Genomic DNA, 57,671 nt, shown 5'->3' with positions numbered 1-57,671 from the left:
ATGAATGCCAATGGTGGATTTGCACCTGATCTTGCCAGTGATACGCTTGGCTTAGGCGCGAAACTTGGTGTGGTTAATGAAACCAGCAACAAAGCACAGGGTGCGACTGTTAACACTAAGAACCTAACTATTGCGGCAAATGAGGCGGGTGATGCGCTGTCAGTACAAGGCGCTAATATTACTGCTGATAATATCAGCTTAACCAATGCGAATGCTAAAGGTGATGTCAACCTAGTTGCTGCTGAGTCTAAAGACTACGTGGGTAACTTTGGTATAGATGGTAACCTTGGTGGTACTGCAAGCTCTGAGAGCTTCGAGAGCAATACAGTAGGCGCTCATCTTAATGTAGAAACCGACAATAGTAACTATTATCAATTAGGGTCGGTGAAAGCCAACCGTGTTGATATTAATAGTGGCAATAATATCGCTTTGCAAAGCAATATTGATGCAGGTACCTTAAACACAGTGGCTGGTAATGGTCTTGCGATTAACTCTGCTCAAGATAAAGTCGCTAAAGTCAATGTGAAAACAGGTTTGAGTTTTGATGGCTCTCCTATCAAGTTCGTTGATGAGGTTACTGCTGGCAATGTTATAGATGCCCTCAAAAATGACTTTGATAATGGCACTATCTTAGGCGTTAGCGTCGCCGGTGAAGCAGGATTTGATGTTGATCATGAAAAGACCACCCATCAAGCGACGGTTAATTCTGACTCTTTAAATACTACGGTTGGTAGTGGTGCTATAGACGTCAATGCTGCTAAAGTAAGTGCGAACAGCTCTAATCTTGGTGGTGCAGTAGTCAATAGCAGTAACAATGATGACTTCGTACACAAAGTTGGAGCGTCAGTAGATGGAAAATCATTTAGTGTGCCAAAATTTGTTGAAACTATTCCTAGTTTGATTAAAGATGCGTTTACTGGAAAACCAATTGATCTTGGTATACCTGTACATGCGGATGTCAATTATGACTGGGATGACAAAGACGGCGCGAACACTAAGGCAAATGTTAAGCTATAAAGTATCTCTTAAACGCTTAATGCTTTAGTTATTGCTGTGTTTATTATTACTTTAGTCGTTATTCGAGCCCATGCCTGTCGCAGGTGTGGGCTTTTTATTCCTTAATAGTAGATGTTGAATAATTATGTTATCACTTTTTAGATCGTCTCCTAATGAATCAAAAAAGAGGGTTACTGTGGGCAAATATGAGCATCGTTTTGCGGTTCATGCACTAATTGGCTTAATGGGCGGCGCTGTATTGCCAAGTCTTGCAACCGCTGCCACACCGGTTACCAGCGCATCGAGCAGTAGTACACTCGCTTCTACTTCAAAGCAGACCATTGAGCAGCAGCAAGTGTGGCAAGAGTCTCTACAGCAGCAACGTATTGAAGCGCTACGCCAGTCTCAGCAGGGTAATGATGATACGCAGGATAGCGAGCAAATAGCGGTCAATCAAACCACGAGTTCACCAAATCAAGGTGAGCCAAATAGATCTGCTTGTTTGCCAATGCAGCAGATTGAACTGGTTGAGATGCCACAATTAGGTAATAGCGCCCAAGCCAAATTACGTGAGCAAGCGCGTCAGATATCTGTTGGGTCAGAGCAATCTAACAACAGCACTAGTAATCCTGTTAGTTCTGACACGCAATGTATTTCTGTTACGGATGCCAATAACTTAGTGCGGGCGATTACCGAGGCCTATCTGGATGCCGGTTATTTTAAGATTAATATTGTCCCGAGTCCTGCTGAAAATGGTCGTTCTATTTGGCAAGTAACGGTCGCTAAAATTACTGAAATAGACAACCAGACCAAACTACCAACACAGCGCTTATTTGGCGACATTATCGGTAAACCAGCAAATATGGCAGCGCTGGATCAGGCAGTCAGTCAAGGTGAGCGAGTTATTGATGGTCAGTTATTGCTAGATATTTATCCGGTCGGTAATGACCTACGTATTAAAGTCAGTCAGCGAGGTGAGGTAAACCCCTTTAGTGCAGACATGCAGTGGCGCTATGACCCCGATGACAGCTACGGACACAATCTGATTCAGCTACATGGCACGCTGCGTAATGTGCTAGGCCAAGCCGACTATACGTCGATATCGGTGGAGCAGAGTCTGCGTGATAATTATGGCTATGATGAGGACAATCAACGCCGCAGTGCCAGTATTTATACGCTCATTCCAAATGGTCGTTGGCAGTGGTCAGGACTGTTGGCGGCAGATGAATACAAACGCACTACGCGATTGCCGAACTCCGTATTAGAGCAAGAGGGCGATAGTTGGCAGGCCAATATACGTGGCGACTATATGTTAAAGCGTGACCAAGACAGCATTACCACGCTGTATGGTCAGTTGGCGCACCAAGATGTCACCAGTGAGCTGCTTGGTAGCCAATTAGATATTCAAAGTCCAACCTTAAGTAGCGGCCGCTTGGGGATTAGTCATACCAAACTGTTCGATAAACGCTCAGAGACTAATCCTAATCAGCGAAGCACCGGTGCGTGGGTGGTTGATTTAAGTGCTGAACAGGGCTTCGGTAATCATGATAATCCGGCGACTAAGCAAGGGCTAGAGGATGAGTATTTACGCTGGCTATTATCCGGTTATCTGACGCATCAGCATCCTATTATCAATTCAGGGGAGAGCAAAGGCTATTGGCAGATGACGCATGAGTTGCAAGCACAGTACAGCGATGATCAGCTATTCGGTGTCAGTCAGCAGTCGCTTGGCTCAACTTACTCTGGGGTGCGCGGTATTGATAACGCTTATAATGCCGCCGAAAGTGGGGTAAGCCTACGTAACACACTCAGTTATGAGCCAAGTCAGGCAGACTGGAAAACCTTTGGTAATCAAAAAATACGCTGGTCACCTTATGTGGGCATCGACTACGGTGTCGTCAAATATAGCGACCATACCTTAGATGATGATACCAGTGACGCGGCAAGCGGTACGGTGGGTCTTAAGTTAACGGCCTATGACGCTCAAGATCTCAGCTATGATAGACGTTGGCAGCTTGATATCAGTGCCAGTAAAGCGCATACCGATTATGCCAATCAAGAAGATGACGGCTCACAAGATACAGAAGTCTCCGCGGCTTGGCAGTGGTTCTTCTAGATATATTCAGTGAACACCTAAAGGGATACGGCATTAACCTCGCTAAGCCTACACTTGTAGTACTTGTACTCGGTTGCCTTGTCACCACTTAGACTTCTGACTATAGCAGGTGAGCTTTTCTCATATTAATATCAGTATAAAGAAAGGGACAGTCAGTAGCTGCCCCTTTCTTTATTTTAAACGGGCAAATATGACTGCGACTTACTTAGGTTTACGGCTAAATTTGCTAAGTTTTTTATTATTAATCTCGCTAATGGCGTGATTAATCTCATCTTCTTCTAAGCTTGCCACATGTTCTAAGATTTGCATCATATCTGGGTTAAGGATGTAATGCGAATGCTGAGCAATATTATTAATCCGCTCATCAAAGGTTAATACTCCTGTTTCAGGGTCTTTTTGCACATAATCCAGACGAATCAGCGCATTCAAAAAGCTAGTAAACAGCGCACGATCAAAAAAGTCTGGAATATCGTCAGAATAAAGCACTGACAGACGCTGACCGAGTAGGTGACATAAGTCGACCACTTGCTCGGCAGTTAATTTACCTGAACCTTGCTGTGCCAATAGTGCTAACGACATAAAGTAGCGTTCAAGACTTTGTGATACCGGAGAGGCGAGCATGTCAAGCTGTTGATATTTCTCGCTATTTTTCTCAGGAGTACCCAGTATGCCTTCGCTAAGCTCAATAATAACGCCTTGTTTGATAAGGTTATTTAGCTTCTCCTCAATCAAGTTCGGCAGATTACGGGCAGAGCAGTACAAGAACAGCTCACTTTGCAAGAACGGATAAAGCTGAGTGACAATGCTGTCTAAATGTTTGCGCTCGATACGGCCATTGCGATATACCAAAGCTGCCAAGAACGATGACATGATAAACACATGCAGGATGTTATTACGGAAGTAGCTTAAAATCGCCAACTGTTTCGGCATAACTTTAATCATATCGCCTAAGATATGCGGCGTACGCTCAATCAGTTTTAGCTTGATACCGTAATTAATAATGGCCTGCGGATCCATATCGGTAATGATGGTCTCTTTGGCATAAGGCGAACCAGTGGCAATGTGTTGACATAAGGCAATTTGTTCACGACAGCTGTCTTCATCTAAGGCAGCTTTGGGGGTCGATAGAAGGACCAGAGACAGTAACGATATCGGGTTAACCACCGCAGCCTTGTTGATATTCTGCATGATTTTAATCGCAATGTTATCGACCATCGCAGAAACATTATCATCAAGCGGGGTATCGGTCCGATCGGCCGGTAAGCTATTCGGTTGTACATCGAACTTCTGCATAAAGTCGTCCATATGCAGTGGCGTACCAAAGCTTAGGTGAACATGGCCAAAAATACGCTCAATTTTACGGCTGACTTTTAATAGACCCAATAGAGATTCAGACTCTTTTGGTTTACCCTTCAGCTCGCCAATATACGTACCGCCTTCCATAATACGCTCATAACCGATATACGTCGGAATAAACGCAAGCGGCTTGTTCGAGCCACGTAAATGGCTGTGCACCGTCATTGCAAGCATACCGAGCTTCGGCGGCAATAGGCGACCTGAACGTGAGCGACCACCTTCGATAAAGTATTCAACCGGTGTATTGCGCTGAATAAGCGTATGTAGATATTCACGTAATACTGCTTTATATAAGTCGTTGTCTTTGAAGCTGCGACGGATATAAAAAGCAATCGCGCTACGCAGTAGAGGGCCCAATACAGGCACATCTAAGTTGTTACCAGCGGCAACATACGGTAATCCCAAGCCTTTTTCAAAAATAATATAGGCTAATAATAGATAGTCGACGTGGCTACGGTGACACGGTACATAAATCAGTTCATGCGTCGTTGCAAGATTACGCACACGCTCGAAATGGTGCACCTCCACGCCATCATAAAGCTGCGTCCATAACCAGTTTAAGAACTTATAGAAGAACTTCACCACAGAGTAGTTGTAGTCGTTCACAATCTCATTGGCATAGCTGCGCGCCAATTGACGGGCTCTAGTAGGAGAAATATCTGATTTCGCCGCCTCCTCTTGACATGCATGAGTAATAGCTGGCGTTTGAATTAGCTTTTCAACCAAATTACGCTTATCTGATAAGTCAGGACCTATCATACTCTGACGATGACTGTCTAAATAAGCATTCAACTTATGCTGAACCAATAGTGATAGGCTGAAGTTGGCTTCTGCAGCGGTTAATAGTGCAGTCGAGCTTGATGAGCTTTGACCTTCGATATTGCGCTTGGCCTGAATCAGTAATTCTTTTTCATTTTCTGCCAATACCGTACCGGCTTCATGTGAATCAGAGAATAAATTGGTCAGCGCATCATTAGCGGTAGAGGTATCTGATAAAGAGTCGATAATATCGTGCAAAGACAGTGGCTGATGGAACTGCACAAAGGTATCGCGTCCCATCACCCCAATATTAAACAGCTGCTTAGGAATAGACGGCTCTTCCCAGTTATCTGCCATTAATAGCTTAAATAACGAGTCCTCATTATCTGGCGCACGTCCCCACAGAATAGACACCGGTACCAAATTAATCTTCGGTACAGGGTTCTGACGGCAAGCGGTGACCAAGCGAGCCAAACGTGGCGATACTTTACGATCGGCGGCATTGGGATGATGCAAAAAGATAATTGCTGCATTTTCATCAATACCGTGCGTCTCATCTTCAACACCAACCAGTGCTGGCGGGAAGCCGTGCTCCTTGGTCTGTAAATCGACCAAAATACTGTTAGAGCGAGAGTATTCACGCAGCACATAAAAGGTCAGCGCGCCATCATCACTGCTAATTTCTGGCAACTCACCAATGATTTTTGGTTTTACTGCCACATCGAGCGTTTTACCAGAGATTTTGCGATATAACTGGTTAACAGAGCGTCCAGAACGTGAAATAGCCGCACTGGCTTGTGCTGCTTGTTCTTGGAAGCTGAGCGCAGCTCGCGAGGACTGCGTGCTATTAGCACGATGCTTTTTTTGAGTTTGGCGTTGTTTTTTTAATCGCTCTTTAAGCGAGTGCAATAAACGAGATGGTTGCATAAGTCTGGGTTGAACCTATTAAAAGAGATAAGGCTATATTGCCATAAATCTAGAGAAAGTAATACAGGTGTTCTCTGGAATATTTAAATGTTAAGAGTTATTATACGTTACTTAGGTGAGCGGTGTTTAATGGCAACCTATAAAAGATAAGGGAATCTTGGCTATCCGATGCCACAAAATTGCTTCCTACACTATGTAACACAAACCATTTAATTACAGCATAAATGTCTGCGATGTAACACGATCCATTTGATTACAGTGCAAATGTCTACGCTAAAATAACCTTTATTGATGCACCTATCATGACAGCGGTGATTATATGAATCTCCTACTGACGTGCAAATCCTGTTACGATAATAATCTTACCTATGTATAATACTAAGACTTTGTAATACTGAACAGGGGTTAGGCCTCTGTTTGTGCTTATGGGAGATTTAAATGCCTGATTATAAACAGCTTGTTGATCAATTATTAGATACGATAAAACTAACAGAGGTGTCGCCCGATGTTTTTGAGGGGCGCAGTTATGATTATGTTGGTAAACGTATTTTTGGTGGTCAGGTGCTGGCGCAGGCAATTATGGCGGCAGCGCATACGCTAGAAGAGGACAAACCTTGCCATTCATTGCATGGTTATTTTTTGCGTGGCGGTAGTATCAATCAATCGGTGACATATCAAGTAAGACGCTTGCGTGATGGACGCAGCTTATCGGCACGTGAGGTCACTGCGGTTCAATTTAAAGAAGACCAAGACGGTAATAAGATTGAGCAAGTGGTGTTTTCGATGATTGCCTCCTTCTCGCCGATGGAGGGCGGTTTGGACTATCAAGAAGAGATGCCCGCTTATCCGCCGCCAGAGGATTTGGAATCTGAGCAATCGCTAAAAGAGCATCATGTCGGTAGCGTGCCAGAACCATTGCGTGAGCGCTTTATGCGTCCTCGTCATGTCGAGATTAAGCCAGTTAAGCCACGTGATCCGGTGTATCCAGAGCCAATGGTACCAAAGCAGGCCAACTGGCTGCGTATTCGAGAACTTGGCGAGCAGCCACTTGCGGTTCAACAAGCGTTATTGGCATTTTCATCCGATTACTATCTGGTCGGTACGGGGTTGATGCCACATGGTATTAGCTTTATGACCAAAGGCTTACAGGCTGCCAGTATTGACCATTCGATGCATTTCCATCGTCCTTTTGATATCAATAATTGGTTGCTTTATGATATGTGGAGCGACACCACCTCACATTCTAAAGGCTTAAACCATGGTCAATTTTGGCAAAATGGCAATCTCGTTGCCACAGTCCAGCAAGAAGGCTTGATGCGCTTACGTGGTGGCTAAATCATTACATAATAAACTGCGATTAAGCGGTTTATATCATCTGACAACATATTGAGACTTCTTTATTCCAAAATCGAAAAATCCGCCGTTTAATAAACGGCGGATTTTTATTATGCTTTATAGCCTGTTTTTAGACACACAGCTTAGGTTTCTTAACCTAGGTATTAAGCATTGTCGCTTGGCCTAAAGCTTAGCACAGTGGGCTCATCAACATTTTTAGCCCACTCAAACACATAAGCGAAGCTTATATTTCACCAAATTAGTGCAGAGGCACTGCGCTTGCTAACGAAACCATCTGGTGTTTGACCATTATCAGCCTGCCAGCGGGCAAAAGCTTTGCGGGTATTGCTACCCATGATGCCGTCCACACCTTTGGTATCATAACCAGCATTGGTTAGACGCTGCTGTAAATTAGTAACTTGCATAGTCGATAGTGGCTGCTCATAACGAGGCCATGACTTCTGGATACCTGATTGACCGTTAAGCGCACGACCCAATAAGCTCACGCCAAGCGCATAGTTTGATGAGTTGTTATACACTTTAATCACATCAAAGTTAGGGCTTAATAGTAGGGCAGGACCATCTTTACCGGCTGGTAACCAAAGCTCAAGCGGCGTATTTGGATCCACATACGAGCCATCAATCATGTTTACGCCCATTGAGCGCCACGTTGAGGCAGGCATTTTTTGACCCATAACGGTGTAATCAAACGAGCCAGGCAGCGTCACCTCATAAAATGGCGATAGACCACGTACCCAACCTGAATTGCTTAGATAGTTTGCGGTAGAGGCAAGCGCATCTGCAGTGGTCCAAGGGCTACGGCGACCGTCGCCATTGCCGTCAACACCATGCGACAACCAAGTAGCTGGGATAAACTGAGTCTGACCCATACCGCCAGCCCAAGAGCCGTCAAGCTGTGATGGATATACATCGCCGCGCTCAACTAAGGTCATTAATGCCATTAACTGTTCTTCAGCGAATTCACGGCGACGGCCATCATAAGCCAAGCTAGCAAGCGAGCTTGGAATATAGCTGTTACCGGTGACAGCGCCAAATGACGATTCCATGCCCCAAATAGCAGCGATAATCTCAGCATTCACGCCATATTGTGATTCAAGGCGAGAAAGTAGTGAGCGCTGCTCGTTAAACTTGCTAACACCACGGCTAACACGGCCACTTGATACCGCAGAGTCGGCATATTCCCAAGGCATTTTAGAGAATTCTGGCTGACTTGAGTCAAGCGAGATAACCTGAGAGTTAAGCTGCGCACTGTCAATTAAACGGCTCACATCAGCAGGATTATGACCTTCTGAAATAGCGCGCATGGTGAAGTCAGACTTCCAATCAGAAAAACTACGGTACGTGGTTTTGGGCTTCGGTGTTGGGCGCGGCGCAGGTGTGGTTTTAGGAGTCTCTGGTTTGATAACAATAACCGGGGCTGGTTTTTGTATAGGTACTGGCTTTTGAACCGGCACTTGTTGCACTGGTGCTTGGCTGGCACAGCTTGCCAAAAATAGGGCTGAAATAAGCGCTAGGCCGTGTTTTAACTGAAAATTAGCGTGTTGCTTTTTCATGAAAGAAGGTCTCGTATTATAGGTTGTTTGGTGAGAAAGAAAGTGATATACAAGGCGTTGGTAAAACAGGTCGCATTGATTACATAAGATTAAGTCAAAATACTGTATCAATAAATGAGCGTAAAGTCGATGTTCATGCAGTGTGATAAAGTAATTGAGTAGACATATACTGGCTAAAGGATCTGTTATATCGAAGAGACTGACCATAAAAATGATATACATCATTTGTCACAATCAAAGTTTCATCAACTTTAGAATACCATGCCAATGTACAATACCGCTGCGTATCGTCTTAATATCTCAGATGAGGGCGTTATGCAATTGCAGGTGGCGGGTGGTTTGAAGTGACTTAAATAAGCTCTAAAAACTAAAGAATTTAAAGAGCTTGGCCTTATTAACGCAGTTCCATCAAGAGGGAGAAATATGCGAGGCATAGGTAGTCTATCTTTAAACACTATATCCGTGCCTCGTCCCTCGGCGAAAGCTTAACACCTTCCAAGTTGACTTTTATATTAGAGATGGCGTGTATATTATGTCCGAAAAAGAGTGTTGCACAACTTTCCAAAAACCGCCTGCTTGAGTTCGTACTAAAGGCCTATTATTGGAATCAACATAATTAACAAGCACATTAATGTTTTTAATAATCGTTTGAGTATTGATATTAAAAGTCAGCTCAACGTCTATTAAAGATACAGCAGCAGCTTTATCCTGAAATGATAGGATTTTATAGGATTCTGGGGTATGCATGCCAAAGTTTTTTCTAGCCAAACCCGCCTTTTTTCCTTTAGTCTTATGAACGAAATTGACCAACAATTCTGACATGTTTCCATAATTCTTACTCATCCAGCTTTCGATAAATTCTGCAACAAACCTCTCCGGAGTGTTCTGAGGTAAATCTTTAGCTCAACCTATATGAGGAAGGTAGGAGCAATCTTTCATTGAACGAGGTCGCCAATTATCTAAGAGTTTTCTTTCCTTGCTATTTTGAACTGTTCTTTTTAACAACTCTGACCAACTAACATTCTCTTTTATAGTCTGTGGTTCTTTGTTTAAGGCATTAGACCAGTCTTTAATAGCAAATAATGCAGCCCATACTTTTGCAGCTACTAATTTATTATCAAAAGCTAGCTCTCTCCCATGTAAAATACCGTTTCTATAGGGTATCGTTATTTCTTCTTCACTAGTCTTATTTCTACCTTTAGCAAATAAGGAGGTTAGCACCTGTAATCCAGTTTCATGAGCAGCAATAGAATCATTAGCGGTCATATCTACTGAATTTGCAAAAAAACCTACATGTTGAGAGATATCGTTTACGATTCCATCAAGTAAGCTCAGCATCAATGGAATACAAGCATGGTATCGCTCTGCTAAGTAATCTTCTTTTGCAAGTTCAAGTAGTCGAACCCTTCTTTTAAACTGAAAATGTGTATCAAATGAACGTAGACCGCGTTTAATAGTTTCGTCATCATAATAATTAGCAAGAAATTTTTCAGCACTATCTAAACCTTCTGAATCAGCTAATTTAATCGCTTTTTGCATAACTTCTAAGCTCATTGATTCATAAGCTATCCATCCTAATTTAGAGAAGTAATCATTAAACTTATCTGGAACTTCAAATATTTCAGCTTGTTTCTTTATTTTAGAAAAGTCATTAAATACTTTTTCTGTCTTAGGGAATATCCTTTTTATGACTGGAAATAGTTTAAATGGAGTGCCTACTATCTCAATTTGTTTCGATATTTCAGCAATAGATGGATTATCTTTGATTTTTTTTGGCTTATCCATATATCATCCTTATTTTGATTGATATTTTGCCTATGCTATTAAAAAGTTACAAAGCCTCCAGCACCTTCAACATCGCCTTTGGTAAGCCTAGTGTTGATTTGGCGTTATCGGCAGTGAGCCAAGTTGACTGGATATCCGCATCCTTTAATTGTGCTGTCAACGCTGTGCTTTCGGCTTTAGTAAGTGTCAGGGCTTTTGGTTGTAGATACCAATGAAAATGGGTAAGGGTATGCTTAATCGGTGCGTCATCAAGCAGTTCAGCACTCACAGGCGTTAATGTTAAATGGCTATTATTAACAAGCCATTTATCAACCACTTGTTCTGCAAGCGTGTTTTCACTTTCAAAAGCACTGTCTTCGTCCGATGTGGAAACAACCGTTTTTCCCAGTGTCTTTTTCTCAAACTGTAATGGTAATACCCACAGACCGCCCCAGATACCGCTATCCGGACGTTGTAACCACAGCAGCTCATCTTGCTCATTTTGAATCAATAATGCGTTGCTAAACTTGCTTGGCTTGGGTTTCTTTTTGGCCTTAAAGGGATACTCCATCTCACGACCTTGCGCATGTGCGATACAGTCTTGGCTAATCGGACAGGCCTCGCAATTTGGATGACGGCGGGTACATAAGGTGGCACCCATATCCATCATAGCTTGGGCGTAGTGTCCGCTGTCATCAATAGGCGTTAGACGCTCTGCCAGTGCCCACAGCTCTTTATTGGTCGCAGACTTAGTGATATCTCCATCAATACCTGCCCAACGGGTTAATACGCGTTTGACGTTACCATCACAAATCACCCCATAGCAGTGCAAGCCCATAGCAACAATGGCGCCTGCGGTCGAAGGGCCGACTCCGGATATTGCTTCCCAACCTGCGATGGTTTGCGGAAAGTCGCCTGTCTCGTTGATAACCTCGACCAATTGCTTAGCACCTTTGTGCAAATTGCGGGCACGCGCGTAATAACCCAGACCTGCCCAATGTTCGGCAACCTCATCCCAGTCTGCATTGGCCAAATCATGCACGGTTGGAAATGAGGTCATAAACCGCTCAAAGTAAGGTATGACGGTCTTGACTTGGGTTTGTTGGAGCATGACTTCAGAGAGCCAAACGATATAAGGATTTGGCGTATCAGTTCGGTGTTGTTGCCACGGCAAATCATGACGACCGTTTTTATCAAACCAGTCTAGAATACGCGGGGCAAAAGTATTGAGTTCGGTGGGAGTGTGGTTAAAGGTGTGAGTTTCGAAATGAGTTTCAGTTTGGGTTTTTGGATTAGCGGTTGGCTGGGTCATAGATTTTTTGTATCAATAGATTGAGGTGAATCTATTATATATTGGGAAGGTCTGTTTTAAGAACTTTGTTTTAGTTTAATTCGTTTCTAAATTATTTGATTGTCTGTAAACAACGTCTAATGTTTCGCCCTTGTTATTTATCCATTCTACCCAACCGTTTGAAGGTCTTCCCAGAACAAATTGAGCTGCACCGCTAGGTGTCTTGAATAAGTGGTTTTCAGTCAGCTTATAATACTTACTTTCATGGAGAATAAGTTTTTTTTGTTCTATCAAATCATTTTTAAGTTCAACTGCCCATTCACTTAAGCTTTGAACGGAATCCCTTCTGATAAGCGAATCTTTTAAGATTACAAATCCATCATCATCGTAATACCCTTTAGCATCGGCAAATGAATTGGAACAATTAAAAATTTTCTTTTCTATCTGATTATGGTCTACTGAATTACTTGAAATAGGATTTGTAACTTGAAGGCTTTCAAAAATAGGTTGTCCCATTGTAGAAAGCAGAATATTAAGGGTATAAAACAACTCTTCACAGTCTGCTTTTAATGGAGCAGGCGTGTGTGGTAACATGCCATTATTTCCGTTTAATAGCTGATACCTTTCTGCTTTGATTGCTGTTTCAATCGCTTTATATTCTAGGTACAGTGTATGGGTTTGGGTAATGGTATTATTCGTCGATACCATGACAAAAACACGTTCCCAATCCCAAGAGTCTTTGTTTTTGTTATGTTGTTCTATGCGTCGCTTTAGCTCACCAGTTTGACCTATATATAGCTGTGGTTTGCCATTAAGTTCATGGCTACCAACTAAAAAGTATAAACCTACTTGCAATGCTTCAGGCATAGATAAAAATTCTTTGATATGTACTCTAGGCACCTCAATTACACGAACGGTACGGGTAGTCATCTCGGCACTACGAATACCACGTGGATTACCTTGGGGTAAAAAAATTTGGATTGTTTTAGCTTGAGATGACATAAATGATCCTACTTCCGATTCTTCTTCGCGCGTCTTCTACGCAGCTTCTTCTCTTCAATTTTGGCCAATCGTTTCTGTTCCGCCTCTTCTCGCAGTGCTTCAACCAGTTTTAACTCGTCTTCTCGCATGGCAGGGGTCTCAAGGGTAATACGGCCCAGTTGCCCACTGCGAAGCTCATTAACCAGAATCTCAGACATACGGTAAGTATCGACCACACCGCCTTTCTTTAAGAATCCGCGACTGCGGCCGGCCACTTCAAAGAACTCCCAATCACTTTGCGGTAAGTCCTCGATTTTATAACGCTCTTTTAATAGATTTGGGTATGCTTTAATTAGGTATTCTGCGGTATAACTGGCGACATCGGCGAAGTCAAAAGCAGTGTCTTTAATACCGCCGGTTGCTGCCAAACGGAAACCAGAGTTCGGATTTTCAATCTTTGGCCACAGCATACCTGGGGTGTCATACAGCATAATGTCGTTATCAATTTTAATCAGCTGCTGAGATTTGGTGACCGCTGGCTCGTCACCGGTCTTGGCAATGCTGCGTCCTGCTAAAGCGTTAATTAAGGTTGATTTACCGACGTTAGGAATGCCCATAATCAGCACTTTGATTTGGCGACCAGTGCCGACTTTATTGGGCATTAAATCTTTTATCAGCTTCACCAGTTGTTTGACTTGGGAGCTTTTATTGTCATCAAAGGCGACTGCTTTTACTTGGTCTTGCGCCTCTAGATATTCAATCCATGCTTGAGTTTGATTGGGATCAGCAAGGTCAGACTTGTTCAAGATTTTAATGACCGGTTTTTGGCCACGCAGCGCCGCAACCATCGGATTTTCACTACTGTAAGGGATGCGCGCATCAATCACTTCGATGACCACATCCATATCCGGCATGATTTCTTTGATTTCGTTGCGGGCTTTGTTCATATGCCCTGGGAACCACTGAATAATGGCTTGGCTTTGGGTGTTATATTGGCTCATTGGTCTTTCCATTGCTGTCTATTCATTAATATTAAATCTATTTTACTATAGAAAGACCGCCACCATATGCAAATAGCGGCGGTCATTGTTATATAAGGGATTATTTGGTAGTGCTTTGCTCAAAGTTGAGTTGAGCATTTTTATTCATATAGGGGCGCATTGGGCTTATCAAGATGAAAACGCATCAGAGGTATCGAGTTCGTCATCATTCACTGTTTCTTGCTCAGGGGGTAGCGGTGCAAGATATCCAATTAATAGAATCAAACTACCGGCACCGATAAAGGACACCACACGCCAAATGGCATCGGTTTGTGATAAGTCGACCACTACTAGTTTAATCACTACCAAGGCCAATAAACTGATACCCATAAACCACCAAAAGCGTTTACCATTGCGGCTTGACATAAAGGTGGCGATTAGTGCGGTCAACGTCCAAAGGATAGTTAGTCCGGTCTGAACTTGCTCGCTATACCACGCGCCCTGGTCCCAAAGTGGCGTGCCGGCATAAGCATGTAAGGTACGCACCAATAGGCTAGAGAGTGCCCAAAAGCCAATCAGTCCCAGTGCCTTGAGCATGAGTTTTTGATTGGCATCATGCGAAAGATTGGCGGCTAATTTTGAATGACCGGCTGATTTTGATTGAATATCTGAACTGGGCATATCCAACCGATATAAGCTTAATCCATAGCCTAGTACGGCCAAGATGGTGATGTCAAATAGGTTAAGCAGTGGGATATAAGGCAAACCCCAAACCATGCCATTATGCGACCAGTTTGTTGCCACTACCCAAACGAGTAGTAGCGGTAAAAATAGATAACTGCTGCCAGTTAATGCGGTTTTCCAATCAAACCATGTTGGCATGGTCAGCTTGTTTTTAGTCACCGCATAAGTCATGCCAATCAAGCACAAACTTGGTATTAATATAGCAATAACACTATTAGCATTAGGAATTAGATAGTAGGCAAATTCAGTGATTAGCAAAATAACGACCGTTAGCCACAGGGTGCTGTGGAACGAGACCACCGGCTTGTCTGTTGACCAGTGTTTTATCCAAAGCTGCGCAAGCACAAAACCAGCTATTAAGCTAAATACGTAAACAACCCCCTGTGGTTTCACCAGAGCATCATTGCTAAAGCTATCCCATATTGGCAGTACCAATAACAAGATTAAATAAAACACAGGTAACCAGACTTGGCTGATTAAGCTGACCTCGCGCCATTGTTGCCAGCGATTTATAATCCAATAGGCGATAAGATGCAGCAGGATGACAAATGCGATGACGTTGGCGATATTTTGTATTGAGTCATCAAGGACATCGAGCACGATATATAAACTGGCGAATAATGCCCAAGCGGCACCAAAGAAGGTAAGAGTCGTGATAAAGATGGGCGATCGCCATACCACACCAAACGCCCAGCTTTTGGTGAATGTTTGGTTTAAAGAAGGGTGATCGGTTAAGCATAACGCTCGGTTAGGGTCGGTTTTTAGGTTTAATGGGTTGTTGGGCTCTCGCAGTACAAACATTGAGACCATCCAAGCGGCCACTGAAACACTAAGCGCTAAATAACTGGGCGATAAATCGTAAGTATTAAATAGCGATACTAACTGCACGATAGCCAGTATTTGCAGTCCCAAACCAAATAATACCGTCCAACCACGTAACAGGCGACGTCCAAACCAGACCAGTGCTAGACCTTGTAAGCTCCAGCCGCACGCTATCCAATTGGCATCAAAGGCTAAGGCAATGGTCAAAGCGGTAAAGCCAAAACCAAGGGCTAGCATACCTTCAATAATCAAGGTCTGCTGACCGCGGCGATTGTGTTTCATAAAAATAAAGCCGGCTATTAGATAGACCGCGGCCATAAGGGCGCTGCTGATGGTTAAGGCATTATCAATATCGCCCAATAGAGTATTTAACAGGCCAAATACCAATAGTGGCGTAGCAAACATCAAACCTGTATCAATGGGCAGTATCGGTCGCTGATTATTGTCATCAGCATTTGTTTCAGTTTGGCTGCTTAAAGCAGGACTTACTAAGGAGGCGTTGTACTTAATAACTTGCTGCGCATAACGAATGGCGATAAATAAATACAGTAGCCAATGCAGAACGGTAATCACGGTCAACTCTGTACGCTGCGCCTCTATTTGTGCGTCGAGTAAACCCTCAAAGCCCCAATAATAGGCCAGTCCAAAGGTAACCGTCGCCCCAAGTAGATTGAGCACCTTCCAGGTTCGGTAGTGCGCAATAATAGCAATAGCCACGTTTAATAGTAAGAAATAGCCAAACAACACGGTCACAGTACCGCTGTCGTCACTGGTCAATATTGGTGCTAAAAAGGCGCCTGAGAAGGCAAGTAATGCCAACGGGAATGCGTTTTGGCGTAAGGCTAAAGCGACAGTCACCGCAGACAACACACCTAATAGTACAAAGCTCGGTAGGCTAGGGATAACGTGATACACCTGATAGGCAAAGAAGGCGGTTAAATAGGCGGCAGACAGCCCAGCACCTTGCAAAGTAATGCCATAGGTAAAGCGTTTTTTGACTAGCTCTAATCCCAAGCCTGCGACTAATAACCCGACTACGCCGACCGCAAGCAGTTTAATTTCAATCGGCATTTCAAAGTGTTCGCTTAGCAAACGAAGGAGCAGTACCACACCCATTAGTAGCACAATGGCGCCGACACGCACTACTAAATTACCCCCAAAGAACCAGTTTTTTAACGTATGCAGTAAAGAGGTGACGATAGGCGTCGATTGTTCGTCGGGTTCAGCACGATTGGGTTGGACCGTGCGTTTTTTAAGGGTGGATACGGTCGTTTTAGAAGGTGCGGTTTTTTGGATTTTGGTTAATATAGGACGTTGTTCAGATTCTAGATCTGAGGTGCTATTCTCATCTAATGCTTTATTCTCAGTATTTAAAATAGAGGAGGTAACAGGGGTAGCAATAGAGGGCTCGATGTTTGTGTCATCAAGCGTATCATCGAAAGCAGAGTCTATTGTACTGTTAGGTAGCGGGCTAGTCTCGGGCTGCTCTGATAAAGTATCATTAGTAAGAGTGGGCGGCGTTCTAGTCGACTGAGCTTTAATACTATGAATCTGCTTATCTAGCTGCTCAAGGGTCTTTTGCGTGGTACTCAGTTCACTGCGTAAGTCTAAAATATCTTGTTTTAGCCGGCGGATATTATCTTTTGTGAATACCCATAAAATAATAAAAGCCCCAATGAATAAAATATTAAGCACCCAAACGTCAAACATCACCATCGCCTCGAATAAACCATTGTTGGTATAAGAGACGATGATGATGTTATTTTAAGCTAAACGCAAGGGTTAACTGACAGCTAGTTAAGTAAGTAACCTACTATCATTTATTAGCGTTGGTTTTAAAACTACTCGTAATGGTTGTGTAGTTTTTGACGCATGAACTCAATCATTTTGTTCCAGCTTTCATTGGCAGCAGTTTCGTTGTAGCCTAAGTCTACGCCATTTTCAGCGGCACGTTGATCTGCTTTTGGATTGGTAAAGCCATGCTTTGCATTGTCGTACACATCAACGGTGTAGTTAACGTCTGCGTTATCAAGCTCTGCTTTTAGCGCTTCAACGGCATCCATAGATACCATGCTGTCTTCACGGCCGTGAGCGACTAATACGTCTGCTTTAAACTTACCTTTTTCAGCAGGCCGCTTAGGTGTCAAGTTACCATGGAAGGTCGCTACTGCTTTTACTGGCATACCTTCACGAGCCATATCTAAAGCGATTTTACCGCCGAAGCAATAGCCGATAACCGCCAAGTTATCGCCATCAACAGGCAGCTGATCAGCAAAATCGTTTAAGATGGCACGGCAACGACCCATTAATTTGTCTTGGTCATCAAGCATTTGAGTCATCCACTCATTGGCCTGCGCTGCATCTGTGGTTAATTTGCCTTCACCATAGATATCCATCGCAATCGCTGCAAAGCCTGCACGTGCTAAATGTTCGGTCACTTCACGTGGATGATCTACCACGCCCCACCATTCTGGTGCAACCAAGATACCTGGCACTGAGCTTTTATCAGTGGTGTTTTCTGGCAGTGACACATAGCTGATTAGCTCCATACCATAGTCAACAGTTGTTTTTAGCTCATAGCTTTTAATATCCATCTTTTTATTTCCTTATGTTTATTATTGGGATTGTTTGAAATAAAATTGAACCAAATAAAAAGGAACAATAGTGATTAGTAATCAATAAATGAAATTGAAATTTTAATGACTCCACTAACATAACAAAGTCTATCACCAGTTTCGATTAAAGAAATGTGAAGATGTTTTATTGTTTGGAGAATGAGGTTTAATAGCCGTTAGATTTGTAGACGACTTTATCGCTATATATTGATAACTCGTCATTTGTTGTCATAATAAGTACTTAACTAAATGCATACACTGATTAAAATCGCACCGGTCGATTGAGAAAATTTATGGCAACTGACACACTGATACGTCCTAACTTCTGGCAACAGTATCAACTAGAGGCATTGACAACCGCTGAATGGGAAGCGCTTTGTGATGGCTGCGGTGGCTGTTGTTTGGAGAAGTTTTTGGATAATCCCAATAAGCCGTACGAGGTGGAATATACTGATGTATCTTGTAAGCTACTTGATTGTTCGACCGGCTATTGCTCAAATTATGAAAATCGCAAACAGTATGTACCTGAGTGTGTGTCGCTAACCGCAGAAAAATTGCCAGATATGATGTGGCTGCCAAGTAATTGCGCTTATAAACGTCTGTATTTAGGACAAGGATTGCCCGAGTGGCATTTATTGATTACTCAAGATATCGAGAAAACCAAGCAAGGTATGAAAGAGGATGGCGTCGGCGTCGCTGGACGCTGTATCAGTGAGAAGTATGTCGATGAAGATGAGTTAGAGGAACGTATTGTCCAATGGATACAAGCTTAATATCTATAGTCAACGTCAATTAGAATAGCGCGTCACCAACCGCAAAAAGGAGCCAATCGGCTCCTTTTTTTATAGTTATGATCTTATAAGCTATCGTACGTGATTAACTTAACATCTAGTTAACGAACTCAGGATACGCTTCTTGACCACACTCTGAGAGGTCTGCGCCTTCATACTCTTCTTCTTCTGAGATACGTAAGCCAACGACTGCTTTTAGAACGCCCCAGACGATTAAGCTACACACAAATACCCAAACAAAGATAGTCGCTGCGCCCATAAGCTGCATACCAAAAGTGGTGCTGTCATTAGTAATAGGAACAATCAATAAACCAAACAGACCCACCACACCATGTACTGAGATGGCACCAACTGGATCATCAATCTTCATTTTGTCTAAGATTAAGATAGAACCAACCACAATCATACCGGCGACAAAGCCAAACACGGTAGCAAGTAGCGGTGTTGGGGTATCAGGACCTGCGGTAATGGCAACCAGACCAGCCAATGCACCGTTTAATAGCATGGTTAAATCGGCTTTACCGAAGATCATGCGGGCCAATAACAAGGCACCGATAGCACCACCAGCGGCAGCTGCGTTTGTATTTAAGAACACCAGGGCAACAGTATGTGCACTATTAATATCACCAAGCTTTAGAACCGAACCACCATTGAAGCCGAACCAGCCTAACCATAGGATAAAAGTACCTAAAGCGGCTAGCGGTAAGTTTGCACCAGGAATCGCGCGGATTTGGCCATTTTTGCCATATTTTCCTTTACGTGGGCCGAGTAATAATACGCCAGCTAATGCGGCTGCAGCACCGGCCATATGTACAATACCAGAGCCTGCAAAGTCGGTAAAGCCTGCACGAATCACATTGCCTGCGTCGTCTGTGATTTCACCTAATGAGAATAGACCAAAGACAGATTGACCATTCCACGTCCAACTGCCCTCCATTGGATAGATAAAGCCCGTCATCACAACTGCAAAGGCGAAGAATACCCAAAGTTTCATACGCTCAGCAACCGCGCCCGATACGATAGACATACAGGTTGCAACGAATACCACTTGGAAAAAGAAGTCAGAGGCAGAAGAATATACTGAATCACCATCAAAGCCATTTTCAGCAGAAGCGGCTAGTGCATCGGCAACCAAGGTTTCACTGCCAGTAATACCGCTTAAGAAGTATCCGCCGCCATACATAAACTGATAGCCACAAATCATGTACATGGTACAAGCAATGGCGAAGAGACCGACGTTTTTGGTTAAAATTTCAGTGGTGTTTTTAGCGCGAACAAGACCGGCCTCTAACATAGCAAAGCCTGCCGCCATCCACATAACCAGTGCGCCGCAAATTAGGAAGTAAAAGGTGTCTAGTGCGTACTGTAGTTCAAAAATCTGGTTTTCCATAATGATTCCCCCTTGGAATGCAATCGATATTAGCAAGACGTTATTTGAGCGGTTAAGTTTTTGGTATTTGGCTTAAGCGCGGCAAATGTGTCTTTTTTTAAAATTGTTGATGCTTAAATTGCATCAGGACCTGTCTCGCCAGTACGGATGCGAATAACTTGCTCCAGTGGGGAGATGAAGATTTTACCATCGCCAATTTTGCCCGTGCTTGCAATACGAGTAATCGCTTCAATGGCAGGCTCTACCATCTCATCGGTTACAGCAACTTCTACCTTTACTTTTGGTAAGAAGTCCACAACATACTCTGCACCGCGGTACAGTTCGGTATGGCCTTTTTGACGTCCGAAACCTTTTACTTCAGTAACGGTCACACCTTTCACACCAATTTCAGATAAGGCTTCACGCACATCATCCAGTTTAAAAGGTTTTAATACAGCGGTAATCAATTTCATAGGAAATTCCTTGTTAATGATTTTGATAATTATTGGAAACAAACAGTCTGCTAATACAACAAACTACTTATCTACTATTGATGTCATTGTTTCAAGAATTGTGCCAACTAAAAACGAAGGGGGAAGACGTTTTTAGGGCTTTTATTGCATCAAAATAGTGCGTTAAAAATATAACGCACCATTTTGGTGTGCACCATATCAGATAATAGCTAGATTATTATAGCGAAGTTTCCTAAAAGAGGGTTAGCCATTGGTTAGCAATTTGTGAAAGAATTGCAGGTGGTCAATCAGGCGTCATTTGGGCATATCAAAAGGGCTAATATTGCGCATCGTAAAATATTAGTAATCAAGCTGCTTGTCGTTAAAATCTAATAGGGAAACTGACGTTTAAGCCGCTCGCAATTTATTGAGTGATTTACCTATGGGTTATATTAGTAGATAGTTTGGTTACCCAGTTACTTATCGTTAATAATAAAGGATAGGTTATTACTTTATAAATCTGATATTTATATTAATATCAAGTTAAAGAAACTGTAATTCTAATAATAGTTTTCTTTATAATCATTCAAAGACAGCAGTCAAATTCAAATTTACATAAGAAAATCAGTGCATTAATAGATATAAATATAATAAAAATCAATTTTTCACACGCATGAACAAGATGCACTGCACTGTTGGTTGTTATACAGTTAATAAACAAAGGGTCACGAGTCTTCGCACCTGTCTCTAAATATCAACCGTAAAGCATTGCTGCTAGTATTGCTTACTGGATTTACTGCCTTAACTTTAGTAGTTGGGCTGACCTCGTCTTATTATTTGACTGATACTGACCTCCTTATCGGTGGTCGCCCATTCTGGCACGATGTCAAAAAGACTCAGACTTTAGAAGGCGCTAAACAGTGTGCATTAAAGGGAATTGAGGAAGAGGTGTCAAAAGGAGTTCCGTTCATCCGTCCCCCTTTTGATGTGTGTGATCCAAACTTGACCGCCCTTTTTGTTTAAATCTTGGCAAACTACATTTTTGGATAAAGTAGATAAGGCGTTTTACTGGCGCTTAATAGCTTGCGAGTATCGCTACCGTGCAGCAGCTCATGCAAGCGTGATTCGCCAAAGGCACCAGATATCAATAAGTCCAAATTATGCTGATCTTGATAATAGATTATTGACGAGGTGACATCATGGCCTGAAATGAGTGCTTTTCTACACTGGACACCGGCTTGTTTTAAACGCGCATAAGCTTCTCTTAATGCATCCTTATTACGCTCATTTTCTTCACCAACCATCACCACATGCAAGGTAAGATTTCTAATCAGCTTACTACTGCACAGCCAGTCTAATAATGCGTGACAAGTCCGGCGATTATCAAACGCAAATAGCGCAGTTTTGGGTATTTTAAAGGTCTCGTGAGTGACCAGAGCAGGGCAACGGCTGGCACGAATCAGCTGTGAAAGCGTGTCTTTACAGGTCACTTGATGACCGATAACCACCAATTGTGCTGTCTCATCAACATAATCTAGACTTTCAGCAATAGAGGCATGGCGGTGCAAAGTATATATATGATGCTCATAACGGCCTTGATGCTGCTCGCAGTAGTTTTCAGATTGCTTTAGTAGCAGGCGACCTTGATCACGCAGTTTTCCGTTACTATCACGCTCCTCTATGGTTAACTGATTTAATAAATGCTCGCCATCATCGGCTATCAAGCAGCCGGAATAATCCATCGCGCCTTTATGATGGACGCTCGGCGCGGCATGAAGCAAGCCGATGGGTACCTGGAACATCTTAGCCGCCCACATACTGGCGTCCAATACCGCTTGAACATGGTTAGGGCAGTCAAGGCAAGCGATAACACTGTCAGGTCGTAAATTACTCATAAGAATCACTCAATTAAATGTATTTTGAGACAACGCATATCAAAAATCCCACTCTAGCACTACTAGAGTAGGATTATAAGCCGTCTTTATTTAAAGATGGCCAAAAGCAAGCGTGGGCTTATCGAGTGTAGCAATATTAATCCAGTAAGCCAATATCGCGGCGATCATGGATTGAGAATTTGTCGATAATGGTGCGGCTGGCATCATTAAGACCCACGACCTGAACCTCGATACCTTCACGCTGAAAACGAATAACCAGTTTGTCTAGCGTATCAACAGCAGTAATATCCCAAAAATGAGCTTGGCTCACATCAATCACCACTTTATCTAGCGCTTCTTTGGTATCAAAGCTGTCTAAGAACTGGGTGGTAGAGCTAAAGAATACCTGACCTTGCACGTAGTAATAACGAGTATTACTGGCATCATCATATTCACTAACCACACTTAAGAATTGACCAATCTTATTGGCAAAGAACAGTGCTGATAACAATACACCGACCAACACACCATACGCTAAGTTATGGGTAAAGACAGTCGTTAATACGGTTGCTAGCATCACTACGTTAAACGACTTAGGATGGGTTTTAAATTCGCGAATAGATTCCCAGTTAAAGGTACCGATAGACACCATAATCATCACAGCGACTAACGCGGCCATCGGAATTTGGCTGACCCATTCGCTTAAGAATACCACCATAATCAGCAGTACCACACCGGCAATCAATGTGGATAAGCGAGTACGGCCGCCTGATTTGACGTTAATGACCGATTGACCAATCATCGCACAGCCTGCCATACCACCAAAGAAGCCAGAAGCAACGTTGGCAATACCTTGACCACGACACTCACGATTTTTATCACTTGGGGTGTCGGTCAAATCATCAACGATGGTTGCGGTCATCATCGATTCAAGCAAGCCCACTATGGCAAGCGCAATTGAATAAGGCGCGATAATCATTAAGGTCTCTAAGGTCAATGGAATATCTGGCAATAGGAACATCGGCAGCGTATCAGGTAGCTCGCCCATATCACCCACATTACGGATATCCAGACCCATATATAGAGCAACGATGGTGAGACCCACGATACAAATAAGCGGTGATGGGATGACTTTGCCAATCTTGGGAATCAGCGGGAAACCATAGATAATAGCCAAACCGGCCGCAGTCATGATATAAACAGGGATGCCAACGCGGTCAACCGCAGGGTTTAATTCAGGCAACTGCGCCATAAAGATTAAAATGGCAAGCGCGTTAACAAAGCCAATGACCACCGAGCGTGAGACAAAGCGCATGAGGTTGCCAAGTTTAAACACCCCCATAAAGAACTGAATCACACCGCACAGCAAGGTCGCGGCTAGTAAATATTGCAAACCGTGATCGGCGACCAAAGTTACCATGACCAGTGCCATCGCACCGGTGGCAGCAGAGATCATGCCTGGTCGACCACCCACAAAACTGATGACAACGGCAATACAAAAAGAGGCGTAGAGTCCAACTTTTGGATCTACACCCGCGATAATAGAGAAGGCAATGGCTTCAGGAATGAGTGCTAAAGCGACAACCAAACCGGATAGAACATCGCCGCGCACATTAGAAAACCACTCGTCTTGAATCGTATTTATAGAAGGTACTCTCATAGGCTTTGGGTCGGCTACTTAATTTTTAGGTTATATTTCAGAGTGCAGCGCGTCGATAACAGCAGACAATCACCGCACAAAAAGGGGATGCAAATCGCATGGGTTTTGATAAAAAAAAGTGAGCAATCGATAAACGTAAGGCCGTTATCGCGCTGTTTATTTAAATGCGTCTCTAAACGTCTCTAAATAAGCTGCTTTTTATGCTAAATTCAATATTTAGCGATAAAGCGTTAGTAAATTAAGGTCATTACCGCTAGGGTCATGGTAGAATAAATAACCCCCAAAACCGGCAGCGGTGTCGCGGCTATTTTAGCATTAAATACCCTTATCAATAAAAACCAATTATAGGTCAATTGCAGGTAGATAATCGCAGCAAGGCGCTAAGCAGGTTCTCAAATCAATAGGGCATATGTCTATTAATAATAAATGCCCTGAATAGATAAATGCCCTGAATAAATAAGAACCGGCGTTCAGCCATGCGATAAAATAGCAACAAAAATGGGTGCATCATATCACAATAAAGAGACAAGGACAGACCATGAGTACTGACCAATCCGTTACCAGATCCTCTTATCGTTCACAGTCATCTAAGCCCAATAGCGGCGCAGAGCAATACACGCCAAAACCCAAGTCTGATTCGTCCTCCCTCATTCAAAAAGGCAGTGGCCTACATGTTGTTATCGGCCTAGGGCAATCTGGCCTAGCAGCGGCTAATTATTTGGCCCGTAGCGGTTACAGCGTTGCTATTACCGATACCAATGCTGAACCAAACTTGGCTGAGTCGTTAGACCCAAGCATCAGTATTCGTGCATTTGGTGACATTGATGCAGAATTGTTGTTACAAGCGTCGCGTATTATTATTAGCCCAGGTGTGGCTTTAACTACGCCGGCTGTTGCACAGGCGAAGCAAGCCGGTATTGAGATTGTCAGCGATATTCAACTGTTTAAAGAAGCATACAGTGCACCAATTGTGGCGATTACGGGCTCTAACGCTAAAAGTACAGTGACAACCTTGGTTGGTCAAATGGCCAGAGATGCCGGCATCAATGTCGGGGTGGGTGGTAATATTGGTCTACCCGCGTTAAGTTTATTAGAAGACGAGTCACTTGGTGATAAGATGCAGCTTGCGGTATTGGAGTTGTCGAGCTTTCAGCTTGAGACAGTGACCAATTTGGGTGCAAAAGTCGCCACCGTGCTGAATATGTCACCAGATCATCTAGACCGTCACGGCGATATGTTGGGTTATCATCAAGCCAAACACCGTATTTTCCAAGGCGCACAATCTATTGTGGTCAATCGTGACGATGCTTTATCACGTCCGTTAATTGCTGATGATACGCCTCGATTAAGTATCGGTTCGAATGCGCCTGACTTAGGCGAATATGGCATCCTTACCGAAGGCGATGGTAGTCTGTATCTAGCCAAAGGCACCCAAAAATTGATTAATGCCGACGAGTTAAAAATTAAAGGTAAGCACAACTTGGTTAACGGCTTGGCAGCTTTGGCACTAGGTGAGTTAGCCGGTCTACCTATTGAAAGCATGCTAGAGACGCTAAAAGGCTTCTCTGGATTACCGCACCGCTGTCAGTTCGTCGATAGAGTCAATAACGTTGATTATTTTAATGACTCAAAAGGCACCAATGTGGGCTCAACCCTAGCTGCTATCTCAGGCTTAGGTTCGGTTTACAGTGCTCAAAATGAAGGCAAAAGTAAGCTGCTACTTATTTTAGGTGGGCAGGGCAAAGGTCAGAAGTTTGGTGAATTAACCGCGCTGATCAACAAACATGTCAGCCAAGTTATTTTGATTGGTGAAGATGCGCCGATTATTTACGAGCATTTAACTGAGGCAAAAATTAGCGATGAAGTCGATGTGCATAGATGTCAGACGCTAGAAAAAGCAATAGAAAAAGCGCAAACTTTAACTGCAAGTAGCCTATCTCAGGTGGCAGCAGTGCTATTGTCACCGGCCTGTGCAAGCTTTGATCAATACCCAAGTTATACCAAGCGTGGTGAGCATTTCTGTGAGCTTGTTGAGACGTTAAAAGCCTCTTAGTTTTTATAAGTTATCATGAGTTCAATCACTTACTGTGTTTAAGCTCATTTTCGTTAACCCTCTTTAATACATTGTTTTTAAGTACAGTTGATACCCTATGGCAAAAAATACTGCTAACGCATCTGGCTATACCCCCAATGCACTTTCCAAACGTAAACGTAACAAAACAGGCGTATTTTCCTTGCCATCAGCGGGCAGTGTCCTGTTTGCTAGCGTGTGCTGCTTACTGGTTTTAAGCCTAGTGATGGTGGCGTCGGCTTCTATTCCTTTCGCTAATATGCATGATATCAGTCAGCTCTATTTCTTTAAGCAGCAACTGACCTATATGATTGTGGGCATGATAGCAGGATGTATTACTTATAAGCTTATCCCCCTGAAATTACTTTATGACATGACAACACTTGGCTTGGGGTTACTGTTGATGTTAACCCTGATGGTGTTGACTTTAATATTTGGTGATGAGATTAATGGTTCTAAGCGCTGGCTTGAGTTAGGTCCATTTAACTTCCAAGTTGCTGAACTGGTGAAGCTAATCATGGTTATCTTTACCGCTGACTTCGTTGTTCGTCGGGGTAATGAGGTGAGACGAGGTATAGGTGGTATATTACGTATGGGTGCTCTGATATTCATACTGGTATTTTTATTCTTAAAACAGCCCGACTTTGGCTCACTAGTGATGGTCATTGGTGTGATATTAGCGATCTTCTTTGTCGCTGGAGCACCTTGGAGTCAATCACTATTCTTGCTGGTTGCAGGGGGCTTTGCTGGTGCGGTTGCGGTTATATTCCAAGACTATCGTATGAGTCGTGTGACCTCTTTTCTAGATCCCTTTGATGATATTCAAGGGTCGGACTATCAGTTGGCACGAAGTTTAATTGCATTTGGGCGGGGTGAGGTGACCGGTGTTGGCTATGGTGAAAGTGTCCAAAAGCTAGCACATTTACCAGAAGCACATACCGACTTCTTGTTGGCGATTACTGGTGAAGAATTAGGACTGATTGGAGTGTTAACCGTACTATTGCTAGAAGCCCTGATTATTGCTAGTGCCATGCGTATCAGTTACATCGCATTAAAAAACCATCAGATGCGATTAAGTTATACCGCTTATGGTTTTGCGGTTATCTTTATTGGTCAGGTAATGATTAACGGCGGTATGAACATGGGTATTATGCCGACCAAAGGCTTGACCATGCCGTTCTTTAGCTATGGTGGCTCTTCAATGGTCATTAGTTTGATTATGATTGGCATCTTATTGAAGATTCACAAAAGAAGTCCGAAAATTCCAGCAAGTAATTGTCGTAGCTATTAGTTAGTAGTAGCAATCTGCTTATTAAGAGCAGAGTGGTTACACGTTCAAACCATAATAACTACCGCAAAAGGGCCATATAGAAATTCTATAGGGCCCTTTTATTGGTTAAATGATATAAGCAACCTAATTTGGACAACCTTTAAGAGCTAAATATTTGGGGGTTGTACTTGCCCCAACCGTTGCTGATTTTTGAGTGGCTCGTTTTGCCACTGGCTTACTGCCTGAGCCATCATAATCTCTGGCTTATCGGTATCGACGCTAGGCTGCTTTAACAATTGTAACGCTTGATGAATAAGCTGCTGACACTTCTCGACACTCGAGGTATCAATTGGCTTGGCCAGATTCTGTTTAGACAGCTTCTGTCCTTGCTCATTTTCGACCAAAGGTAGATGATACCAGTGCTCAACAGCGGGCAGATCAAGATAGTGCATGATAGCAATCTGAGCCGTGGTCAGTGGTAGAATATCTAGCCCGCGCATCACATGAGTAATACCTTGTAGCCCATCGTCAACACTGGCTGCCAAAAAGTAATTCACAATGCCATCAGCACGCAGAATTACCACATCGCCTAGCATTTTCTGTGGATTTGCCCACTGCATGCCCTGTAGACCGTCTAAAAAGCCAATACTATAGTTGGGTAATTGAATACGGATTTTGACATCAGTCAAATCAGATGTTGAAGCGTCTATTGTGTTGTTTGAGAGAGTAGATGTTGGCTTGGGCAGGCAAAAGCGGGGGTAGATGTCATAGTCACGTAGCTGTTTGCGAGAGCACCGACAGCCATAAACACGCTGATTTAAGTTGTTTGCCAGTAGCTCGTTATAGATATCCTCTCTCTCAGACTGATACCAAACATCGCCATCCCAGTGTAGCCCCAGATTATCCAAATCAATTAATATCTGTTCACTAAATTTTGGATGACAGCGCTGACGATCGGTATCTTCGATACGTAATAGCCAATGACCATTGATTGATTTAATATGGCAATAACTGGCAATCGCTGTGGTCAATGAGCCCAAATGCAATTTGCCGGTAGGGGAAGGTGCAAAACGGCCCACAGCCGGCCTATAAATAGGCCTAGCGGTGGACCGTTTTAAATCGTGTATTGGCATAGGTCAGACAATATAGGTTAAAAGTGTGACCTGCAATATACTACAAATCAAAGCGCTAAAAAACTAAGAGTGGCCCCAGTTCTGACGCTCTTTGATTTCAGAAAGAGTCTTACAGTCGATACACTGAGTCGCAGTAGGTCGGGCTTCTAGACGGCGCAAACCAATTTCAACACCACAGGTTTCGCAAAACCCATAATCGCCACTGTGAATCTCGGCGATTGATTTATCAATCTTACGAAGCAATTTGCGTTCTCTATCACGCGTACGCAGCTCTAGCGCAAACTCTTCTTCTTGAGTGGCTCTATCGTTGGTATCTGAAAGGGAGGCTGATTCGTCCTGAATGTAGCTTTTCGTACGGTCAGCATCGCCTATCAGTTGCTGCTTCCATGCTTTAAGAATGGCTTCAAAATGCTCAAGTTGAGCATCCGACATATATTCCTCATCGGCTTTTGCGTCATAAGGCTTAAAAATTAGGTCGTCAGTAGCAGTTTGACTCATGACAATTTCCTATATCCATTTAAGTAGAGGAGCTGAAATAAAATAATTGACTCTTATACCACAGTTTAATTCCATTTACTAGAAACTTTACACCAAGTACGGCATTGAGCCTCGTCTGCGCATAACCAATGAAGTTACGCTTCAGGGTCAGACAGATGGTCATGCTTTAATCGTGTCACCCAACTGTCTAACGTGCCATCTTGATGCAGCGCCAGCCAGCGATATCCCGGTCTTGCCTGACTATCAATCGCAAAATCATCTTGCTTTGGCAGAAACTGATAACAGGTGGAGGGCGTAGTATAAACCTTAACCTGCCCATGCTCTTGCGTATATGACTGATGAACATGACCACTTACAATGGCTTTAATATTGGAGTGCTGCTCAACGAATCGCCAAAAGGGTTTCGTATTTTTGACCATATGTGCATCAATCCAAGCGGAGTCCATTGGATGCACGTGATGATGCATGGTTATTATGACAGGATTGTGACTTGCCTGTACTTTTTGGCGTAGCCAGTCGAGAGTTGTGTTATCGATTTCACCAAAGATCTGACCAGGTACGCTCGAATCTAAGAGCAATAATTGCCAGTTGTTTAGGTTAATAGAATGACGTGATAACAACCGCTTATCAGGCTGATGCGGCACAAATTGACGCTGTTCGAAAGGCAAATCTAAGCCCAGCTCATCGGTCACATCGTGATTACCTGCAATACAGGCAAAATCAATACCGGTATCGCCTAAGGTTTGATAAATTCGGTCGTATATCTCAGGTTTGACCTCATTGACCAAATCGCCGGTTAATAAAATCAAATCACAACGTCTATTCTCGCTCAATGCCTGCTGCAAACAAGTCATAAAACTGTAGTGATTGTTAATACCAGCCGTACTGACCGAGGTATCCAAATACAAATGAGGATCCGTCAGTTGCAAAATATTAACTGTGCCATCAGACGTTTCAATATGCGTGGGTGTCGCTGGGAGTGGCGTCATTAAGCGTATGCCTATTAATATCAATAATAAGAGTACTGTTGAAAAACGTGTTAAATGTCAATCGTGTTATTCACACTATACTATATGGGGACGATACGCCCATTTATCTATAGGAGGAGTTGGGCGGTATCGTTTAAATGCAGTTGATAGAGTGGAAGGTGATGTAAGGGAAATGAAGGTGTCATTAGGCTCGAGACACCATAAAAGCTGCAAAAAAGGCCACCGCCAGACCCAGTACAATTGCGAGACCAGTCTGGATATCGAGTAAAATACTGCCCCAAACACCGCCAGTAACCGCAAGCTGCGCCAAAATCACTGAGATAATCACCATTTGCTTAGGAGAGTGAGCAAATAGGCGAGCAGTTAATGCCGGTAGAATAAGCAAACCACTAATCAGCAGGCTACCCACTGCTTGTAGTGCTAATGCACAGAAACCTGCCAATACGCCCATAAAGAATAGGCGCTGACGGGTAGCATTGATACCGGATACTTGCGCCAAGTCAGTATGCGTTGCTAAGATAATTTGTGAGCGCCAGATAATTATCAGCACCGCCAGACCAATACCAACGCAAACCGATAACACCGGTAAATCAGCCCAACTGACTTCTAATAAATTACCAAATAAATAGCCCAGTACATTCGACTGCATTTGAGTCAGATGGGTTAAGGTCAATAAGCCCAAGCACAGCATGGTCACAGAAACGACGGCCAATACGGCATCATTAGGCAGGCGATCATCTTCTAGCCAAATAAGCCCTAACACCACCAAGATACTGACCACAGTAATACCAATGGCAAAAGGTAGGTGAAACAATGCCGCCAATGCCACACCGAATAAGGTTCCATGCGCTAGAGCGTCAGCAAAAAATGCCATGCGTCGCCATAATACAAGACAGCCTAAAGGCGCTGATAACAAAGCCAAAAGGCTACCGGCAATCCAAGCAGGAGCAATAATATCAAGCCATTCGGTGAATAAGGTGGGCATAGGACGGCAATTCCACAACAGTAATAGTAATAAATAGAGAGGGTAATAAAGACCAGATATGGCTTAAATCCTGTTCTATAGCAATGAAGCAGTCGCTATCTGCTAATGAGCGGTAGGCTCATGATGTTGGCATTCATGCGGCTGATGAATATAAGGCTGTTCATATTGATGACCAAAAAGCTTTTTGAATTCATCAGAGACGCCAAGATCGCTTGGCTGACCCTCACAGCAAATATGCTTATTCAGGCAAATCACACGGCGACTGCCACGCATTACCCAGTGTAAATCATGGGATACCACAACCATGGCGCATTGTAGGAATTCAGGTAAATCATCAATAAACTCATAAAGCCAGCGTTCACTCTCAGGGTCTAAGCCCTGCATTGGCTCATCTAAAATCAGCAAGTTCGGTTTGCTTAATAAAGAGCGTGCTAATAGAACCCTTTGTGTCTCACCACCTGACAAATGAATAACCTGCTTTTTTAAGAGCGGCTTAATCGATAAGCGCTCGAACAAAAATGAATGCTGATCTTCGGTTAATCGCGTTTTAATTTGGCCCAATAAGTCTTGAACACGCAGCGGTAATATTGAAGGAATCACAAACTTTTGCGGTACGTAGCCAATCTCAAGGTCAGGATGGCGGGTAATTTGACCTGATGTGGGTGTGATTAAACCCAAAATTAGCTTCATTAATGTCGATTTTCCGGCACCATTAGGACCGATAACACTCATTTTTTCGTACGGTCTGATTTGTAGGCTAATGTTGTTTAGCAGCTGTTTATTATTATCCGCTTGTGCAGACAGTGCTTTGCTCGAACGAGCGCCCGATAGCCAACCCGAAGATAGACGTTTATTATTCATGCCACGGTCACTGACCGCAAAGCCAACAGACTCCAAACTCATAAGCGGCGTTTGTTCTGAGAATGAAGCATTGGAATGAGGATGTGATAACGACACAGTTTGTAAAGGCGACATGAGTTAGGCTTCCACAGGCTTAGAATCAGAAGGATTGGCACAAGTCTGACATAATCCTTTTAATTCCATCACACTTTGCTGCACCTCAAATCCGGCAGCGTCTTTCACATAACTCACTACCTCTTGGGCAGGCAAGCCGCTACATTCTTGTACTCGTTGGCAGTCGTTGCATAGCAAAAAGACCGCATTGTGCTCATCACGAGGATGGCAGCACGGTACAAAGGCATTAATTGAGGTTAATTGGTGAATAAACCCGAATTGCAATAAGAAATCAAGGGTACGATAGATAGTTGGCGGTGCCACCATCTTCGCTTTCTGGCCTTGGTCTTGTTCACGGCTATCTTGCAGGCTTTGAATAAGGTCATAAGCACCAACCGATTTGTCTGATTCTAAAATCAGCTTATATACATTACGGCGTAGCGCTGTAAAACGTGCTCCTTTTGCGCTACACAGCTGCTCTGCGGCCAATAAACGCTCATTAACCTCTTGCTCAGTTAGGGCATGGACATCGTGCATATGAGGGGCATGATGCACAGTGCAAGAAGCGTCCAACGCAGCTTGATTATCATTTGAAGACGGGCTCATCAGTCACCTCATTTAAAATGGTAAAGGGTTAATAGATATCGCAAATTATTTGTTACGAGGATACGCTTTACTTAACATCAGCTATTAATAGGGTTAAATATTCATGTTCAATAGGGCTGTTACTTTTAAAGGTTATAGTATAACATATCTACAAATAGAGTTATGGGTTCACTGATGTTATGTTTCAAGCATGACAGTCTAATCCTATAATAAATACAGTCTAATCCTATAATAAATATTAATGGCAACCGGCCATACTATAATAGAGAGTTACCCTTTATGTTGTTACACGCCAAATCTAACATGCCAGAAAATGCCAACCGAGCAACTGACCATAATAATGTATCGAGTTCGAAAGCTAATTTATTATCTAAAATGAGTAAGAAGTTAACCACTAAAGCTGCTGCCATGGCTTTGTTCGGTATGATGTCTACGAGTTTACCGAGCTACGCGGCCACGGCAGACCATAACAACGTCCAATTAAAAAATCAGATTGCTGCCTACGCGGACGTTAATAAGGTGCCTGCTAGCATACGTGCAAAAACAGACGTTGCTATTAGCAATTATCCTTTATTTTTATTGAGTGAAGCAGTCACCAAAGGGGCGCCGTCTGGACATTTATTATTGGGCCCTGGTGATGTGGGGCATCATGGTAGTTTGAGCCCAAGTGACATGAAAACAGTAAAAGACAGTCGCTATGTAGTGTGGTTTGGTAAGCAGCTTGAATCAAACTTAGCCAAGCCATTGGCAAAGAGTAATAATACTATCAGCTTGTTTGGACTCAATGCTTTCGAGCGTCATTCTTTAAGAGACGTAAAAGCGAAGCCTATTAATGGCACTTTAGATCCTCACATTTGGTTAGACCCGAATAATGCCAAAGCCATTACTCGAGCATTAGGCGCTATCTATAGCCGTGCTAACCCAGAATATAAAGATATCTATGCCGCAAACGTGCGCGAGTTTGCCAAGCAAATGGATGCTGCAGTCGCTGGGGTAGGGGAGGGGGATTTTAATACATCAACGCCAAGACCTTACTGGGCTTATCATGATGCTTTTCGTTATCTAGAGCCTACCTTAAACCTAGCCATGGTTGGTGCATTAACTTCCGATCATCATCTGCCGCCAAAGGCCAGTCAATTTCATTGGTTAAAACAAAACCGCCCTCAACCAACGATGTGCGTCTTACTACAGTCTGATAGTAATCAAGGTGTGTTAAGCAAACTGGGCAATATTACCAGTACTGTGCAACAGGAGGACATGAGTAATGCCAAAGACTTTATCAGTGGTTGGCGTGCTTTGGTAAAGGACGTGCAAAACTGCATCAATAGCTCGATTAAGTAACCAGTTTAAACCGCTGATTAGATAAATTAAACTTACAGACTTGTATAGAAAAACTGTTTGACAAAAGCGATTTTTCTACTTGCTTTAAACCAATGCCAACTCTATAATAGTCGGCGTTTTGTGTCATAGAAAAGCCATGTTATCTCATTCTAAAACGCCATTACGAGCGTCACAGCGAAAAGAGCAGCAGCGACTAAAATTACGACGACAGGCTCGAATACGATCCGGTATTCTTTTAGTCATTATTATTGTTGCCTGTTTCGTTGACTTCATTTTTCTACGTCGTGACACAAACGGTGGCAGCTTAGCCAATTTAACAATTGCCAGAAGCGTGGCCGTGGGTGCGTTATTAAACTGGATAGCGCAAACGGTTTTTACAAGCTTTGTTTTTCGCTATACCGGCGCCCAAGCGAGACATAATATAGTTGGCCAGTTATATTTGGGTCAAATTGTTAAATGGATAATCGTCATCGTAGGCTTTAGTATTATTTTTATGACTATCAAGCCACTATCTGCTGCTGCGGTTATTACTGGGTTTATTTTGATGCAAATCGGCCATTTTATTACCTTATGGCAAAGTCGTTAACCCCTTTAATAGTAAGCATGTCGTTCTATAATCATTCTTCTTAGAGCGAAAATAAATCAAATTAACTGCTTTAGCATGTCGTTAAGCTTAAAGTATTGAATGGTGTTTATCTGCTTTTAAGGTGTCAAATTTAATAGCAAATAGTGTATGATACGGTGGCAGTTTTGTGCAGCGGCACGCAGGAAACTTACAAAACTGAAATATACATCAAAAAAATAAACATTTTCTTTACACTTTTCCCGCTCTACTTTAATATAAGTAGAGATTTTTTGAGCGCCGAAATTTAATTAGCAAAGAGTCCTAAATACAGTTTTTTTGCTAATTAAATTAATGGTTAACACAAACTTATAAGAAGCTTAGATTATGGCAGCTGAAATATCCTCGTCTGATTATATTGCACACCATTTGACTAACTGGACCTTTGGCTATTTGCCAGGTGAAGGCTGGAAAGTTGCCCATACTGCTCAAGAAGCTGGTGAAATGGGCTTTATGGCCATTCACTTGGATTCAATGCTTTGGTCAGTTGGACTTGGTATTATATTTTGTGCCTTGTTTTGGTTTGTCGCCAAGCGTGCAACATCTGGCGTACCTGGCAAGTTGCAAGCAGCAATTGAAATGGTTGTGGACTTTGTAGATACAAACGTACGTGATTCTTATAACGGTACTTCGAAACTGATTGCACCACTGGCTTTAACCATCTTCGTATGGATATTTTTAATGAACTTGATGGACCTTGTGCCCATCGATTATATTCCAGTACTTGCTCAGAAGATCGGTGCCGCGATGGGTCATGACCCGCATCACGTGTACTTTAAGATTGTTTCAACCACTGATCCCAACGTTACTTTAGGCATGTCATTTTCAGTATTTTTCTTAATTATTGGCTTCAGTATTAAAGAAAAAGGTTTGGGCGGCTTCATTAGTGAGCTAACCATGCATCCTTTTAGTGCTTCAAGTACAATAGGAAAAATCATCTTATTCCCAATTAACTTGATACTTGAGTTGGTTACTTTAATTGCAAAACCAGTTTCACTTGGCTTGCGTTTATTTGGTAACATGTATGCAGGTGAGTTGGTCTTTGTATTAATTGCCTTATTGCCATTCTGGATTCAGTGGGCATTATCAGTACCTTGGGCAATATTCCATATTTTAATTATTACTCTTCAGGCGTTCATCTTTATGATGTTGACGATAATCTACTTATCACTAGCATCACAAACTGAACATTAATTTAGTTAGATTTTCTATCAATCAATAGGTAAATGAGGATACATCAATGGATCCAGTATTAGCAGCAACAACATTAAATGGTTACACGGTTATCGCAGTTGCCATGCTTATCAGCGCAGGTGCATTAGCTACCGGTATTGGCTTTGCTCTATTAGGTGGCAAGTTCCTAGAAAGTGTTGCACGTCAGCCTGAACTTGGCTCACAGTTGCAAACTCGCATGTTTATTGTTGCCGGTCTACTTGATGCGGTACCAATGATTGGTGTTGGTATTGCGATGTTGTTATTATTCGCTAACCCTCTTGGAGCTTAATTAAACATCAGTGACTCCTGTTGACCATTCGACGTACTTTTGACTTTTTATCAGATACCGAATGGTCAATGATACTGATTTTTATTAATAAAGAGGTGATCGTGTGAATATTAATCTAACCCTAATCGGTCAGTCTATAGCGTTTGCAATTTTTGTTATATTTTGCATGAAGTTCATTTGGCCTACTCTGATGGGTGCCATTAACGAACGTCAGCAGAAAATTGCTGATGGTCTAAATGCAGCCGAGAAGGCAAAAGCAGATTTAGCAAGTGCTGAACAATCAGTTGAGAAAGAACTAGCATCAGCAAAAGTTAAAGCTGCTGCACTGATTGAACAAGCAAACAAAAGCGCTAACCAGCTTATCGAAGACGCAAAAGCACAAGCACAAGTAGAAGCTGAACGTATTCGCGAGCAAGCTCGTGAGTCGATCGACCTTGAGATCAATCAAGCTCGTGAAGGTTTGCGTACTCAGGTTTCTGAGCTTGCTATACTTGGTGCTGAGCAAATTCTAAAAGAAAAAGTTGATAAGCAGACGCACGACAGCATGTTACAAGAGCTTGCGTCTAAGCTTTAATTGAGAGAGTTAATTTAAAGGTACTATTGTTATAGGCTGGTTTTATCAGCTGGAAAAGACTTTATAGTGATATGGCTTATGCATTTTAGTGCAGGCTTAGCGTTATGAACGTCATTGAGTGCAATAGGGGTTAACTCTTATCAAAATCAATTTCTCATATCTGGTTTGTTTTATATAAAAGTTTTACATAAAATATGTGGCTAAGAGGACATAATGGCTGAATTATCTACACTAGCGAGACCCTACGCCAAGGCAGCATTTGATTATGCGCATGAAAACTCAGTCATTGGTGAATGGGAAGATTTCTTGTTTGTCGCAAGTAACGTGGTTGGTGATTCTGCCTTTGTGCAAATGCTAGATAACCCCGTTGTTACTGCTGACCAAAAAGCTGATATGCTTATCAGTATTTATGATGAGCAAGTAACATCGCCGGAAGCGACTGTGTTTAAGTCGCTACTTTTTAGCACTCAAAGTCATAAAAAAGAGGGTCAGCCGACGGATGTTTTACCAGCAGCTACTCCTCAAATCAAAAACTTTGTGCACCAATTAGCCGAACAAGAACGCTTAAGCTTAATACCACAAGTATATGAGCAGTATCGTTTAAATCGCGCTAAGGCACTCAAACAAGTCAACGCATATGTGACGTCTGCTTATCCGCTAGACGATGCACAACGCACTATGATTCAAAATCGATTAGAAGAATCACTACATGCATCTGTGATTATTCATGAAGATGTAGATCCTAGTTTATTAGCGGGTGCCACCATTAAAATTGGCGACAAGCTTGTTGATGACTCGATGCGTGGAAAAATAAAACAGTTAAAAACACAGCTAACTGCTTAACGCATAATTAATAATGATGATAAGTGATGGCAGCTTTTTGGCTCGTTATCAAAGATATTCATCATTAAGAAGCTTCTATGATAACTTTAATAAACCAATAACCAGTTATCTAAGCTTTTAATAAACCGGCGAGTAAGCAGGCAATCACAAATTAAAGGAAACAAGGCAATGCAACAATTGAATCCAGCAGAAATCAGTCAACTGATTAAGCAGCGAATTCAAGACCTTGATACGGGTGCAACCGCTAAGAATGAAGGCACTATTGTCAAAGTATCTGATGGTATTGTTCAGATTCATGGTCTTGAAGATGCGATGTACGGTGAGATGATTGAGTTTGAAGGCGATGTCTATGGTATGGCATTGAACCTTGAACAAGACTCCGTAGGCGCGGTTGTTTTGGGTGATTACCTAGGTCTTCAAGAAGGTCAAAAAGCTTACTGCACAGGCCGTATTTTAGAAGTACCAGTAGGTCCAGAGTTATTAGGTCGTGTGGTTGACGCATTGGGTAATCCAATTGATGGCAAAGGCCCTATCAACGCACAGCTTACTGATAAAGTAGAAAAAATCGCTCCAGGGGTTATCGCACGTCAATCTGTTGATGAGCCAGTAATGACGGGTTATAAAGCAGTTGACACTATGATTCCAATCGGTCGTGGTCAGCGTGAGCTTATCATTGGTGACCGTCAGACTGGTAAAACAGCTCTAGCGATTGACGCGATTATTGCTCAGAAAAACTCTGGTATTAAGTGTGTGTATGTTGCTATTGGTCAGAAACGTTCTACTATTGCTAACGTTGTACGTAAGCTTGAAGAGACTGGCGCATTAGAATATACAACGGTGGTTGTGGCATCCGCTTCTGAGCCTGCAGCACTTCAGTATATCGCTCCTTACTCTGGTTGTACAATGGGTGAATACTTCCGTGACCGCGGTGAAGACGCTCTGATTATATATGATGATTTATCAAAACAAGCAGTAGCGTATCGCCAGATTTCATTACTATTACGTCGTCCACCAGGTCGTGAAGCTTACCCAGGTGACGTATTCTATCTTCACTCGCGTCTATTAGAGCGTGCATCACGTGTGAACGCGGATTACGTTGAAGAGTTCACTAAAGGTGAAGTAAAAGGTAAAACAGGTTCATTAACTGCGCTACCTATTATTGAAACACAAGCCGGTGACGTATCAGCATTCGTACCAACCAACGTAATTTCGATTACTGATGGTCAGATCTTCCTTGAGTCAAGCCTATTCAACTCAGGTATCCGTCCTGCTGTAAACGCGGGTATTTCGGTATCTCGTGTTGGTGGTGCCGCCCAAACTAAAATCATCAAGAAGCTATCAGGCGGTATTCGTACTGCACTAGCTCAGTACCGTGAGCTAGCTGCATTTGCTCAGTTTGCCTCTGATCTTGATGACGCGACTAAGCAGCAGCTTGATCATGGTGAGCGTGTAACAGAGCTTATGAAACAGAAGCAGTATCAGCCTATGTCAGTGGCTGAACAAGCCGCTGTTATCTATGCCTCAAACGAAGGTTACTTAGCAGATATCCCAGTTGAAAAAATCGGCGCATGGGAAGAAGCTTACCTACGTTACATGTATGACGAACAAGCTGATTTGATGAAAGAAATCGATGACACTGCAAACTACAATGATGACATCGCAGGTCGTTTAAAATCATCAGTTGAAACGTTCTTACAGAACCACACGTTCTAAATTAATACGGTGCGATTAGCGAGGCTAGTCGCACTATTTAAAGCGTGTGATAGATTAATCCTCATTTAAACCCCGCCGAATTGGAAATGTTATGGCAAGTTTAAAAGAAATTCGTGCTAAAGTTACCAGCATTAAGAGTACGCAGAAGATTACGCGTGCGATGCAGATGGTAGCCGCCAGTAAAATGCGCCGTGCCCAAGAGCGTATGGAAGTGGGTCGCCCTTATGCTGAAAGTATGCGCCGAGTGGTTTCACACTTAGTTAACGCATCGACAGATTATAAGCACCCGTATATGACTAGCCGTCCGGTAAACCGTGTTGGCTACATCTTAGTAACTTCTGATCGTGGTTTGGCAGGCGGATTAAACATCAACCTGTTTAAGAAGTTGATGCACCATGTTAAAGAATTTCAAGACCAGTCTGTACAAGCTGAGTTTGCTGTAATTGGCTCTAAAGGCGTTAGCTTTTTTAAGAGTTTTGGCGGCAAAGTAACTTCAGCAGTGACTGACTATGGTGATAATCCGACATTTGAGCAATTAAATGCTCCTGTACAAGCCATGCTTGACGATTATGACCAAGGTCATCTAGATCGCATTTATGTCGTTTACAACAAGTTTGTGAACGCTATGACGCAAAAGCCTACTGTTAACCAGCTAGTTCCACTACCAGAAGATGCGATAGATACTGATACAACAGATGCAGGTGTTCGTACCGATAGCCAATGGGATTATATTTATGAGCCAGATGTTAAAACGCTTGTAGATGGCCTTCTTGGTCGTTATATCGAGTCAATTGTGTATCAAGCAGTGATGGAAAACATCGCTTCTGAACAATCGGCACGTATGGTTGCTATGAAAGCAGCAACTGATAATGCTGGTGACCTAATTAATGATTTACAGTTAGTTTATAACAAGCTGCGTCAAGCGGCAATTACCCGAGAGATTTCGGAAATTGTCGGCGGTGCTGCTGCTGTTTCCTAATTGACATACCTATATTTTAGAAGTTCAAGGAGAACGCCATGAGTAGCGGTCGTATAGTACAGATTATTGGCGCAGTTATTGACGTCGAATTTAGTCGCACTGAAGTGCCTCAAGTTTATGATGCATTAGTTGTTGACAGTACTGATACCACATTAGAAGTTCAGCAGCAGTTGGGCGACGGTATTGTACGTACTATTGCAATGGGATCTACTGAAGGTCTTAAGCGTAATTTACCAGTAACAAACACGGGTGCACCAATTACTGTTCCTGTTGGTGATGCGACATTAGGTCGTATTATGGACGTATTGGGTCGTCCAATTGATGAGCAAGGTCCTGTAAATTCAGAAGACCATTGGTCAATCCATCGTCAAGCGCCATCATACGATGCGCAAGCAAACAGTACTGACCTGTTAGAGACTGGTATTAAGGTTATTGACTTACTATGCCCGTTCGCTAAAGGCGGTAAAGTTGGTCTGTTCGGTGGTGCCGGTGTCGGTAAAACCGTAAACATGATGGAATTGATTAACAACATCGCACTTAAGCACTCAGGTTTGTCTGTATTCGCTGGTGTGGGTGAGCGTACTCGTGAAGGTAATGATTTCTACCACGAGATGCAAGAAGCGGGCGTTGTTGATACTGAAAATTTCACCAACTCTAAAGTTGCGATGGTTTACGGTCAGATGAATGAGCCACCAGGTAACCGTTTACGTGTCGCACTAACCGGTCTGACTATGGCTGAGTATTTCCGTGACCAGACTGATGAAAATGGTAAAGGTAAAGACGTTCTATTGTTCGTTGATAACATTTACCGTTACACTCTAGCAGGTACTGAGGTATCAGCACTATTAGGTCGTATGCCATCAGCGGTTGGTTATCAGCCAACACTGGCAGAAGAGATGGGTGTATTACAAGAACGTATTACATCAACTAAGACCGGTTCTATTACCTCTATCCAAGCGGTATACGTACCTGCGGATGACTTGACCGATCCATCACCAGCTACTACCTTTGCTCACTTAGACGCAACGGTTGTACTAAGTCGTGATATCGCGTCACAAGGTATTTATCCTGCGATTGATCCACTAGATTCAACGTCACGTCAGCTTGATCCACTAGTCATTGGTGAAGAGCACTATAGCGTTGCTCGTGGTGTTCAGGAAGTGCTACAGCGCTATAAAGAGCTTAAAGACATCATTGCGATTCTAGGTATGGATGAGCTTTCAGAAGAAGATAAGATGGTTGTATACCGCGCTCGTAAGATTCAGCGTTTCTTATCACAGCCATTCCACGTTGCTGAAGTATTCACCGGTGCACCTGGTAAATACGTTTCACTACGTGACACCATCGCAAGCTTCCGTGATATCTTAGACGGTAAGTATGATGACTTACCGGAACAAGCCTTCTATATGGCAGGTAGCATCGATGAAGTGGTTGCTAAAGCTGAGAAAATAAAAGCAAAATCAGCGGCTTAATATAGCCAATCGATAGTGTATTAATAGTGGCATAGCTTGATCGTTAATCTTATTATTAATGACGTTTTACTGATTATGCTATGCCATATTAATAAGCTATCTTTTATTAGCTAAGTTGAGTTTAAAACTTTGTTGAATCTGACAGGTTTTAAAACGTTTATATTAAATTAGTACGTTAATGAGTTAATTACGGAGAGTCGCATGGCAACATTACAGTGCCGAATAGTCAGTGCTCGTGAAGAGTTATATGCTGGTGATATCAGTATGTTAGTTGCGACGGGTAGTGAAGGTGAAGTGGGTATATTAGCAGGTCATACCCCGCTCATTACGCTACTAAAGCCGGGCTCAATGCGCATTCAGACGCCAGACGGTAAAGAAGAAGTAATCTACGTATCAGGTGGTGTTCTTGAAGTTCAACCTAAGCTTGTGACGGTACTTGCAGATACTGCGGTACGAGCCAATGACTTAGATGAAGCTAGAATCGTTGAAGCGCGTAAGAAAGCAGAGCAAATGCTTACCAATCAGTCGGATAATATCCAAACCAATGCGGCATTAGCAGCACTTGCTGAGTCTGTTGCACAGCTTGAAACACTTAAAAAATATCGTAACCGCGCTTAAGAGCTGTTGTCTTGGTGAAGGTGTACATATTAAATACTTTTTAAAATAAAAGAACAGCCTATACTAGGCTGTTTTTTTATGTGTTAAGATTAAGCTAATCAAAGTTACCTGAATCTTGTTTACAATAGATAGTATTCTCTTGATGAACTGTTTTTTGGTAGGTTTAATCATGACCAATAGTCATACATATCTCTATAGATGCTGTTTGTACTGAATCTATGTATTGGTCATCTAAGTGCTTAATCTATTTATGGTTATTTATAAAGCCGCCTTTTGATATGGTGAAGGCAGTTACATTGAACACTGATAATTGTTTTGAGGAATAATAATGTCTAATATTGAAGAAGAACAAACCCCGCGAATTCTAATCGTAGAAGATGACGAACGCCTTGCGATGTTAACTCAAGATTATTTGGTTAAGAATGGTATGGATGTCGCTATTGAAACCGATGGTAACCGTGCAATTCGCCGTATTATTAACGAGCAGCCTGATTTGGTTGTGTTAGACGTGATGCTACCTGGTAGCGATGGCTTAACTGTTTGTCGTGAAGTTCGTCCTCACTACCACAGCCCAATCTTAATGCTGACAGCACGCACTGAAGATATGGATCAGGTATTGGGTCTTGAGATGGGTGCAGATGACTATGTGGCCAAGCCTGCACAGCCACGCGTTTTATTAGCCCGTATTCGTGCTCTATTACGCCGCTCAGAAAATGCACCGTCTGAAGAAGTGCCACAGCGTTTAGAATTTGGTGAGCTAGTCATCGATAATGGCGGTCGTTCAGTAACGCTAAATGATGAATTGGTTGATTTCACCAGTGCAGAATATGATCTATTGTGGTTATTAGCCTCAAATGCTGGCCGTATCTTATCTCGTGAAGATATCTTTGAGCGTCTACGTGGTATTGAATATGATGGTCAAGACCGTTCTATCGACGTACGTATTTCACGTATTCGTCCAAAAATTGGCGATGACCCTGAAAATCCAAAACGTATTAAGACCGTGCGTAGCAAAGGCTATCTGTTTGTAAAAGAAGGCAACTAATAGCGTTCTTAAAGTAGGATGGTTTATTACGTATACATGGATAATAACTCATCGCTTTTTGCCTCGTGATTAAAAAAGCCAGCTGTCGCTGGCTTTTTTGTTATTCCTCTATCAAAGCTACATAAATTTAAAGATAATCTACAATAGCCTACATAGGTTCAACATTAGATTTCATGTAAACTAAGATAAAATTTATTCAATTAGATATCCTATGCCAATCTTTTCCTCCCTAAAACATAGTATTTTTTTACGCATCTATGCAGGGCTGCTACTGGTCTGTCTGTTTGTTGCGCTTTTTGCACAGCTATTAGTTGATACCATCAATAAAGAGCGTATCCAAGCTTATCGTGAGAATATGGCCACTGGTGCCTTATACTTAGTAAGCTCGGGTCTTAAGCAGCAACCTTCAGAGACACAGCGTCAGTATTGGTTAAATGACATCAGTAAGTTGTTTGGTGATACCTTTAGTATTGAGCCGGCCGATAGTATTGACTTTAAGGCCAGTGAGCTAAAGCGTTTGGAAGAGCAGAAAACGGTCGTACGTTACGTGCCTCAGCCTGCGCATGCCGATATCTTCCACCCGGTAGAGGGTGAAGACAATATCATTACGGTGCGCATCTCTAAAGTAACAGAGCAGCAGGTGCGTGCAATGGCGGTTCTGCTGCTTAATGATTTGTCTTACTATGATGACATCGAGGCCAAACGTAAGCGTCTTAGTGAGATATCAAAGCAATTTGCTTTTCCGCTTAGTATCGAGCGGGTGGAGGATATGGAACTTGATGACGATCAAATGCGCCGCCTTACTCGTGATGAAGTGGTTATCTTGTTTAGAGACAGCGCATTGGCAGATAATTCATCGATTAAAATTATCGCGCCTTCTAAAGTCGATAACATGGTGGTAGTGATTGGTCCTGTTGCCTTGTTTAAATGGTTCCCATTCAACTTAATTATTAGTGTGGTACTGATTAGTATGTTCTTAATCAGTTTGGGTGTCTATGCGCTTATTTTCCCATTAGAGCGCAAGTTGCAGCTGATTCAGTCCGGCGTGAATGAGGTAGGTGATGGTAATCTAGACACGCGCGTACAAGTGGTTGGTCAAGATGAGATTGCGCGTCTAGCCGCAACCTTTAACGCCATGACAGAGCACATTAAGCGTTTGATTGAATCACAGCGAGAATTAACCCGAGCGGTATCGCATGAATTACGTACCCCAGTAGCCCGTATTCGCTTTGCAGTTGATATGCTTGCTGATACCGATGATCAAGAATCACGCGAAATGCAGCGCGATTATATTGATGAGGATATTGAGTCACTAAACGGTCTGATCGATGAGATTTTGACTTATGCCAAGCTAGAGGAAGGCTCTCCAAAGCTTGATTTAGAGTCGGTTAATCTAAAAGAGCTAGTCGAGCAAATTGTACGTGAGACCAACGCCCTTGGTAAGCCTATCGAAGTGGTCGGTGTGACGCCATCTGCTAAAGTGGCCGCTGTTGCTGATAGACGCTACCTACACCGTGTGGTGCAAAATCTTGCGGGTAATGCGTTACGTTACGCGGAATCAAAGATTATTATCAGTGCCGGTGTGCGTAAGGGTGAGGCCTTTGTCTGTGTTGAAGACAATGGTCATGGTATTCCTGAAGAAGACCGCGATAAGGTATTCGTGCCGTTTGCGCGTCTTGATGACAGCCGCACTAGAGCGTCAGGGGGTTACGGTCTTGGTCTATCGATTGTGTCACGGATTGCATTCTGGTTTAATGGTAATATGTCGGTGGATGAGAGCCCAACGCTTGGCGGTGCACGCTTTACCATGCGTTGGCCAATTAAGCCTTTGGCCCAAACGATTGCCGCAGATCAGTTAACGCAAGAAAAAGGCGCTCGTAAAATTATCGAAGATGATGCTTAGAAGCTAGCTAATAGAGGTTAATGATTACTATTAGTCAAATTTTTTGGCATTAGATAATAAGCTATGAAAATAAAAGGTCTACAGCAATTTGCCGTAGACCTTTTATTTTGGGTGTAACTTTTAAATCTTGAGCTTAGTCTTTCGAGCTATCCTGAAGAGCAGAGGTATTGCCATTAGGTACTACTTCTGAAAGTAGGGGAATACGTACACAGACTTGCAATCCGCCTTCTGGGTGATTAATCGCTTCAACGGTACCGTGATGTAGGCTTGTAATGCGTTTAACGATAGCTAGACCCAATCCGCTACCTTGGGTAGTACGAGCCGCTTCTCCACGCTCAAATGGGTGCATAATGCGTTCTAGCTGGTCATCAGCAACCCCTGTACCGCAATCACGGACGCAGATAATCAACTGCTCTTTGGCTTTACGCACCATCCCTGGCGTGGACACTACATCCTCGTCATCATAATCGACTTCTGAAGAATTAAACGTGGGCGTGATTGTCGCTGTCATATAAATAGGCGGTTTACCGTAACGCTGTGCATTAACCACTAAGTTGATAATAAGACGTTTAATGGATAATGGACGTACTGGTACTTCTCGCAGACCATCAGACTGATAAATAAACTCCATAGGTGCAAATTGCACCATGACTTCATTAAATATGCTGTCCAAATTGGTCAAGCGTACTGCTTCATCCGAGCCATCTTTCATAAACGAGATAAATTGCTCTAAAATTGCATCCATATCTTCAATATCATAAATTAGGCCCTCACGTAAAAACTCATCTGGCAGCATCTCTGCAGTTAGGCGCATGCGTGTTAAAGGTGTACGTAAATCGTGTGAGATACCGGCAAGCATAATGGTTCTTTCTTTTTGTGCTTGGTTCAAGGTTGTGAATAAACGGTTAAAAGCCATGTTTACACGGCGAATCTCAGTAGTGCCTGTTTTGGTAGGTAGGGTGGTGGCGCTGCCCAAACGAATATAGTTGGTTGCTGCTTGCTGAAGCTTACGTAACGGTCGGTTCAGCTGGCGTATCAGTAACAAAATAGTGATTAAAGTAAAGATTGGGATACCTAAAATGAAAAAAACCAGTGAACTTGGGCTATACTGTGCATAAAATATAACAGGTTCACGTATCCAAAACTCTGGAGATGCTGTATCCTGAACCCAAAGCTGTGGTGTCGGTTTAAATTTAAAGTAAACCACACTATCACGGCCGAGCTGTTGGCTGATCTCTTGCTGAATAACATCGGTAAAGAATCCAACAACAGCTTTATCTGAAACATCAGGAAACTGACTTGGATCATCAACGACGACAACATGATTGTTAGCGAGAATCCAGTGAGAAACCTCTTCATTTTCTGCCCAGTACTCACGAGTCGCTGTTACCAGCTTTAACTCAGTGGTTAAGTATCGAGCATGGTTTTTTAGCTCGGGTAGATACAAGCTGCGCCAAAAAAACCAGATAGATACCACCACACTGACGGTGACCATTAGCATAACTGCAATGGTGGTTTGCCACGTGTTGGAGTAAGGTCTTAGGCGTAGTCGAGATAAAAATGGACGGGATGATGGGTTAGTCATTGAGATATCGCTTAGTCATTTAACAGTGGTTAGAGTTTTAATTAACTTAATGGTTTCCAAGTCAATAGTATTCTGATATAATTATGCCCTTTTTGGTATACCTACGGAAGAGAGAACTCAAATGGTTGTTATTCGTTTAGCACGGGGCGGTGCCAAAAAACGCCCATTCTATCAAGTTGTTGTAGCAGATCAGCGTCGTTCACGCGATGGCCGTTACATCGAAAACATTGGTTTCTATAACCCACTAGCGAAAGGTCAAGATGTTGAGCTTCGTTTGGATATGGAAGCTTACAATGCGTGGATCGAAAAAGGCGCACAGCCTTCAGATCGCGTTAAAGCACTTGCTAAAGGTTATAAGCCAGCAACTGAAGAAGCATCTGCTTAATTAATACTTTGTTCTGCAATGGGAGTGTATCTCATTGCAGCGAAGTTTTAAGTAATTGTTTTTTTATTTTGGTTTTAACTGTGGTTGAGCACGTCTTATGACAACACCAAACGCTGACAGTCTTATGAAAATAGGACAACTAAAAAAACCATACGGCATTAAAGGCTGGTTATGGGTTTTTAGTGAAACTGAGGACCGTGAAGCTATTTTTAGTTACTCTCCTTGGTGGATGAAGACAGCAATGGGCTTTAAGCCCTTAACTGTCACCCAGTGGCGTAAGCAAGGCTCTGGTATTGTCGCTCAATTTGAGCAGATACCGGACCGTAATATTGCTGAAACCATGAATGGGGTTAGTATTTGGATTGATAAAGACAGCTTACCTGGCACTGAAGATGACGAGTACTATTGGTCCGATCTTGAAGGACTGAGCGTCATTAACAGACAGGAAGAATGTTTAGGCACTATCAAAGAGCTGTTTGAAACCGGTGCACACCCGATAATGAAGGTAGTGCCTAGTAGCGACAGTATCGATGATGAGCCACGGATGATTCCTTGGCACAAGCAAACTGTCGATGATGTTGATTTAGCTGCAAAACAGATTTTTGTTGATTGGGAAAAAGACTTTTAGCCTTAGCTGCTATTAAGTTTTTATCAGATTAAAAAAGTCAGTTATTGCTATCTTGTTTACGTGGAGGTGACTTAATGTATTTTGCTGTCATCACCATTTTACCTGAAATGTTTGCCGCTGTTAGCGACTATGGCATTACTGGTAGAGCCGTACAAAATAAGCAGGTGGTTATTGACTGCATTAATCCGCGTGATTTTACGACAGATAATTATCGCCGTATTGATGAGCGCCCCTTTGGTGGTGGCCCCGGTATGGTAATGATGGCAGAACCTTTGGCGAAAGCCATTGAATTTGCTAAGTCGCAAGCCAGTCAACATGGCTGCCTCACAGATTCAGAGCATTGTCCGGTCGTCTATTTATCTCCTCAAGGAGAGAGCTTAGATGAGTCGGTTGTATTGTCATTGCGGCAATACGATGGGATAATTTTATTGTGTGGGCGTTATGAAGGCATAGATGAGCGACTTTTGCAGCGTTATGTTGATATGGAAATCTCTATTGGAGATTTTGTATTAACCGGTGGTGAGCTACCTGCAATGGTGCTGATGGACAGTGTGATACGCCGATTACCCGATGTTATGGGTGATGCAAAATCGGCTGAGCAAGACTCCTTTGTACAAGGATTGCTTGATTGTCCTCACTATACAAAGCCTCATGAATTTGAAGGTTTAAAAGTGCCAGAAGTGTTATTGTCTGGGCATCATGCCAATATTGCAACGTGGCGGTTTGTACAACAAGTAAAGCGTACGCAAACACGGCGTCCTGATTTGTGGCGAAAGTTCACGCCAACCTCTGAGCAAGCACGCTTGCTTAAAAAGGCTAAGCACGATTTAAAGTAATTGGTGATAGACCGATCCGCTTTTAACTGTGGTTAAGTGCTTTTATAATTGACCTATATTAGATTCAAAGCTAACGCCCTTTATTATAAGCGGCTGTTAAGGTTATTGATGCCATATCAATAACGATCGAAAAACCAGTTTCATATTCCTGTTTCCCTATCCTCGCCCATATCGGGCCGGTGGGGTTATTATTATAAACGGGTGGTACGCGCGGTAGCCTATGCCATCCCATGTGAGGAGCAATCTCATGAGTAATGTTCATCCATTAGTACAAGCAGTTGAAAGTGCACAACTACTTGAGCGTCCTAACTTCTCTGCTGGTGATACAGTAGTGGTTCAAGTAAAAGTTCGTGAAGGTGATCGTGAGCGTCTACAGGCATTTGAAGGCGTTGTTATCGCTAAGCGTAACCGTGGCTTAAACTCTGCATTCACTGTACGTAAAATTTCAAGCGGTATCGGTGTTGAGCGTGCATTCCAGCTTCATTCACCAATTATCCATAGCATTGAAGTGAAACGTCGCGGTGCTGTACGTCGTGCGAAACTTTACTACTTGCGTGAGCGTTCTGGTAAATCTGCACGTATCCGCGAGAAGTTATCTGCGCGTCGTGAAGGTGTTCAAAGTAAAACTGACGCAGGCGTTCCAGATGCAGTAGAAACTGCACCAGGTATCTAAGTTTAATCTAATCGTTTAGATTAAGCGGCACTATCGCAAGCAGTCTTATCATCTTTTAGATGATAATAAAGAACCCTCAATCAAATTGATTGAGGGTTCTTTTTATTTTATATCGATAAATCAGTTGTTTAGCATCAATTTATGCTCGTATTTTCCGTAATCTTAGAATACAATAATTAAACAGATGTACGTTATAGTCGATAGTACTTTGATTCAAGATTTATAGTGATAATCGATTGTAGGTATTTTTAGCGAGATATTTGTCCTAGACTTAATTCTCGTTAGCCGTTCATAATCGATTGTTTGTAATTACTCCAACCTCACTCATGGAAGATATTTTAGTATAAGGAGATGCTATGAGTCATCACTCACTGCCTGAATCAGGGCAACCCCCGCACGCTTCTGTATCTGATGATACCCTTGCCTTATCGGGCACCTACCAAGAGCTGCATAAACCAAGCTCTAGCTTTTCAAGCCGCGATGAATATCTCAATCACGAGCTACAAATCATGCAGCCTAAGCGCTGGACGGCTAACTTACCTTTTCGCGATTATCGTTTTGAAATCGAAGATACCATTCCTGCGCTAGCAGCAACTATTGGTAAAGTAGTCATGGTTGGTGCTATCGCTGCGACGTTCGCCGGTGCGCTTAATTTGGGTGATGCCTTTATTTTAGAAAACGTACGGTATGAGCTATTAATCGTCTCATTCTTTGTAATTTTGTTTTCAGGGTTTATTCTACCGACTGCTAACTTAGCCGGTACACATGGTCCGCTTATCCCGCTAATTCCTATTGTGGTAATCGCAGGCGGTCATCCAATGGCGTTTGGTCTGCTTATTGGTTTATTTGGTTTGATACTGGCAGTGAGTAAAGGGGGGAGTCTACTGGCTAATTTGACCAGTAAAGGGGTGTGTGGTGGTCTGCTGCTCTACCTTGGCTTTATCGGCACCACCTCTCAAGTCTCTAAGCTATTGGCTTGGTCAGAAAGTATTAACATGCCGCATATCGCATTTATTGTGATTCTAGGCACAATCGTTCTATATGCGATATTAGAGAATTATCAAAAGCGTTGGCTTGCGGTTCCGTTAAGCTGCTTTTTAGGTGGTGGCACAGCTTACTTATTGGGTGCCCCTTTTGCCTTTGAAACTGCGCCAGGTATGCCGCATTTAAGCCCGATGTATTGGTGGGGTGAGAACAGTGGTTGGATGTTGGGCCTGCCAAATCTAGAAAGTTTTATGGTGGTACTACCGTTTGCGGTACTGGCCGTGGCGATGTGGTCACCTGACTTCCTAGGACATCAAGTATTCCAAAAAATCAGTTATCCAAAGCGTACTGAACGTGTGGTGATGAACATTGATGACACCATGACCAGTGCTTCAATTCGCCAAATTGCAGGCTCTGTATTGGGCGGTGCAAACTTCACATCCTCTTGGGGAACCTATATCGTACCAGCTGCGATTGCGAAGCGCCCAATTCCCGCCGGCGCTATTTTGACTGCATTATTCTGTGTGGTTGCGGCTGTTTGGGGTTATCCGATGGACTTAGCCATTTGGGAGCCGGTGATGTGTGTGGCCTTGATTGTTGGGGTGTTTATTCCGCTACTTGAAGCAGGGATGGAGATGACCCGTGAAGGTAAAACTACGCAATCTGCAGCGATTGTGGTTTTCGCATCAGCGTTGGTTAACCCAGCTTTTGGTTGGTCATTAACCATGCTACTGGATAACATGGGCTTAATTGGTTCTAAAGAGCGTAGTGCGGGTCTTAGCCGTATGAGCCGCTGGATTATTCCTGCCGGTATGTTTGTTTTGTTAACAGCCGTAATGGCAATGGTGGGCATGTTGCCTGGTATCCCTGCGCTATTATCAAGCTTTAGACATTAAACAATTAGACAGATATCATGCAGTCTTGATTAAAATGTCTGACTGTTTAAATAATAAAAAAGCTGGCTTTAGGGTCAGCTTTTTTGTGTCGGAGAGTTTTAAGATAAGGAAGCAGTGACGAGGAGTAGCATCCATTTGATTCCTGATTTTAAAATGATAAGAGGTTGTTATCCCTACTTTGAGCTATTCTAAAGTGACTACCGGCAGCAATATTGTAAGTAAAAATTACAAGTTAGCATTATATATTTTGTTATGGGTATCGCATAATATTAAGCTATATATATTGAGCTAATTTGAGCCAAATTTTTTATTCACTTTTTATTGGGTATGCGCTGTTATGATTGAGAACTGGACACGAGAGCTGGTCACGCAGCGCGTGTTAACTGCTACTTTATTGGTCATTTTATTTGTTCTGTGCTTTAGAGTGGTGCAGTTTTTTATTGTGCCTGCTTTGTGGGCGGCAATTTTGGCCTATGTGACGTTTCCTTTTTATAACTTCTTTCATGAGAAGGTCAAGCTTAGCTCAGATTTAAGCGCTGGCATTATGACCGTTACTATCTCTTTGATATTGGGTGTGCCAGTTGTTGTCGGGCTATTTGTGCTGCAGCAAGAAGCGATTAACTTATATAGCACAGTATTGCACCGTGTGAGAGTCGGCTATGTCGATTTGCCAGAAGAGATTAAAAATCTGCCTGTAATCGGCCAGCAAATAAAAGACATCCTATGGGAGATTAACAAAGATCCTGAAGCCTCATTAAGTACGTTTAGAGCTTGGTTACAATCACACTTGTACTATGGCAAAGTAGCGCTAGATGTGGCGCTAAGTACCATGGCAAAGCTGGGTATGGCGCTAATGACTCTGTTCTTCTTCTACCGTGATGGCATTAATCTCATGAAACAGATTCGCCAAGCACTGCGTAATATTATTGGCAATCGTATCGATGGCTATATTGATTCAGTGGGCTCAACCACTCAAGCAGTAGTCTATGGCATTGGTTTGACAGCCTTGGCTCAAGCTTTACTAGCCGGTCTGGGATACTATTTATCCGGCGCACCGAACCCTATTTTACTAACCCTTATGACTTTTGTTGTCGCCCTAGTGCCTTTTGGCACGCCATTCGCTTGGGCAGGGGTGGCCTTATGGTTATTCACTCAAGGCCATACGCCTGAAGCAGTCGGCTTAGTCCTATGGGGTATGTTGGTCATCAGCTGGGTAGATAACTTAATTCGTCCGATTGTTATCTCAGGCGCGACCAAAATTCCATTCATCATTATCTTTATTGGGGTATTGGGCGGACTAACTGCCTTTGGTTTTGTCGGCTTATTTATCGGACCTGTGGTATTGGCTATTGGTCTAGCAGTATGGCGCGAATGGATTACTCAGCATAGAAACGTGATTTTTGCGCCTTGTTACGCACAGCTTGATGAACATCAATGGCAACCGGCCGACCGTCCTATGTCGTTTGAAATTACACCAGATGTGGTAACTTTTAGTCGTTATCCTTTTGCCGATATGCCTGTTGATTTATCTCAAAAAGAGGACTCTACGGATGAGCCAGAAGAGGATAAACCCAACAAAAAAAATCCAGAATAAGTGTATTTCAATAAGAAGAAATTCAAAGCAGCCTTTTATAACTAAAATAACTCAGGAAGACGCACTATTATGCTTACCATTTTAGCAGACAGTAACATTGCTCATTTACATGATTATTTTAATGAAAAGGTTATACAGCATCCGGTAAAAGTCATTGATATGGCGGGTCGTGATATTAATGCTGAGGCGATAGAGCAGCATCAGCCAGATGTGCTGTTGATTCGCTCGGTTACTCAGATAACGCCACAGCTATTAGACAGCAATAGCAGCGTTAAATTTATTGGCTCAGCGACTATCGGTACCGATCATGTCAATGAAGGTTATGTCAGTCTAAGAGGTATCCGCTTTGCCAATGCGGCAGGGTGTAGTAAGCATTCAGTGGCGCAGTATGTGATGACTGCTATTTTGCAGTTGCGTCCAGAATACTGGTTAGATGATGCCAGTAAATTAAATAAATCTGTCAAATTAGGCATCATTGGTTTGGGTAATATCGGTACCACACTGGCCCGTTACGCGCTTGATTTGGGCTGGGAAGTGTTGGGTTATGATCCGTTTCAATCGAGAAACGTGATTAATAATGCCAGCTTTGATGAAGTGATTAATAACAGTGATGTCATCAGCTTACACGTGCCATTGACCCTGCTGGGCTATAGTGAGTTGCCTACCCAGCATATGATTAATAGTACTGTTTTAGAAAAAATGCCGGCAGATACAATGCTAATTAATACCTCACGTGGTGCTGTGGTCAATGAAGCAGATTTATTGGCGGATTTGGATAAAAATCCTGAGCGTCAGGTTGTGCTTGATGTGTTCGAACATGAGCCAACCGTTAGTGCCGAGTTATTGAATAGATTAACGATTGCTACACCACATATTGCAGGCTATACGCTTGAGGGTAAATTGCGTGGCACGCAGATGATTTTTGATACTTTTGTACGCTCTTATGGCGAGAGGGGTGCAGATATCTTGACTATTAAAGAGCAGAACTTAATGGCTGATTTATTGCCTGATAATCCATTTCAGTGGCAGCAGCTAAAAGATAATCCGCAACAGCTGACTGAGTTTTATGATATCAAAGCCGATGATAAGCTGTTTAGAGGCAGTGTCGATAGCAGTGAGCAAGCTGTACCTGCTAAGGCGTTTGATGCCCTTCGTAAAAACTATGCGCTACGCCGTGAATGGCTGTTCTAATTAAACGTCATGCATTAGGGTAGTTTCAATTAAGAGCTATTTACTAAGCTTGGCTTATCGGAGTAGAGGATGAAGAGGTGTAGGGTGAAAGGATGCTTTGGTTATAAGGTTCTATTGTCAGCAATACTACTGATAGGGTCTTATAATGCATTAGCTGCTGATACAATTGCTTCTGAGAGCTCTGATAACCTAAATCAGACTCGGCAAAACGTAGCGCAGGATGTTGAAAGTATTAAATCCGTTATTACTAGCAATGACGCTATTATTGTTGAGCCCTCGGCAACGCCTAAGTACCCTAAGCCGCCAAAGCTAACTTACGAGCAGGCACCGTTTTCGTTGGTTAATCGCTACACATGGCAGTTGGTAAACGTCGAAGATTCAAAGCAAAACTTAGCGCATGACCATGTTAAGTCTTTGACGCTTGATATTCGCCCAAATAAATTGGTGTTTAACGATGCCTGTCAGCGATATGATGTTTCATTTTTGGATGATTTATCGGGCGACTTTCCGTATAGCTATAATGATATCAATACGAAATCAACCTGTCAGAGCAAACAGCCTGATAATCAACGCATAGCATTATCAGAGCTTAAGAAGATATTGAGAGAAACCGACCCACATCAGTATATTTCAAGAAGATTTGGACTACAGTGGATAAACAGTGATAACCAGCTCGCGGATATGCCTAACGCTGCTGCCAGTAAGTTACCACAAACGGCATATTTAGCCATCAGCTTAGACATGCCTTCCTACCCTAAAAGCACGACACGTATGATTTTTAAGGGGGCGCTAAAGCCTATTGTTAAGCCAAATGGTGTTAATGCCTTATTAAGTAAAGACTTCCTTGAAGACTATAACTGGCGATTGCGTCAAGCGCTTGATAGTAGTGGTCAACCTATCGAAGCGTTTGGTTATGCGGATATTCTGATACTTGGTCGGTTTGATACGGCAAAGCGTGATTTATATACCAAAGCCACATTTTCCTACGCCAGCTTTTCATCGGACTGTAATGGCATCGGCGGCAATTATGTGTTGACCCCAGATAATAATCTACTGATTGGCTATGGGCCGCAAACGCTCATGGGGTGCAGTATGATGCGTGAAAAAGCAGAAGATACATTGCGAGAGCTTATTCATCACTCAACCAGTCATTTAACCTTAAATTATTATGCCAATGCTAAACACAGCAACGATGAGGCGGATAAAAATGCTCAAGCTAAAACATCAAATGGCACTTATATGTTAATTCAAGACTTTGATACCGGTGAGCAACTGATATGGGAAGCGGTCGATAAGCCGTCATATTCGCAGTAGTAGTTGAGTTTGGTGTCTTAACACACCCTAAGCATTCAGTTCAAAATAACAGGATACGGCAAAACAAACCATGTCGAATAATCATATCGCTCAGCCAATAGATTATCACCCAACCATGAGCTTACCGATGGCACAAAAGCGGGCGCAAATGTTGGCAACGATACGTCAGTTTTTCGCAAAGAGAAACGTGTTAGAGGTACAAACGCCTCTGCTTTCTCAAGCGGGCAATACAGATGTGTTTGTGCCGTCAATTTCTGCCAATATCACCCTGCAAGATACCCCAAGAACTTATTACCTTCATACCTCACCAGAGTTTGCCATGAAACGAATGTTGGCAGCTTGGCAAGTGGCGATTTATCAGATTTGCCCTGTATTTAGAGATAATGAGGTGGGTCATCGTCATAACAGTGAGTTTACGATGCTTGAGTGGTATCGTCCTGGATTTAGTCTAAATGAGTTAGCGTTAGAGTTGGCTGAATTACTTACTGTGGTTTCTGACCGTGTGCAGGTGCTAACCCATTACAGCTATAGCCAAGCGTTTATGGATTATGCGGGTGTAAATCCGTTAAGTGCCAATTGCCATGTTTTGTCGGCCATTGCAGAGCATAATGGTCTGTCTGGTATCGATTTGGGGGAGGATCATCAAGGGTGGCTGGACTTATTATTTAGCCATTTAGTAGAGCCTAATTTGGGTCACGATATGCCAACTATTATCACCGATTATCCACCGGCAACTGCGGCTTTGGCTAAAATCGAAACGGATAGTGACGGTAATAAGGTTGCCAAACGCTTCGAGTTATATATCAATGGCATTGAGATTGCCAATGCGTATGATGAATTGGCAGACAGTCAGGCATTAAGGGCACGATTTGAGCAGGATAATATTGAACGGACTCAGCGAGGGTTGCCTGTTATGCCAATCGATGAGCGTCTATTGGCGGCTTGCGATGCGTTGCCAGCCTGTAGTGGTATTGCGCTCGGTATTGATAGGCTTCTTATGGTGATGACGGGTGCAAAAAGTATTGATGAGGTGATAGGGTTTGGTGTGGATAGGGCTTAGTATGCCAGCCATTCGACAATTTCAAGTAATGAACCCTTTTAAGTCATTAACCCTTTAAGCCATGAAGTAGCATATATACTGACCTTTTTCGATAAGTTGATAGTTAGAGGTACTATTCATTTTCAGAGGGACTGTTAGTATCTTTGGATTGAAAGTCTTTCATGATTTTACTTAAGGTCTTACTGTTGTCATAAAAGGCACGACATCCTGGACATAATAACAGATGGGAGTGCAGTTGTACTTTTTCAGTCAGGCGTAATGGGCGCTCTTGTCCATCACTGGCTATTTGGGTAATACGTTTACAGTTTTTCATAGTTTATGTGGCCTTAATTTCGATGAATTCTCTACAGTTCTCTAACGTTATTTTTAGTTTTTCGAGTTTGAGGCATGTTTAATAGTAGAATAAACGGTTTTACAACAGAACTGGTATTCTAGTTAACCCTTATACAAGAGATCTGTTATCCAATAGAGCTGTTATTCGTCAGCATAGTTAAACCATTTTATTGACAAACAAGTCTGAAGACCTAGGCGTGCTCGATGCATTAATACATAATAATTACTGCTACTTATGCAAAGCGTTTCACAGATCTCTCGGGTCTCAAGCTCGATATATTCACGCATCAAAAATGCACGGGCCTGTTCACTAGGCAGATTGGTTAAGCAAGCTTCGAGCACCTGCCAAAATCCCTCAGAATGGACATGGGCTTCAGGGTCACACCAACTGTCATCAAATTGACTCGGCTTACACTCTGGATACCAAGACCCTGCCTCATCAAATAGGGCATCCAATAAGCTATCCCCATTGCCATCGTTACTCTCTTGGAGGCTCGATATCGTGGAGTATTTACTGTTTTTGCGAATATTATCAATAATTTTATTTTTTAAAATGGCAAATACCCAGCTTTTAAAAGCCGCATTGCCTTTAAATTGACCACTATATTGCAGCGCTGAGAGTAACGCATCTTGAACCACATCTTCTGCCAAGTGATAATCGTCTAA

General features: G+C 42.8%; 50 protein-coding genes (2 of these 50 cut by a window edge). 28 read left to right on the top strand and 22 right to left on the bottom strand.

What is annotated here, in order from left to right; genetic code table 11:
• Positions 1–1,017, top strand: partial view of a two-partner secretion domain-containing protein gene (locus tag AC2SLM_RS03385; RefSeq protein WP_486552002.1) — the 3' end only. The gene continues 3,540 nt to the left of window position 1, outside the view; the window shows 1,017 of its 4,557 coding nt (coding positions 3,541–4,557); its start codon lies off the left edge, out of view; it ends in the stop codon at positions 1,015–1,017.
• A gap of 175 nt (positions 1,018–1,192) precedes the next feature.
• Positions 1,193–3,112, top strand: a complete 1,920-nt coding sequence (locus AC2SLM_RS03380; protein WP_486552000.1) for a ShlB/FhaC/HecB family hemolysin secretion/activation protein — start codon at positions 1,193–1,195, stop codon at positions 3,110–3,112.
• 201 nt (positions 3,113–3,313) lie between these two features.
• Here the strand turns inward: AC2SLM_RS03380 and plsB are convergent, their stop codons facing one another.
• Positions 3,314–6,154: a glycerol-3-phosphate 1-O-acyltransferase PlsB gene (gene plsB / locus AC2SLM_RS03375; protein WP_486551999.1), complete on the bottom strand. Its 2,841-nt coding sequence runs from the start codon at positions 6,152–6,154 to the stop codon at positions 3,314–3,316.
• Between the two features lie 438 nt (positions 6,155–6,592).
• On the opposite strand from plsB, the gene AC2SLM_RS03370 reads away from it, so the two are divergent.
• On the top strand, positions 6,593–7,489 hold the full coding sequence (locus tag AC2SLM_RS03370) for an acyl-CoA thioesterase (RefSeq protein WP_486541882.1): 897 nt from the start codon (positions 6,593–6,595) through the stop codon (positions 7,487–7,489).
• Between the two features lie 251 nt (positions 7,490–7,740).
• On the opposite strand, the gene AC2SLM_RS03365 is transcribed toward AC2SLM_RS03370, so the two are convergent.
• The 8 genes from AC2SLM_RS03365 to AC2SLM_RS03330 form a co-directional block, all read right to left on the bottom strand.
• Positions 7,741–9,063: a lytic murein transglycosylase gene (locus AC2SLM_RS03365; RefSeq protein WP_486551997.1), complete on the bottom strand. Its 1,323-nt coding sequence runs from the start codon at positions 9,061–9,063 to the stop codon at positions 7,741–7,743.
• Positions 9,064–9,570: 507 nt separating this feature from the next.
• Positions 9,571–9,906: a hypothetical protein gene (locus tag AC2SLM_RS03360; protein ID WP_486551996.1), complete on the bottom strand. Its 336-nt coding sequence runs from the start codon at positions 9,904–9,906 to the stop codon at positions 9,571–9,573.
• Between the two features lie 60 nt (positions 9,907–9,966).
• Positions 9,967–10,848, bottom strand: coding sequence for a hypothetical protein (locus tag AC2SLM_RS03355; protein ID WP_486551995.1), 882 nt, complete (start codon positions 10,846–10,848; stop codon positions 9,967–9,969).
• A gap of 46 nt (positions 10,849–10,894) precedes the next feature.
• A complete protein-coding gene (gene mutY, locus AC2SLM_RS03350) occupies positions 10,895–12,139 on the bottom strand; it encodes an A/G-specific adenine glycosylase (protein WP_486551993.1) in 1,245 nt (414 codons plus the stop codon).
• Between the two features lie 75 nt (positions 12,140–12,214).
• Complete coding sequence (locus tag AC2SLM_RS03345) at positions 12,215–13,120, bottom strand: GIY-YIG nuclease family protein (protein ID WP_486551991.1); 906 nt, start codon at positions 13,118–13,120, stop codon at positions 12,215–12,217.
• A gap of 8 nt (positions 13,121–13,128) precedes the next feature.
• On the bottom strand, positions 13,129–14,100 hold the full coding sequence (gene ylqF, locus AC2SLM_RS03340) for a ribosome biogenesis GTPase YlqF (RefSeq protein ID WP_486551989.1): 972 nt from the start codon (positions 14,098–14,100) through the stop codon (positions 13,129–13,131).
• A 168-nt stretch (positions 14,101–14,268) separates the two neighbouring features.
• Positions 14,269–17,355 (bottom strand): DUF2339 domain-containing protein, encoded by a 3,087-nt coding sequence (locus AC2SLM_RS03335; RefSeq protein WP_486551987.1) that lies wholly within the window; start codon positions 17,353–17,355, stop codon positions 14,269–14,271.
• A gap of 131 nt (positions 17,356–17,486) precedes the next feature.
• Positions 17,487–18,239, bottom strand: coding sequence for a dienelactone hydrolase family protein (locus tag AC2SLM_RS03330; RefSeq protein ID WP_486551985.1), 753 nt, complete (start codon positions 18,237–18,239; stop codon positions 17,487–17,489).
• A 314-nt stretch (positions 18,240–18,553) separates the two neighbouring features.
• On the opposite strand from AC2SLM_RS03330, the gene AC2SLM_RS03325 reads away from it, so the two are divergent.
• On the top strand, positions 18,554–19,033 hold the full coding sequence (locus AC2SLM_RS03325; protein ID WP_486541896.1) for a YcgN family cysteine cluster protein: 480 nt from the start codon (positions 18,554–18,556) through the stop codon (positions 19,031–19,033).
• A 115-nt stretch (positions 19,034–19,148) separates the two neighbouring features.
• Here the strand turns inward: AC2SLM_RS03325 and AC2SLM_RS03320 are convergent, their stop codons facing one another.
• Both AC2SLM_RS03320 and AC2SLM_RS03315 read right to left on the bottom strand, forming a co-directional pair.
• Entirely contained in the window at positions 19,149–20,441 is a 1,293-nt protein-coding gene (locus tag AC2SLM_RS03320; RefSeq protein ID WP_486541898.1) for an ammonium transporter, read from the bottom strand.
• A gap of 113 nt (positions 20,442–20,554) precedes the next feature.
• Positions 20,555–20,893, bottom strand: a complete 339-nt coding sequence (locus tag AC2SLM_RS03315) for a P-II family nitrogen regulator (protein ID WP_007394533.1) — start codon at positions 20,891–20,893, stop codon at positions 20,555–20,557.
• Between the two features lie 816 nt (positions 20,894–21,709).
• On the opposite strand from AC2SLM_RS03315, the gene AC2SLM_RS03310 reads away from it, so the two are divergent.
• Positions 21,710–21,895 (top strand): hypothetical protein, encoded by a 186-nt coding sequence (locus AC2SLM_RS03310; protein WP_486541900.1) that lies wholly within the window; start codon positions 21,710–21,712, stop codon positions 21,893–21,895.
• 11 nt (positions 21,896–21,906) lie between these two features.
• On the opposite strand, the gene AC2SLM_RS03305 is transcribed toward AC2SLM_RS03310, so the two are convergent.
• Positions 21,907–22,767, bottom strand: coding sequence for a universal stress protein (locus tag AC2SLM_RS03305; protein WP_486551983.1), 861 nt, complete (start codon positions 22,765–22,767; stop codon positions 21,907–21,909).
• Between the two features lie 136 nt (positions 22,768–22,903).
• Positions 22,904–24,406, bottom strand: coding sequence for a SulP family inorganic anion transporter (locus tag AC2SLM_RS03300; RefSeq protein WP_486551981.1), 1,503 nt, complete (start codon positions 24,404–24,406; stop codon positions 22,904–22,906).
• 538 nt (positions 24,407–24,944) lie between these two features.
• Here AC2SLM_RS03300 and murD point away from each other — a divergent pair.
• Positions 24,945–26,459 (top strand): UDP-N-acetylmuramoyl-L-alanine--D-glutamate ligase, encoded by a 1,515-nt coding sequence (gene murD / locus AC2SLM_RS03295; protein WP_486551979.1) that lies wholly within the window; start codon positions 24,945–24,947, stop codon positions 26,457–26,459.
• Positions 26,460–26,556: 97 nt separating this feature from the next.
• On the top strand, positions 26,557–27,768 hold the full coding sequence (ftsW, locus tag AC2SLM_RS03290) for a putative lipid II flippase FtsW (RefSeq protein WP_486551977.1): 1,212 nt from the start codon (positions 26,557–26,559) through the stop codon (positions 27,766–27,768).
• A gap of 146 nt (positions 27,769–27,914) precedes the next feature.
• Here ftsW and gluQRS read toward each other — a convergent pair whose 3' ends face one another.
• The 6 genes from gluQRS to AC2SLM_RS03260 form a co-directional block, all read right to left on the bottom strand.
• On the bottom strand, positions 27,915–28,880 hold the full coding sequence (gene gluQRS, locus AC2SLM_RS03285) for a tRNA glutamyl-Q(34) synthetase GluQRS (RefSeq protein WP_486551976.1): 966 nt from the start codon (positions 28,878–28,880) through the stop codon (positions 27,915–27,917).
• A 63-nt stretch (positions 28,881–28,943) separates the two neighbouring features.
• Entirely contained in the window at positions 28,944–29,378 is a 435-nt protein-coding gene (dksA, locus tag AC2SLM_RS03280) for an RNA polymerase-binding protein DksA (RefSeq protein WP_486541912.1), read from the bottom strand.
• Between the two features lie 134 nt (positions 29,379–29,512).
• Positions 29,513–30,367 (bottom strand): metallophosphoesterase, encoded by an 855-nt coding sequence (locus AC2SLM_RS03275; RefSeq protein ID WP_486551975.1) that lies wholly within the window; start codon positions 30,365–30,367, stop codon positions 29,513–29,515.
• A 184-nt stretch (positions 30,368–30,551) separates the two neighbouring features.
• On the bottom strand, positions 30,552–31,352 hold the full coding sequence (locus tag AC2SLM_RS03270; RefSeq protein WP_486551973.1) for a metal ABC transporter permease: 801 nt from the start codon (positions 31,350–31,352) through the stop codon (positions 30,552–30,554).
• A 102-nt stretch (positions 31,353–31,454) separates the two neighbouring features.
• Positions 31,455–32,255 (bottom strand): metal ABC transporter ATP-binding protein, encoded by an 801-nt coding sequence (locus AC2SLM_RS03265; RefSeq protein ID WP_486552030.1) that lies wholly within the window; start codon positions 32,253–32,255, stop codon positions 31,455–31,457.
• A 75-nt stretch (positions 32,256–32,330) separates the two neighbouring features.
• Positions 32,331–32,912 (bottom strand): transcriptional repressor, encoded by a 582-nt coding sequence (locus tag AC2SLM_RS03260; protein ID WP_486551971.1) that lies wholly within the window; start codon positions 32,910–32,912, stop codon positions 32,331–32,333.
• A gap of 279 nt (positions 32,913–33,191) precedes the next feature.
• On the opposite strand from AC2SLM_RS03260, the gene AC2SLM_RS03255 reads away from it, so the two are divergent.
• The 12 genes from AC2SLM_RS03255 to AC2SLM_RS03200 all read left to right on the top strand — a co-directional run bounded on the left by AC2SLM_RS03255 (position 33,192) and on the right by AC2SLM_RS03200 (position 45,526).
• Positions 33,192–34,253, top strand: a complete 1,062-nt coding sequence (locus tag AC2SLM_RS03255; protein WP_486551970.1) for a metal ABC transporter solute-binding protein, Zn/Mn family — start codon at positions 33,192–33,194, stop codon at positions 34,251–34,253.
• Positions 34,254–34,389: 136 nt separating this feature from the next.
• Positions 34,390–34,839, top strand: coding sequence for an ATP synthase subunit I (locus tag AC2SLM_RS03250; RefSeq protein WP_486551969.1), 450 nt, complete (start codon positions 34,390–34,392; stop codon positions 34,837–34,839).
• A gap of 363 nt (positions 34,840–35,202) precedes the next feature.
• Positions 35,203–36,069, top strand: a complete 867-nt coding sequence (gene atpB, locus AC2SLM_RS03245) for a F0F1 ATP synthase subunit A (protein WP_486541924.1) — start codon at positions 35,203–35,205, stop codon at positions 36,067–36,069.
• A gap of 46 nt (positions 36,070–36,115) precedes the next feature.
• Positions 36,116–36,379: a F0F1 ATP synthase subunit C gene (atpE, locus tag AC2SLM_RS03240; protein WP_486541926.1), complete on the top strand. Its 264-nt coding sequence runs from the start codon at positions 36,116–36,118 to the stop codon at positions 36,377–36,379.
• Positions 36,380–36,482: 103 nt separating this feature from the next.
• Positions 36,483–36,953, top strand: a complete 471-nt coding sequence (locus AC2SLM_RS03235; RefSeq protein ID WP_486551967.1) for a F0F1 ATP synthase subunit B — start codon at positions 36,483–36,485, stop codon at positions 36,951–36,953.
• Positions 36,954–37,166: 213 nt separating this feature from the next.
• Positions 37,167–37,796 (top strand): F0F1 ATP synthase subunit delta, encoded by a 630-nt coding sequence (locus AC2SLM_RS03230; protein ID WP_486541930.1) that lies wholly within the window; start codon positions 37,167–37,169, stop codon positions 37,794–37,796.
• Between the two features lie 168 nt (positions 37,797–37,964).
• Positions 37,965–39,509: a F0F1 ATP synthase subunit alpha gene (gene atpA / locus AC2SLM_RS03225; protein WP_486541932.1), complete on the top strand. Its 1,545-nt coding sequence runs from the start codon at positions 37,965–37,967 to the stop codon at positions 39,507–39,509.
• Between the two features lie 91 nt (positions 39,510–39,600).
• A complete protein-coding gene (gene atpG / locus AC2SLM_RS03220) occupies positions 39,601–40,488 on the top strand; it encodes a F0F1 ATP synthase subunit gamma (RefSeq protein ID WP_486541934.1) in 888 nt (295 codons plus the stop codon).
• A gap of 38 nt (positions 40,489–40,526) precedes the next feature.
• Complete coding sequence (atpD, locus tag AC2SLM_RS03215) at positions 40,527–41,960, top strand: F0F1 ATP synthase subunit beta (RefSeq protein ID WP_486551965.1); 1,434 nt, start codon at positions 40,527–40,529, stop codon at positions 41,958–41,960.
• A gap of 201 nt (positions 41,961–42,161) precedes the next feature.
• Complete coding sequence (locus AC2SLM_RS03210) at positions 42,162–42,578, top strand: F0F1 ATP synthase subunit epsilon (protein WP_486541938.1); 417 nt, start codon at positions 42,162–42,164, stop codon at positions 42,576–42,578.
• Between the two features lie 328 nt (positions 42,579–42,906).
• Positions 42,907–43,623 carry a response regulator gene (locus tag AC2SLM_RS03205; protein ID WP_486551963.1) on the top strand — a complete coding sequence of 239 codons (717 nt, stop codon included), beginning with the start codon at positions 42,907–42,909 and terminating at the stop codon, positions 43,621–43,623.
• Positions 43,624–43,834: 211 nt separating this feature from the next.
• Positions 43,835–45,526: an ATP-binding protein gene (locus AC2SLM_RS03200; RefSeq protein WP_486551962.1), complete on the top strand. Its 1,692-nt coding sequence runs from the start codon at positions 43,835–43,837 to the stop codon at positions 45,524–45,526.
• Positions 45,527–45,659: 133 nt separating this feature from the next.
• Here AC2SLM_RS03200 and AC2SLM_RS03195 read toward each other — a convergent pair whose 3' ends face one another.
• Positions 45,660–47,111: an ATP-binding protein gene (locus AC2SLM_RS03195; protein ID WP_486551960.1), complete on the bottom strand. Its 1,452-nt coding sequence runs from the start codon at positions 47,109–47,111 to the stop codon at positions 45,660–45,662.
• Positions 47,112–47,232: 121 nt separating this feature from the next.
• On the opposite strand from AC2SLM_RS03195, the gene rpsP reads away from it, so the two are divergent.
• From rpsP to epmA, 9 genes are all read left to right on the top strand, one after another.
• Positions 47,233–47,496, top strand: a complete 264-nt coding sequence (gene rpsP, locus AC2SLM_RS03190) for a 30S ribosomal protein S16 (RefSeq protein ID WP_486541946.1) — start codon at positions 47,233–47,235, stop codon at positions 47,494–47,496.
• 97 nt (positions 47,497–47,593) lie between these two features.
• Positions 47,594–48,124 carry a ribosome maturation factor RimM gene (gene rimM / locus AC2SLM_RS03185; RefSeq protein ID WP_486551959.1) on the top strand — a complete coding sequence of 177 codons (531 nt, stop codon included), beginning with the start codon at positions 47,594–47,596 and terminating at the stop codon, positions 48,122–48,124.
• A gap of 74 nt (positions 48,125–48,198) precedes the next feature.
• Positions 48,199–48,960, top strand: coding sequence for a tRNA (guanosine(37)-N1)-methyltransferase TrmD (gene trmD, locus AC2SLM_RS03180; protein WP_486551957.1), 762 nt, complete (start codon positions 48,199–48,201; stop codon positions 48,958–48,960).
• Between the two features lie 247 nt (positions 48,961–49,207).
• On the top strand, positions 49,208–49,633 hold the full coding sequence (gene rplS / locus AC2SLM_RS03175) for a 50S ribosomal protein L19 (protein ID WP_486541952.1): 426 nt from the start codon (positions 49,208–49,210) through the stop codon (positions 49,631–49,633).
• Between the two features lie 356 nt (positions 49,634–49,989).
• Positions 49,990–51,513 (top strand): DUF3360 family protein, encoded by a 1,524-nt coding sequence (locus AC2SLM_RS03170; protein ID WP_486551955.1) that lies wholly within the window; start codon positions 49,990–49,992, stop codon positions 51,511–51,513.
• Positions 51,514–51,850: 337 nt separating this feature from the next.
• A complete protein-coding gene (locus AC2SLM_RS03165; RefSeq protein ID WP_486541956.1) occupies positions 51,851–53,107 on the top strand; it encodes an AI-2E family transporter in 1,257 nt (418 codons plus the stop codon).
• A gap of 69 nt (positions 53,108–53,176) precedes the next feature.
• Positions 53,177–54,298, top strand: coding sequence for a 4-phosphoerythronate dehydrogenase (locus AC2SLM_RS03160; RefSeq protein WP_486551953.1), 1,122 nt, complete (start codon positions 53,177–53,179; stop codon positions 54,296–54,298).
• 84 nt (positions 54,299–54,382) lie between these two features.
• Positions 54,383–55,612, top strand: coding sequence for an META domain-containing protein (locus tag AC2SLM_RS03155; RefSeq protein WP_486551952.1), 1,230 nt, complete (start codon positions 54,383–54,385; stop codon positions 55,610–55,612).
• A 70-nt stretch (positions 55,613–55,682) separates the two neighbouring features.
• Positions 55,683–56,672: an EF-P lysine aminoacylase EpmA gene (gene epmA / locus AC2SLM_RS03150; RefSeq protein WP_486551950.1), complete on the top strand. Its 990-nt coding sequence runs from the start codon at positions 55,683–55,685 to the stop codon at positions 56,670–56,672.
• A 112-nt stretch (positions 56,673–56,784) separates the two neighbouring features.
• Here epmA and AC2SLM_RS03145 read toward each other — a convergent pair whose 3' ends face one another.
• Together AC2SLM_RS03145 and AC2SLM_RS03140 are read right to left on the bottom strand one after the other, a co-directional pair.
• Positions 56,785–56,985 (bottom strand): anti-sigma factor family protein, encoded by a 201-nt coding sequence (locus AC2SLM_RS03145; RefSeq protein ID WP_486551949.1) that lies wholly within the window; start codon positions 56,983–56,985, stop codon positions 56,785–56,787.
• 161 nt (positions 56,986–57,146) lie between these two features.
• Positions 57,147–57,671, bottom strand: the 3' portion of a protein-coding gene (locus AC2SLM_RS03140; RefSeq protein ID WP_486551948.1) for a sigma-70 family RNA polymerase sigma factor. 102 nt of this gene lie beyond the right edge of the window; only the last 525 of its 627 coding nucleotides appear in the window; the start codon falls outside the window, past its right edge; the stop codon is at positions 57,147–57,149.

The organism is Psychrobacter sp. CX16, from assembly GCF_057396245.1.
The sequence above is the reverse complement of the archived record's forward strand: the minus strand, read 5'-3'. Positions and strand labels throughout refer to the sequence as shown.

Excerpts from the sequence above, each read along its gene's own strand:
- atpD (WP_486551965.1), top strand. The coding sequence starts at position 40,527 with ATGAGTAGCGGTCGTATAGTACAGATTATTGGCGCAGTTATTGACGTC.
- AC2SLM_RS03320 (WP_486541898.1), bottom strand. The coding sequence starts at position 20,441 with ATGGAAAACCAGATTTTTGAACTACAGTACGCACTAGACACCTTTTAC.
- rimM (WP_486551959.1), top strand. The coding sequence starts at position 47,594 with ATGACAACACCAAACGCTGACAGTCTTATGAAAATAGGACAACTAAAA.
- rplS (WP_486541952.1), top strand. The coding sequence starts at position 49,208 with ATGAGTAATGTTCATCCATTAGTACAAGCAGTTGAAAGTGCACAACTA.
- AC2SLM_RS03300 (WP_486551981.1), bottom strand. The coding sequence starts at position 24,406 with ATGAGAGTACCTTCTATAAATACGATTCAAGACGAGTGGTTTTCTAAT.
- AC2SLM_RS03355 (WP_486551995.1), bottom strand. The coding sequence starts at position 10,848 with ATGGATAAGCCAAAAAAAATCAAAGATAATCCATCTATTGCTGAAATA.
- AC2SLM_RS03260 (WP_486551971.1), bottom strand. The coding sequence starts at position 32,912 with ATGAGCCCGTCTTCAAATGATAATCAAGCTGCGTTGGACGCTTCTTGC.
- gluQRS (WP_486551976.1), bottom strand. The coding sequence starts at position 28,880 with ATGCCAATACACGATTTAAAACGGTCCACCGCTAGGCCTATTTATAGG.
- mutY (WP_486551993.1), bottom strand. The coding sequence starts at position 12,139 with ATGACCCAGCCAACCGCTAATCCAAAAACCCAAACTGAAACTCATTTC.
- murD (WP_486551979.1), top strand. The coding sequence starts at position 24,945 with ATGAGTACTGACCAATCCGTTACCAGATCCTCTTATCGTTCACAGTCA.
- AC2SLM_RS03325 (WP_486541896.1), top strand. The coding sequence starts at position 18,554 with ATGGCAACTGACACACTGATACGTCCTAACTTCTGGCAACAGTATCAA.
- AC2SLM_RS03345 (WP_486551991.1), bottom strand. The coding sequence starts at position 13,120 with ATGTCATCTCAAGCTAAAACAATCCAAATTTTTTTACCCCAAGGTAAT.
- AC2SLM_RS03210 (WP_486541938.1), top strand. The coding sequence starts at position 42,162 with ATGGCAACATTACAGTGCCGAATAGTCAGTGCTCGTGAAGAGTTATAT.
- atpE (WP_486541926.1), top strand. The coding sequence starts at position 36,116 with ATGGATCCAGTATTAGCAGCAACAACATTAAATGGTTACACGGTTATC.
- AC2SLM_RS03250 (WP_486551969.1), top strand. The coding sequence starts at position 34,390 with ATGTTATCTCATTCTAAAACGCCATTACGAGCGTCACAGCGAAAAGAG.
- plsB (WP_486551999.1), bottom strand. The coding sequence starts at position 6,154 with ATGCAACCATCTCGTTTATTGCACTCGCTTAAAGAGCGATTAAAAAAA.
- AC2SLM_RS03270 (WP_486551973.1), bottom strand. The coding sequence starts at position 31,352 with ATGCCCACCTTATTCACCGAATGGCTTGATATTATTGCTCCTGCTTGG.
- AC2SLM_RS03160 (WP_486551953.1), top strand. The coding sequence starts at position 53,177 with ATGCTTACCATTTTAGCAGACAGTAACATTGCTCATTTACATGATTAT.
- AC2SLM_RS03230 (WP_486541930.1), top strand. The coding sequence starts at position 37,167 with ATGGCTGAATTATCTACACTAGCGAGACCCTACGCCAAGGCAGCATTT.
- AC2SLM_RS03205 (WP_486551963.1), top strand. The coding sequence starts at position 42,907 with ATGTCTAATATTGAAGAAGAACAAACCCCGCGAATTCTAATCGTAGAA.
- AC2SLM_RS03200 (WP_486551962.1), top strand. The coding sequence starts at position 43,835 with ATGCCAATCTTTTCCTCCCTAAAACATAGTATTTTTTTACGCATCTAT.
- dksA (WP_486541912.1), bottom strand. The coding sequence starts at position 29,378 with ATGAGTCAAACTGCTACTGACGACCTAATTTTTAAGCCTTATGACGCA.
- AC2SLM_RS03165 (WP_486541956.1), top strand. The coding sequence starts at position 51,851 with ATGATTGAGAACTGGACACGAGAGCTGGTCACGCAGCGCGTGTTAACT.
- epmA (WP_486551950.1), top strand. The coding sequence starts at position 55,683 with ATGTCGAATAATCATATCGCTCAGCCAATAGATTATCACCCAACCATG.
- AC2SLM_RS03275 (WP_486551975.1), bottom strand. The coding sequence starts at position 30,367 with ATGACGCCACTCCCAGCGACACCCACGCATATTGAAACGTCTGATGGC.
- AC2SLM_RS03365 (WP_486551997.1), bottom strand. The coding sequence starts at position 9,063 with ATGAAAAAGCAACACGCTAATTTTCAGTTAAAACACGGCCTAGCGCTT.
- AC2SLM_RS03330 (WP_486551985.1), bottom strand. The coding sequence starts at position 18,239 with ATGGATATTAAAAGCTATGAGCTAAAAACAACTGTTGACTATGGTATG.
- AC2SLM_RS03315 (WP_007394533.1), bottom strand. The coding sequence starts at position 20,893 with ATGAAATTGATTACCGCTGTATTAAAACCTTTTAAACTGGATGATGTG.
- AC2SLM_RS03370 (WP_486541882.1), top strand. The coding sequence starts at position 6,593 with ATGCCTGATTATAAACAGCTTGTTGATCAATTATTAGATACGATAAAA.
- atpA (WP_486541932.1), top strand. The coding sequence starts at position 37,965 with ATGCAACAATTGAATCCAGCAGAAATCAGTCAACTGATTAAGCAGCGA.
- ylqF (WP_486551989.1), bottom strand. The coding sequence starts at position 14,100 with ATGAGCCAATATAACACCCAAAGCCAAGCCATTATTCAGTGGTTCCCA.
- AC2SLM_RS03305 (WP_486551983.1), bottom strand. The coding sequence starts at position 22,767 with ATGAGTAATTTACGACCTGACAGTGTTATCGCTTGCCTTGACTGCCCT.
- ftsW (WP_486551977.1), top strand. The coding sequence starts at position 26,557 with ATGGCAAAAAATACTGCTAACGCATCTGGCTATACCCCCAATGCACTT.
- rpsP (WP_486541946.1), top strand. The coding sequence starts at position 47,233 with ATGGTTGTTATTCGTTTAGCACGGGGCGGTGCCAAAAAACGCCCATTC.
- trmD (WP_486551957.1), top strand. The coding sequence starts at position 48,199 with ATGTATTTTGCTGTCATCACCATTTTACCTGAAATGTTTGCCGCTGTT.
- AC2SLM_RS03195 (WP_486551960.1), bottom strand. The coding sequence starts at position 47,111 with ATGACTAACCCATCATCCCGTCCATTTTTATCTCGACTACGCCTAAGA.
- atpG (WP_486541934.1), top strand. The coding sequence starts at position 39,601 with ATGGCAAGTTTAAAAGAAATTCGTGCTAAAGTTACCAGCATTAAGAGT.
- atpB (WP_486541924.1), top strand. The coding sequence starts at position 35,203 with ATGGCAGCTGAAATATCCTCGTCTGATTATATTGCACACCATTTGACT.
- AC2SLM_RS03145 (WP_486551949.1), bottom strand. The coding sequence starts at position 56,985 with ATGAAAAACTGTAAACGTATTACCCAAATAGCCAGTGATGGACAAGAG.
- AC2SLM_RS03170 (WP_486551955.1), top strand. The coding sequence starts at position 49,990 with ATGAGTCATCACTCACTGCCTGAATCAGGGCAACCCCCGCACGCTTCT.
- AC2SLM_RS03360 (WP_486551996.1), bottom strand. The coding sequence starts at position 9,906 with ATGAGTAAGAATTATGGAAACATGTCAGAATTGTTGGTCAATTTCGTT.
- AC2SLM_RS03265 (WP_486552030.1), bottom strand. The coding sequence starts at position 32,255 with ATGAGTTTGGAGTCTGTTGGCTTTGCGGTCAGTGACCGTGGCATGAAT.
- AC2SLM_RS03335 (WP_486551987.1), bottom strand. The coding sequence starts at position 17,355 with ATGTTTGACGTTTGGGTGCTTAATATTTTATTCATTGGGGCTTTTATT.
- AC2SLM_RS03255 (WP_486551970.1), top strand. The coding sequence starts at position 33,192 with ATGTTGTTACACGCCAAATCTAACATGCCAGAAAATGCCAACCGAGCA.